At 51.9% G+C, this 57,671-nt stretch carries 61 protein-coding genes, 1 tRNA gene and 1 other annotated feature; of the genes, 4 read left to right on the top strand and 58 right to left on the bottom strand.

Going from position 1 to position 57,671, the window contains the following annotated elements; translation table 11 throughout:
- Positions 1-8: 8 nt before the first annotated feature.
- The 46 genes from DQG23_RS24700 to DQG23_RS24915 form a co-directional block, all read right to left on the bottom strand.
- Positions 9-1,097, bottom strand: a complete 1,089-nt coding sequence (locus DQG23_RS24700) for a prephenate dehydrogenase (RefSeq protein WP_113033664.1) — start codon at positions 1,095-1,097, stop codon at positions 9-11.
- A gap of 107 nt (positions 1,098-1,204) precedes the next feature.
- Entirely contained in the window at positions 1,205-2,305 is a 1,101-nt protein-coding gene (gene hisC, locus DQG23_RS24705) for a histidinol-phosphate transaminase (RefSeq protein WP_113033666.1), read from the bottom strand.
- A 182-nt stretch (positions 2,306-2,487) separates the two neighbouring features.
- Positions 2,488-3,294, bottom strand: a complete 807-nt coding sequence (trpA, locus tag DQG23_RS24710) for a tryptophan synthase subunit alpha (protein ID WP_113033682.1) — start codon at positions 3,292-3,294, stop codon at positions 2,488-2,490.
- Positions 3,281-4,486 (bottom strand): tryptophan synthase subunit beta, encoded by a 1,206-nt coding sequence (gene trpB / locus DQG23_RS24715; RefSeq protein ID WP_192894631.1) that lies wholly within the window; start codon positions 4,484-4,486, stop codon positions 3,281-3,283. The genes trpA and trpB overlap by 14 nt, the downstream gene beginning before the upstream one ends.
- A complete protein-coding gene (locus DQG23_RS24720) occupies positions 4,483-5,211 on the bottom strand; it encodes a phosphoribosylanthranilate isomerase (RefSeq protein ID WP_113033686.1) in 729 nt (242 codons plus the stop codon). Before DQG23_RS24720 ends, trpB begins: the two co-directional genes overlap by 4 nt.
- Entirely contained in the window at positions 5,212-6,015 is an 804-nt protein-coding gene (gene trpC, locus DQG23_RS24725; RefSeq protein WP_113033687.1) for an indole-3-glycerol phosphate synthase TrpC, read from the bottom strand.
- Positions 6,005-7,042, bottom strand: a complete 1,038-nt coding sequence (trpD, locus tag DQG23_RS24730; protein ID WP_113033689.1) for an anthranilate phosphoribosyltransferase — start codon at positions 7,040-7,042, stop codon at positions 6,005-6,007. Before trpD ends, trpC begins: the two co-directional genes overlap by 11 nt.
- 47 nt (positions 7,043-7,089) lie before the next feature.
- Positions 7,090-8,628, bottom strand: a complete 1,539-nt coding sequence (gene trpE, locus DQG23_RS24735; RefSeq protein ID WP_113033691.1) for an anthranilate synthase component I — start codon at positions 8,626-8,628, stop codon at positions 7,090-7,092.
- 338 nt (positions 8,629-8,966) lie between these two features.
- Positions 8,967-9,335 carry a chorismate mutase gene (aroH, locus tag DQG23_RS24740; protein ID WP_113033693.1) on the bottom strand — a complete coding sequence of 123 codons (369 nt, stop codon included), beginning with the start codon at positions 9,333-9,335 and terminating at the stop codon, positions 8,967-8,969.
- Between the two features lie 4 nt (positions 9,336-9,339).
- Entirely contained in the window at positions 9,340-10,434 is a 1,095-nt protein-coding gene (gene aroB / locus DQG23_RS24745; protein WP_113033695.1) for a 3-dehydroquinate synthase, read from the bottom strand.
- Between the two features lies 1 nt (position 10,435).
- On the bottom strand, positions 10,436-11,599 hold the full coding sequence (gene aroC, locus DQG23_RS24750) for a chorismate synthase (protein WP_113033697.1): 1,164 nt from the start codon (positions 11,597-11,599) through the stop codon (positions 10,436-10,438).
- 345 nt (positions 11,600-11,944) lie between these two features.
- Positions 11,945-12,100 carry a hypothetical protein gene (locus tag DQG23_RS42625; protein ID WP_192894632.1) on the bottom strand — a complete coding sequence of 52 codons (156 nt, stop codon included), beginning with the start codon at positions 12,098-12,100 and terminating at the stop codon, positions 11,945-11,947.
- Positions 12,101-12,188: 88 nt separating this feature from the next.
- Entirely contained in the window at positions 12,189-12,965 is a 777-nt protein-coding gene (locus DQG23_RS24755) for a CheR family methyltransferase (protein ID WP_113033699.1), read from the bottom strand.
- Between the two features lie 156 nt (positions 12,966-13,121).
- On the bottom strand, positions 13,122-13,565 hold the full coding sequence (gene ndk / locus DQG23_RS24760) for a nucleoside-diphosphate kinase (RefSeq protein ID WP_113033701.1): 444 nt from the start codon (positions 13,563-13,565) through the stop codon (positions 13,122-13,124).
- A 155-nt stretch (positions 13,566-13,720) separates the two neighbouring features.
- Entirely contained in the window at positions 13,721-14,695 is a 975-nt protein-coding gene (gene hepT / locus DQG23_RS24765) for a heptaprenyl diphosphate synthase component II (RefSeq protein ID WP_113033703.1), read from the bottom strand.
- 190 nt (positions 14,696-14,885) lie between these two features.
- Positions 14,886-15,734, bottom strand: a complete 849-nt coding sequence (locus DQG23_RS24770) for a menaquinone biosynthesis protein (protein ID WP_113033705.1) — start codon at positions 15,732-15,734, stop codon at positions 14,886-14,888.
- Entirely contained in the window at positions 15,721-16,326 is a 606-nt protein-coding gene (locus DQG23_RS24775) for a UbiX family flavin prenyltransferase (RefSeq protein WP_113033706.1), read from the bottom strand. The genes DQG23_RS24770 and DQG23_RS24775 overlap by 14 nt, the downstream gene beginning before the upstream one ends.
- Positions 16,308-17,192 carry a UbiA-like polyprenyltransferase gene (locus tag DQG23_RS24780; RefSeq protein ID WP_113033708.1) on the bottom strand — a complete coding sequence of 295 codons (885 nt, stop codon included), beginning with the start codon at positions 17,190-17,192 and terminating at the stop codon, positions 16,308-16,310. Before DQG23_RS24780 ends, DQG23_RS24775 begins: the two co-directional genes overlap by 19 nt.
- Positions 17,193-17,196: 4 nt before the next feature.
- On the bottom strand, positions 17,197-17,913 hold the full coding sequence (locus tag DQG23_RS24785; RefSeq protein WP_113033710.1) for a demethylmenaquinone methyltransferase: 717 nt from the start codon (positions 17,911-17,913) through the stop codon (positions 17,197-17,199).
- 11 nt (positions 17,914-17,924) lie between these two features.
- Complete coding sequence (locus DQG23_RS24790) at positions 17,925-18,791, bottom strand: heptaprenyl diphosphate synthase component 1 (RefSeq protein ID WP_113033712.1); 867 nt, start codon at positions 18,789-18,791, stop codon at positions 17,925-17,927.
- A 115-nt stretch (positions 18,792-18,906) separates the two neighbouring features.
- Entirely contained in the window at positions 18,907-19,422 is a 516-nt protein-coding gene (locus DQG23_RS24795; RefSeq protein ID WP_113033714.1) for a hypothetical protein, read from the bottom strand.
- Positions 19,423-19,505: 83 nt separating this feature from the next.
- On the bottom strand, positions 19,506-19,727 hold the full coding sequence (gene mtrB, locus DQG23_RS24800) for a trp RNA-binding attenuation protein MtrB (protein WP_113033716.1): 222 nt from the start codon (positions 19,725-19,727) through the stop codon (positions 19,506-19,508).
- 195 nt (positions 19,728-19,922) lie between these two features.
- Positions 19,923-19,999, bottom strand: a tRNA-Pro gene (locus DQG23_RS24805).
- 157 nt (positions 20,000-20,156) lie between these two features.
- Positions 20,157-20,429 carry an HU family DNA-binding protein gene (locus DQG23_RS24810; RefSeq protein ID WP_113033718.1) on the bottom strand — a complete coding sequence of 91 codons (273 nt, stop codon included), beginning with the start codon at positions 20,427-20,429 and terminating at the stop codon, positions 20,157-20,159.
- A 243-nt stretch (positions 20,430-20,672) separates the two neighbouring features.
- A complete protein-coding gene (spoIVA, locus tag DQG23_RS24815) occupies positions 20,673-22,151 on the bottom strand; it encodes a stage IV sporulation protein A (protein WP_113033720.1) in 1,479 nt (492 codons plus the stop codon).
- A 304-nt stretch (positions 22,152-22,455) separates the two neighbouring features.
- Positions 22,456-23,208 (bottom strand): hypothetical protein, encoded by a 753-nt coding sequence (locus DQG23_RS24820; protein WP_238178017.1) that lies wholly within the window; start codon positions 23,206-23,208, stop codon positions 22,456-22,458.
- A 51-nt stretch (positions 23,209-23,259) separates the two neighbouring features.
- Positions 23,260-23,595 carry a 2Fe-2S iron-sulfur cluster-binding protein gene (locus tag DQG23_RS24825; protein ID WP_113033722.1) on the bottom strand — a complete coding sequence of 112 codons (336 nt, stop codon included), beginning with the start codon at positions 23,593-23,595 and terminating at the stop codon, positions 23,260-23,262.
- A complete protein-coding gene (locus tag DQG23_RS24830) occupies positions 23,564-24,202 on the bottom strand; it encodes a nucleotidyltransferase domain-containing protein (protein WP_113033724.1) in 639 nt (212 codons plus the stop codon). The genes DQG23_RS24825 and DQG23_RS24830 overlap by 32 nt, the downstream gene beginning before the upstream one ends.
- 42 nt (positions 24,203-24,244) lie before the next feature.
- Positions 24,245-24,538 carry a 2Fe-2S iron-sulfur cluster-binding protein gene (locus tag DQG23_RS24835; RefSeq protein WP_113033725.1) on the bottom strand — a complete coding sequence of 98 codons (294 nt, stop codon included), beginning with the start codon at positions 24,536-24,538 and terminating at the stop codon, positions 24,245-24,247.
- 39 nt (positions 24,539-24,577) lie between these two features.
- On the bottom strand, positions 24,578-24,760 hold the full coding sequence (locus tag DQG23_RS24840; protein ID WP_113033726.1) for a DUF2768 family protein: 183 nt from the start codon (positions 24,758-24,760) through the stop codon (positions 24,578-24,580).
- A 107-nt stretch (positions 24,761-24,867) separates the two neighbouring features.
- Positions 24,868-25,146: a stage VI sporulation protein F gene (locus DQG23_RS24845; RefSeq protein WP_113033727.1), complete on the bottom strand. Its 279-nt coding sequence runs from the start codon at positions 25,144-25,146 to the stop codon at positions 24,868-24,870.
- A 51-nt stretch (positions 25,147-25,197) separates the two neighbouring features.
- On the bottom strand, positions 25,198-26,247 hold the full coding sequence (locus DQG23_RS24850; protein WP_113033728.1) for an NAD(P)H-dependent glycerol-3-phosphate dehydrogenase: 1,050 nt from the start codon (positions 26,245-26,247) through the stop codon (positions 25,198-25,200).
- A gap of 38 nt (positions 26,248-26,285) precedes the next feature.
- The gene (plsY, locus tag DQG23_RS24855; protein WP_113033729.1) at positions 26,286-26,882 is read right to left on the bottom strand and encodes a glycerol-3-phosphate 1-O-acyltransferase PlsY; all 597 of its coding nucleotides are present in this window, start codon (positions 26,880-26,882) and stop codon (positions 26,286-26,288) included.
- A gap of 268 nt (positions 26,883-27,150) precedes the next feature.
- A complete protein-coding gene (gene der, locus DQG23_RS24860) occupies positions 27,151-28,476 on the bottom strand; it encodes a ribosome biogenesis GTPase Der (protein ID WP_113033730.1) in 1,326 nt (441 codons plus the stop codon).
- A 262-nt stretch (positions 28,477-28,738) separates the two neighbouring features.
- Entirely contained in the window at positions 28,739-29,374 is a 636-nt protein-coding gene (locus DQG23_RS24865; RefSeq protein ID WP_146762371.1) for a hypothetical protein, read from the bottom strand.
- A gap of 138 nt (positions 29,375-29,512) precedes the next feature.
- The gene (gene rpsA, locus DQG23_RS24870; RefSeq protein WP_113033732.1) at positions 29,513-30,829 is read right to left on the bottom strand and encodes a 30S ribosomal protein S1; all 1,317 of its coding nucleotides are present in this window, start codon (positions 30,827-30,829) and stop codon (positions 29,513-29,515) included.
- Positions 30,830-30,938: 109 nt separating this feature from the next.
- Positions 30,939-31,529, bottom strand: a complete 591-nt coding sequence (locus DQG23_RS24875) for a lysophospholipid acyltransferase family protein (RefSeq protein WP_113033733.1) — start codon at positions 31,527-31,529, stop codon at positions 30,939-30,941.
- Positions 31,530-31,532: 3 nt separating this feature from the next.
- The gene (gene cmk, locus DQG23_RS24880) at positions 31,533-32,207 is read right to left on the bottom strand and encodes a (d)CMP kinase (RefSeq protein WP_113033864.1); all 675 of its coding nucleotides are present in this window, start codon (positions 32,205-32,207) and stop codon (positions 31,533-31,535) included.
- 284 nt (positions 32,208-32,491) lie between these two features.
- Entirely contained in the window at positions 32,492-32,695 is a 204-nt protein-coding gene (locus tag DQG23_RS24885; RefSeq protein WP_146762372.1) for a DUF5359 family protein, read from the bottom strand.
- Positions 32,696-32,772: 77 nt separating this feature from the next.
- Positions 32,773-33,426 carry a flagellar brake protein gene (locus tag DQG23_RS24890; RefSeq protein WP_113033735.1) on the bottom strand — a complete coding sequence of 218 codons (654 nt, stop codon included), beginning with the start codon at positions 33,424-33,426 and terminating at the stop codon, positions 32,773-32,775.
- Positions 33,427-33,605: 179 nt separating this feature from the next.
- Positions 33,606-34,955 (bottom strand): germination protein YpeB, encoded by a 1,350-nt coding sequence (gene ypeB, locus DQG23_RS24895; protein WP_113033736.1) that lies wholly within the window; start codon positions 34,953-34,955, stop codon positions 33,606-33,608.
- Between the two features lie 383 nt (positions 34,956-35,338).
- Positions 35,339-35,497 carry a hypothetical protein gene (locus DQG23_RS42630; protein ID WP_192894634.1) on the bottom strand — a complete coding sequence of 53 codons (159 nt, stop codon included), beginning with the start codon at positions 35,495-35,497 and terminating at the stop codon, positions 35,339-35,341.
- A gap of 50 nt (positions 35,498-35,547) precedes the next feature.
- Entirely contained in the window at positions 35,548-36,240 is a 693-nt protein-coding gene (gene prsW, locus DQG23_RS24900; protein ID WP_113033737.1) for a glutamic-type intramembrane protease PrsW, read from the bottom strand.
- A gap of 46 nt (positions 36,241-36,286) precedes the next feature.
- Positions 36,287-37,537 carry a Glu/Leu/Phe/Val family dehydrogenase gene (locus DQG23_RS24905; protein WP_113033738.1) on the bottom strand — a complete coding sequence of 417 codons (1,251 nt, stop codon included), beginning with the start codon at positions 37,535-37,537 and terminating at the stop codon, positions 36,287-36,289.
- Positions 37,538-37,693: 156 nt separating this feature from the next.
- Complete coding sequence (locus DQG23_RS24910; RefSeq protein WP_113033739.1) at positions 37,694-38,302, bottom strand: genetic competence negative regulator; 609 nt, start codon at positions 38,300-38,302, stop codon at positions 37,694-37,696.
- A gap of 428 nt (positions 38,303-38,730) precedes the next feature.
- Positions 38,731-39,108 carry a hypothetical protein gene (locus DQG23_RS24915; RefSeq protein ID WP_113033740.1) on the bottom strand — a complete coding sequence of 126 codons (378 nt, stop codon included), beginning with the start codon at positions 39,106-39,108 and terminating at the stop codon, positions 38,731-38,733.
- Between the two features lie 179 nt (positions 39,109-39,287).
- Here DQG23_RS24915 and DQG23_RS24920 point away from each other — a divergent pair, with 179 nt between their 5' ends.
- The gene (locus DQG23_RS24920; RefSeq protein WP_113033741.1) at positions 39,288-40,151 is read left to right on the top strand and encodes a polysaccharide deacetylase family protein; all 864 of its coding nucleotides are present in this window, start codon (positions 39,288-39,290) and stop codon (positions 40,149-40,151) included.
- Here the strand turns inward: DQG23_RS24920 and DQG23_RS24925 are convergent, their stop codons facing one another.
- Positions 40,152-41,024, bottom strand: a complete 873-nt coding sequence (locus DQG23_RS24925) for a LysR family transcriptional regulator (RefSeq protein WP_113033742.1) — start codon at positions 41,022-41,024, stop codon at positions 40,152-40,154.
- A 112-nt stretch (positions 41,025-41,136) separates the two neighbouring features.
- Between DQG23_RS24925 and dapA the strand changes: the two genes are divergently transcribed.
- Positions 41,137-42,006, top strand: coding sequence for a 4-hydroxy-tetrahydrodipicolinate synthase (gene dapA, locus DQG23_RS24930; RefSeq protein WP_113033743.1), 870 nt, complete (start codon positions 41,137-41,139; stop codon positions 42,004-42,006).
- Between the two features lie 102 nt (positions 42,007-42,108).
- Here the strand turns inward: dapA and DQG23_RS24935 are convergent, their stop codons facing one another.
- The 4 genes from DQG23_RS24935 to DQG23_RS24950 all read right to left on the bottom strand — a co-directional run bounded on the left by DQG23_RS24935 (position 42,109) and on the right by DQG23_RS24950 (position 46,644).
- On the bottom strand, positions 42,109-44,415 hold the full coding sequence (locus tag DQG23_RS24935) for a thiamine pyrophosphate-dependent enzyme (RefSeq protein WP_113033744.1): 2,307 nt from the start codon (positions 44,413-44,415) through the stop codon (positions 42,109-42,111).
- 24 nt (positions 44,416-44,439) lie between these two features.
- Complete coding sequence (locus DQG23_RS24940; protein WP_113033745.1) at positions 44,440-45,450, bottom strand: 2-oxoacid:acceptor oxidoreductase family protein; 1,011 nt, start codon at positions 45,448-45,450, stop codon at positions 44,440-44,442.
- 374 nt (positions 45,451-45,824) lie between these two features.
- Positions 45,825-46,049, bottom strand: coding sequence for a hypothetical protein (locus DQG23_RS24945; RefSeq protein WP_113033746.1), 225 nt, complete (start codon positions 46,047-46,049; stop codon positions 45,825-45,827).
- A complete protein-coding gene (locus DQG23_RS24950; RefSeq protein WP_113033747.1) occupies positions 46,036-46,644 on the bottom strand; it encodes a CPBP family intramembrane glutamic endopeptidase in 609 nt (202 codons plus the stop codon). Before DQG23_RS24950 ends, DQG23_RS24945 begins: the two co-directional genes overlap by 14 nt.
- Positions 46,645-46,847: 203 nt before the next feature.
- Here DQG23_RS24950 and DQG23_RS24955 point away from each other — a divergent pair, with 203 nt between their 5' ends.
- A complete protein-coding gene (locus DQG23_RS24955) occupies positions 46,848-47,774 on the top strand; it encodes a hypothetical protein (protein WP_113033748.1) in 927 nt (308 codons plus the stop codon).
- 125 nt (positions 47,775-47,899) lie between these two features.
- On the opposite strand, the gene DQG23_RS24960 is transcribed toward DQG23_RS24955, so the two are convergent.
- Complete coding sequence (locus tag DQG23_RS24960; RefSeq protein WP_113033749.1) at positions 47,900-48,217, bottom strand: rhodanese-like domain-containing protein; 318 nt, start codon at positions 48,215-48,217, stop codon at positions 47,900-47,902.
- Between the two features lie 190 nt (positions 48,218-48,407).
- Positions 48,408-48,660: a binding site (T-box leader), on the top strand.
- 66 nt (positions 48,661-48,726) lie between these two features.
- Here DQG23_RS24960 and serA point away from each other — a divergent pair.
- Positions 48,727-50,313: a phosphoglycerate dehydrogenase gene (gene serA, locus DQG23_RS24970; protein WP_113033751.1), complete on the top strand. Its 1,587-nt coding sequence runs from the start codon at positions 48,727-48,729 to the stop codon at positions 50,311-50,313.
- Between the two features lie 322 nt (positions 50,314-50,635).
- Here serA and DQG23_RS24975 read toward each other — a convergent pair whose 3' ends face one another.
- The 6 genes from DQG23_RS24975 to DQG23_RS25000 form a co-directional block, all read right to left on the bottom strand.
- Positions 50,636-52,438, bottom strand: coding sequence for a sensor histidine kinase (locus DQG23_RS24975; RefSeq protein WP_113033752.1), 1,803 nt, complete (start codon positions 52,436-52,438; stop codon positions 50,636-50,638).
- Positions 52,438-53,154 carry a response regulator transcription factor gene (locus DQG23_RS24980; RefSeq protein ID WP_113033753.1) on the bottom strand — a complete coding sequence of 239 codons (717 nt, stop codon included), beginning with the start codon at positions 53,152-53,154 and terminating at the stop codon, positions 52,438-52,440. The genes DQG23_RS24975 and DQG23_RS24980 overlap by 1 nt, the downstream gene beginning before the upstream one ends.
- A 150-nt stretch (positions 53,155-53,304) precedes the next feature.
- Complete coding sequence (ccsA, locus tag DQG23_RS24985) at positions 53,305-54,555, bottom strand: cytochrome c biogenesis protein CcsA (protein ID WP_113033865.1); 1,251 nt, start codon at positions 54,553-54,555, stop codon at positions 53,305-53,307.
- Between the two features lie 17 nt (positions 54,556-54,572).
- Complete coding sequence (gene resB / locus DQG23_RS24990) at positions 54,573-56,246, bottom strand: cytochrome c biogenesis protein ResB (protein WP_113033754.1); 1,674 nt, start codon at positions 56,244-56,246, stop codon at positions 54,573-54,575.
- 16 nt (positions 56,247-56,262) lie between these two features.
- Positions 56,263-56,787 carry a thiol-disulfide oxidoreductase ResA gene (gene resA / locus DQG23_RS24995; RefSeq protein WP_113033755.1) on the bottom strand — a complete coding sequence of 175 codons (525 nt, stop codon included), beginning with the start codon at positions 56,785-56,787 and terminating at the stop codon, positions 56,263-56,265.
- Between the two features lie 92 nt (positions 56,788-56,879).
- Entirely contained in the window at positions 56,880-57,620 is a 741-nt protein-coding gene (locus DQG23_RS25000; RefSeq protein ID WP_113033756.1) for a pseudouridine synthase, read from the bottom strand.
- Positions 57,621-57,671 lie beyond the last annotated feature (51 nt).

The following is a 57,671-nucleotide window of genomic DNA, read 5'->3' on the forward strand; positions in this document are numbered from 1 at the left end:
TGCAGAAGCTATACGTGCACGACATAATACGGCTTCAGAACCTCGGAAGCTTTCTCGAAGTCTTCTTCGTTCCGGAAAGACAGGCGAAGCACCCCTGGCACATCGTCCCTGCTTTCGATGATTTGAATATTGCTGAGGTTGATTCTGTGACTGCCAAGCAGAGTGGCTACGGAGCCGATAATGCCAGGATGATCCGGCACGTCTACATATAAATCGTAAAGCGCGGTAATTACTCCTTTGCGCCGTTCCGGCAGCTCGCTGCGGAACTTGCCCGCCCGTTTGAAGGCGTCCATGATGCCGTCGCCGTCATTCGTTTCGATCATGCTGCGGAATTTCGATATCTCCTCGTTCCAATCGTCCAAAAGCTTCAGCATAACCGGCTTATTGCTTTGGAAAATGTCGCGCCACATGACCGGATCGCCGGAAGCGATGCGCGTAATATCGCGGAAGCCTCCCGCCGCCAGAGCGCGATAGAGCCCGTTCGACTCGTTATATCCCGCAATCTGATTGACAAGCGCAACAGCGATCACATGCGGCAAATGACTGATGGCGCCAACGATATCGTCATGCTGCTCGGCATCCACACGAATGATTTGCGCCCTCGTCCATTGGAGCAATTCGACCAGCCGGTTGTAAACCTCCTCCGGCGTTCCTTCAGGAGGCGTCAATACGTAAAATGCATTCTCGTATAAGTACAAGGAAGCGGCTTCCACGCCGGAACGCTCGGAACCGGCCATCGGATGGCCGCCGATAAAATAGGCGCCCTGCAGCTTCATTCGGGCCGCGCATTCGACGACGGACCTTTTGGTGCTGCCTACATCAGTAATAATGCAGCCCGGCTTCAGCTCGACTTGCTGCAGCTTTTCCAAGTAATCGGAAATAAGCCCGACCGGCACGCATAAGAAAATAAAATCGGCGTCCGCCACTGCTTCCTTAAGGGAAGTCGTGGCCGAATCGACAACGCCGCGTTTTAAATATTTGTCGACGGAGGCAGGATTGGAAGAAAAGCCGGAAATATGAAGACCGGGTTTCCCTTTCCAGCAAAGAGCGAGCGACCCGCCCATCAAGCCGACGCCGACAATGGCGATTTTCGTCATGAGATCAAACCTTATCTATTAAAGTAGCCCGCCGGGGATACCTATATAACAAACGGCATCCCTTGCGCGGGATCACTATTATTGTTGAATTCGTCCGGCTGCTCGCTTTAAACGGAAACTTCCACTTCCGCAAGCACTTGCTCGAGTGCGGCGATAAATTTCCCGTTTTGTTCGCGGCTGCCTACCGTTACGCGAATCGAGGTAGGGAAATCCAGCGCATGTCCGCCGCGCACGATGATCCCTTTGCTCATCAATGCGTTAAAGACGGGTGCGGCGGGTCTTTGAACGTCGACCATCATGAAATTGCCGTGCGCCGGAAAATAGCTCAGTCCGAGACGGTCGAACTCGCCGGATAAATAAGCGATGCCTTCCGCATTCGCAGTGCGGCAATATTCGATAAACGACTGATCGCCGATTGCGGCCAGCGCAGCGGCTTGGGCGAAACGCGTCGTGTTGAAAGGCTCGCGAACCTGATTGATCGTATGAATGACTTCGGGATGCCCGATGCCGTAGCCGATCCGCAGCGACGCGAGACCGTATATTTTGGAAAACGTGCGAAGCAGAATGACGTTTTTGTGCTCTTTAAGCAGCTGCAAGCCGTCCGGATAATCTTCGGTCGTAATGTATTCCGCGTATGCCTCGTCCAGCACGACAAGCACGTCCGGCGAGATCTTGGAAAGGAAGTCTTTGACTTCTGCATGCGTGTTGATCGTCCCCGTAGGATTGTTCGGATTGCAAACCCAAACGATTTTCGTCTTGTCCGTCACACGCGCAAGCAGCGCCGGCAAATCATGCGTGCCTTCTTGAAGCGGCACCTCGATAACTTTGGCGCTTTCGATTTCAGCGTTATGCTTATATTGCGGAAACGTATGCGTCGCCATGACCGTCTCGTCTCCAGGGACAAGGAACGCGCGGGCGATCATCAAAATAATTTCGTCGGAGCCTGCGCCGAAAATGATTTGGTTCGGCTCGACATTGTAAAACTCCGCTACGGCTTTCGTTAATTCGACGCTGCCGCCGTCCGGATACAAGCTTACGCGCTCGACTTCGTCGACGATCGCCTGCTTGGCCTTAGGCGAGCAGCCGAACGGGTTTTCATTGGAAGCAAGCTTCGTAACCTCGGAAAGACCAAGCTCGCGTTTTACTTCTTCAATAGGCTTGCCAGGCTGATAAACCGGCAGATGGACGATGTTTTGTTTAGGCTTCATGTAAGACACCTCGCAAAGTAGATGTAAAAACAACTATACCTTTCATTGTCTCATAATTTTTTTTCAGATACAAACAGTTTTTTACGGGCACGCGCGTTTCCGTTGACGCGGCAAAGCGGAGTCGCTCGCCTCCGGCCTCACGCAAAAGCCCCGTCACTCCATTGGAATGACGGGGCATCGCGTTATCCTTTCAGCTGCCTGACGAACTCGCTAATTTGTGCTAGCCCTTCCGCTTTCGTAGACGGCGACGCCAAAAGCGGTCCTGCTTCTTCGATTTTGCGCACGATTGCGCTGCCTACAACCACGCCGTCGCAAATCGTCTCGAAACGGGCGACTTGCTCGCGGCTCGAAATGCCGAATCCGATAGCGACCGGGATGTCGGAAGCTTTTTTGACGGAAGCGATGAACTCCTCAATACCGCCGAAGAAGCTTGACCGCGTCCCCGTAACGCCTAAAGACGATACGCAATAGATGAAGCCTGCCGCTTGCGCGGCGATTTTGGCGACCCTGTCCTTGGACGTAGGCGCCACAAGCGGTACGAGGTGAATGTTGTACCGAAGCGATAATTCGTATACCTCGTCGCTTTCCTCGATCGGCAAATCGGGAATGATCATGCCGCTGATATCGTTCTCCTTAAGCAGCTCGAAAAAGTTTTCGAGACCGAGCTGCAAAACCGGGTTGTAGTAAGTAAATAAGATGAAAGGAAGCTCCGAGCCTGCATCGCGGCATTTGCGCGCCACCCGTATGCAATCGAGAATATTGATTTTATGCTTGAGCGCCCGCTCCGAGGAGCGCTGGATGACCGGTCCGTCCGCGAGCGGATCGGAATATGGAACGCCGAGCTCGATAATGTCCGCTCCGGCCTGCTCCATTTGCAGGATGATTTCAACCGATGTTTCCGCATCCGGATCGCCGACCGTCAGAAACGGGATTAACGCTGCTTGCTTCTTTTCCCTTAGCGCCGCAAAAGTCCGATCAATGCGATTCATCCGCGTCACCTCCCAAATAGCTCATAATCGCTTCAACGTCCTTGTCACCGCGTCCGGACAAGCTCACGACGATGATCTCATCCTTGGACATCGTAGGAGCGACCTTCGTCAGCTGCGCAAGCGCATGCGAGCTTTCAAGCGCCGGAATGATGCCTTCCGTACGGCTCAGCAGCTGAAGCGCTTCAAGCGCCTCTCTATCCGAGATCGGCACGTATTCGGCGCGATTGGAATCGCGCAGGTATGCATGCTCGGGGCCTACCCCGGGATAATCCAGACCTGCGGAAATGGAGTGCGCCTCCGTCACTTGACCGTATTCGTCCTGCAGAACGTAGCTCAGCGAGCCTTGGAAGACGCCGTGGCGCCCTTTGGCGAACGTCGCCGCATGCTCCTCGGTTTCGACGCCTTTGCCCGCTGCCTCCACGCCGATTAAACGCACCGACTCGTCATTCACGAACGGGTAAAAAATGCCCATCGCATTGCTTCCGCCTCCTACGCATGCAATGACCGCATCGGGAAGCCGTCCCTCCGTTTCCAAGATCTGCGCTCTCGACTCATCGCCGATAACCCGTTGAAAATCGCGCACGATAAGCGGGTACGGATGAGGGCCCGTGACCGATCCCAAAATGTAGTACGTATCTTCGACATTGCTTACCCAGTAGCGGAGCGTCTCGTTGCAAGCGTCCTTCAGCGTGCGGCTTCCGGACGTGACGGGAACGACTTCCGTTCCGAGAAGATTCATGCGGAACACGTTCAACTGCTGGCGTTTCGTATCGACTTCGCCCATAAACACCTTGCATTCCAAACCGAGCAAAGCCGCTACGGTAGCCGTAGCTACGCCATGCTGGCCTGCGCCGGTTTCGGCGATCACTTTCGTTTTGCCCATACGCTTGGCAAGTACGGCTTGGCCGATCGCATTGTTGATTTTATGAGCGCCCGTATGGTTCAAATCTTCGCGCTTCAAATAGATTTTCGCCCCGCCGAGCGTTTGGGTCAGCCGTTCCGCGTAATACAAAGGAGTGGGACGCCCGGAATATTTGCGTCTCAGACCGTCGACCTCCGCGATAAAGTCGGGATCCTGCGAAAATTTCTTATAAGCGTCCTCCAGCTCAATCAACGCGTTCATCAATGTTTCCGGCACATAGCGGCCGCCGAATTTCCCGTACCGCCCTTGTTCGTCTGGCACTTGCTTCACGATGACTTCACCCTTTCAACGAATGCTGTAATTTTATCGATGTCTTTCACGCCGTCCGTTTCGACCCCGCTTGATACGTCAACGCCGTCCGGATCGTAGCCGTTTATCAATTCTCGGACATTATCCGGATGCAGCCCGCCGGCCACTATCAGCTTTATTCCCGCGGATCGCGCCCAGTTCAAATAGGGAGGAATGCGGTCCCATGCGAATGTCTCGCCCGTTCCTCCTCCGACGACGGGATCGTAAGTGTCGAGCAAAACGGCATCGACCTGACCGGCATACGGTCCAAGGAGCCGTTCGACCTTCTGCTCCTCAGCGAAAGCTTCGGACGCGTCCGGTTCTTCTTTGCCCGATCCGTCCTGCATGCTTGCAATCGGAAGCACCTTATACACCGCGACGCCGAACTCCCGCTTAACTTCCGCGCAGAACGAAGCCGGCTCTTGCCCGTGCAGCTGAATCACGTCTAGCGGCGCTTGCCTCATCACCTCGCGAAGCTCCTCCATCGTCGGATTCACGAATACGCCCACGCTTAGCGGCGCAGCACCCTCCGCCCCGCGCTCTCGCAGCAGTCTAACCATCGGCGCCGCTTGCTCGGCAGTGATCTGACGCTTGCTGCGGGCAAAAACAAAGCCGATATGATCAATCGGCAAGTGAATGATGCTTTGCAGCTGGCCGTATGTACGGATGCCGCATATTTTGACCGAAGCAGCCGTTCCGGTAGCCAATTAGACCACCCCGCCCGCTGCCGGCACATCGAGCAGATCCTCTACGGCCTTCCCTACGATCGGCTGCCGCATAAAATGCTCGCCGATCAGCACCGCCTCCGCTCCGACGGAGCTTAAGTATGCGATCTCCTCCGGACGCGAGATGCCGCTTTCGCTGACGATCGTTTTCCCTTGCGGAATCATGCCGACAAGCCGTTCCGTCGTTTGCAGATCGGTGACGAACGTCTTCAGATTGCGGTTGTTGATGCCGATCAGCTGCGCATCAAGCTCCAGCACGCGGTTCAATTCTTCTTCGTCATGCACTTCGACAAGCGCATCGAGGCCCAAATCCCGGCTCAGCTGCAAATATTCCCGCATCTGCTCCGTCGTGAGAATCGCCGCAATAAGCAAAACCGCATCCGCGCCGATCAGCCGCGCCTCGTAAATATGCCGGTAGTCGATCGTAAAATCTTTGCGTAAAATCGGCACTTCTACCGCAGCCCGCACCTGTTGCAGGTATTCGTTGTTGCCTTGAAAATAGTCCGTATCCGTCAAAACCGACAAACAATCGGTACGCGCCTCTTCATAAGCTTTGGCAAGCGTCACGGGATGGAAATCCTCCCTTATCAGCCCTTTCGACGGCGACGCTTTTTTCACCTCGGCGATAAGCCCCATTCGGCGTTTGCGGCCTTCCGTCAACGCACGGATAAATCCGCGGCAAGCCGGCATAGCGGCAATTTGCTTCTCAGCTTCGACTAACGTGAAACGTTCCGCCAGAGCTGCAACCTCTTTATGCTTCGTAGCGACAATCCGATCAAGAAACATGGCTCAACTCTCCCGTACATGCGATTAGTTGCTGCAACTTGTCATCGGCAAGCCGCATATCGATGACCGATGCTGCTAATTTTACACCTTCCTGCAAGGTCGAGCAACGGCCTGCCACATAGAAGCAAGCGCCGGCATTGGCTAACACGATGTCGCGGTATGCGCCGCGGTCGCCATTGAAAATGCTGCGGATGATGCCGGCGTTCGTCTGCGCGTCGCCGCCTTTGACCGCTTCGATGCCTGCTGCGCGAAGGCCCAGTTCATCAGGCGTTATATCGTAAGTACGCAAAACGCCGTCTTTCAGCTCGGTTACCCGGGTAGGCGCGGATATGCTGATCTCGTCAAGTCCGTCGTGGCTCGACACGACCATGCCGCGCTTCAAGCCGAGCGATTTGATGACCTCTGCCATAAGCTCCGTCTTGTTCCGGTCCGAGACGCCCAGCAGCTGCAAATCCGCACCCGCAGGATTCGTCAGCGGTCCAAGCAGATTGAAAATCGTGCGGATGCCGATTTCCTTGCGCGGAATGGCCGCGTGTTTCATCGATTGATGGAACACTTGCGCGAACATGAAGCAGATGCCGACTTGATCGAGACAACGTGCCGCTTGTTCATTATTTAGTTGAATATTGACGCCGAGCGCCTCCAGCACATCTGCGCTGCCCGTCTTGCTCGAAGCCGCGCGATTGCCGTGCTTCGCGACGCGGATCCCCCCGGCCGCAGCTACGATTGCGGATGCCGTCGAGATATTAAACGTATTCGAGCCGTCCCCGCCCGTCCCGACCGCGTCGAGCAAATTTTCGTTAACCGTTTGTACGCGGCTCGCTTTGCTGCGCATCGATTCGGCGAAGCCGGTAATTTCTTCGCTCGTTTCGCCCTTCATCCGCAGCGCCGTCGCGAGGCTTGCGATTTGCGAAGGAGTAGCCTGACCGTCCATGATTTCCGACATGATGTCACGCGCCTCGCCGCGCAGGAGATGTTCGCCGCCGATTATTTTAGCAATGGCTTGCTGTACCGTAAAAGCACTCATCCAAACCGCCTCCAAAAATAATATTCCCTAGATCGTGAATACCCGTTTTAATAATCGCTGTTTATAACGGCAGCTTGCGGCTGCTTTTGCGGCGAGAATACCGCTTCGGCCATACGGATCGATTTCAGCATGCCTTTCGCCTTGTTGACCGTTTCCTCATATTCCTTCTCGGGAACGGAGTCCCAGACGATACCGGCTCCAGCTTGTACATACGCTTTGCCGTGTTTGAAAATAATCGTCCGAATCGTAATGCACGTATCCATATTACCGGAGAAGCCGAGGTAGCCGATCGCTCCGGCGTATGCGCCGCGAGCTTCGCTTTCCAGCTCCGCGATGATTTCCATTGCGCGAAGCTTCGGAGCGCCGGATACCGTACCTGCCGGCATGCAGGAAATGAAGGCGTCGTAGAAATCTTTATCCTTGCGCATTTTGCCGGTTACGTTCGAAACGATATGCATGACATGGGAATAGCGCTCGATTTCCATGAACGAATCGCATTTGACCGATCCGAACTCCGCTACCCGGCCGATATCGTTGCGACCAAGATCGACAAGCATCAAATGCTCCGCGCGTTCCTTCTCGTCGGCCAGCAGATCCTTCTCCAGCGCCAGATCCTCCTCCGGCGTTTTCCCGCGCGGACGCGTCCCGGCGATCGGCCTCGTATCCACCTTGTCGTCCTCAACGCGTACGAGCATTTCAGGCGATGTGCCGACGATCACTTCATCGTTCATTTTGAGACAATACATATAAGGAGACGGATTCATCGTCCGCAGCATGCGGTAAACCTGGAGCGGCGAAACGTCCGTTTCGATTTCGAAGCGCTGCGAGAGAACCACTTGGAAAATATCGCCGGCGCGAATATATTCCTTCGCCTGCTCGACATTCGCCATAAACGATTCCTTCGTCTGGTTGGAGCGAATCTCGCCGAGTTCGACATCGTCGGGCATCGACCGGTTTGCTGCGTAAAGCTGCGGCATCGGACGTCTCAGCCGTTCGATCATCGCATCGATTTTGCGGCAAGCCGCTTCATAGGCTTTGGCGATATCGGCATCCGTTCCGCTGCGCGGAATATGAACGTTCGCTATCACCTTGATTTGCTGCTTGAAATGATCGAACACGATGATTTGATCGCAAAACATGAATTGAATGTCATTCATTTGCAAATCATCCACTTTATGCTTAGGCAGCTTCTCGTAGTATTGCAGCAAATCGTAGCCGAAAAATCCGATCGCTCCGCCCGTCAATCTCGGCAAATTCGGAAGCGGCGGGCTTGAATATGCGCGCAAGTACGCTTTCAGCACATCAAGCGGCTTTTCGGTAGAAACGATCGTCCCCGCATCGTTCGTAATCGAGATTTGACCGTTCTTCGCTTTAATCATGAGAAACGGATCGGAGCCGATAAACGAATAACGCGCCCATTTTACGCCGCCCTCTACGCTTTCCAGCAAAAACGCATGCTCGCTGTCGTAAAACTGCTGAAATAAACGAATCGGCGTTTCCGTATCGGCGAGCAAGTCTCGAACGATCGGAATGACGTTATACTGTTTGGCAAGGCGGATCACTTCATTCAATTCGGGCGTATACATGGGCACCTCTCCTTATCGGCGGCAAACTAATTTAGGAAATGAAAAAAGCCTCTACTCGAAAGTAGAGGCTTCGATTGAATTCGAAAAAAGAAAAATACGATGCCATAAATAGCAATGACTCGCAAACGACGGGATAAATTCCCCTCGATCGAAGGCACTCGGCTCGGCTCGGCTCTTCTCTGCTCGACTCTCTCTCAACTAAACTCTACTCTGCTTGCCTTCTCTTTGCTCGTACTGCGCTCAATCTGCTCGGGTAAAACCTAAACTGAATCTAACTCACTCAACTGCATTCACTATACACCGGCATAACGGATTACGTCAAGCGTTTTCTGTATGGCTTACCGTTTGGCGATATCCGGACGAAGCCGCTTGGCTTCATTCAAATATACATGGCGAATCTCGTTTTGCTTCTTCTGCGTATTGATATGCACCATGAGGCGGATGCACTTAGGCAAGCTGGGCTGTACCGGAATTTCCACCGAACACATGATCGGCACAAGCTCCCAGCCCGCCAGCTGGCGAATGGCCCTCGCAGGGAAAGCCGCATCCAGATCGGTCGTCGTCGTAACAAATACGCTGCAAATATCTTCCGGCACCACTTCGTTCTCCACTACGATTTCATGGAGCATCTCTGCGGTCGCCTGCAAAATCTCTTGCTCGTCATTCCGTTCTACAGTCGTCGCACCGCGAATTCCCCGAACCCACATCACTTTATGCCTCCTGCTTCAATTGTTCCACGACTTCTCTTACGAGATCGGCTGAAACGTTTTTGTTGATTTCCACTTTGCCGATATCCGTCGGAACGACGAAAACCATCTTGCCTTCCTTGAACTTCTTGTCGTGCATCATTGCGGACATGATGGCGTCCGTTTCCAAATGAGCCGGTAAACGTGTAGGCAGTCCGAATTTGCTTAAAATCCGTTTGGTCGTTACATAAATATTCTCCGGATGCCCCAGCTTGACGGCAAGCTTGGCGGATCCTACCATGCCTATCGAAATCGCCTCGCCATGCACCAATTCATTGTATTTAGCCACCGCTTCGAGCGCATGCCCGATCGTATGGCCGAGATTTAAGATGGCCCGCAAATCGTTCTCGCGTTCGTCGCGCGAAACGACGATCGATTTCACTTCGCAGCCGCGGTACAAGCCGTATTCAAGCGCTTCCGGATCGAGAGCAAGAAGTCTCTCCGCATTCTCTTCGCACCAAGCGGCGAATTCCGCGTCCCAAATGAGGCCATGCTTGATCATTTCGGATAAGCCGGCTTTCACTTCCCGCTCAGGGAGCGTTTGCAGAGTCGCCGTATCGTATAACACAAGCTCAGGCTGATGGAATGCGCCGATAATATTTTTGGCGAGCGGATGATTAACCGCCACTTTGCCGCCGACGCTGCTGTCGTGAGCAAGAATCGTCGTCGGAATTTGGACAAAACGGACTCCGCGCATGTAGCTTGCCGCGACAAAGCCCGCAAGATCGCCGACTACGCCTCCACCGAGTGCAATGACCGTTGAATTACGGTCAAGTCCCGCGTTGAGAGCAGTTCCCACAATCTGTTCCAGAATCCCGAGCGATTTCGCCTTTTCCCCGGCTTCTACGACGTGAGTAACCACCGTGAACCCGCCCGCTTCCAGAAGCTCGACGACTCGCGTCAGGTGAAGGGGCGCAATGCGGTCGTCAGACACGATCAACAGCGGGGATCCTTTGCGGATCCCGTGTTTTTCGAAAAACGGAACGATATCGTTCAGCACATGCTGACCGATATAGATCGGGTAAGAGCGTTCTCCCAGTTCAACCGTCAGTTCGCGCATATTAGTATTGCTCCACTTGTTTTTTGTAGTTTTCCAGGTTCGCGCGGATTTCCTCGATCGAATCTCCGCCGAACTTCTCGAGGAACGCACATGCGACTTCCCATGCCACGACATTCTCCATAATGACGCCTGCAGCAGGAACCGCACACGTATCCGACCGTTCGACCTGCGCGGTGAACGGCTCCTTCGTGTCGATATCTACGGACGGGAGCGGCTTGTACAATGTAGCGATCGGCTTCATAACGCCGCGTACGACGATCGGCTCTCCGGTCGTCATTCCGCCTTCGAAGCCTCCTGCGCGATTGCTGGCGCGATAAAAACCGCGTTCTTCCTCGTGCATAATCGGATCATGCACTTCCGACCCTTTCAGGCTTCCTGCCTCGAAGCCTAAGCCGAACTCAACGCCTTTGAAGGCGTTGATCGAAACGACCGCTTGCGCAATTCGTCCGTCAAGCTTCCGGTCCCATTGCACATGGCTTCCCAAACCTACCGGAACGCCTTCAATGACGACTTCCACGACGCCGCCCAATGTGTTTCCTTCCGCTTTGGCCGCATCGATCGCTGCAATCATCTTGGCTTCGGCTTCTTTATCGGCAACACGCACTTGCGAAGCCTCGGTAACTTCGTTCAGCTCGTCGATCGTCATTTGCGGACGTTCGGCGACGACATCGCCGATCCGCACGACATGACAAGCCGTCTTGATGCCGAACTGCGCCAGCAATTGACGGGCAACCGCACCGCATGCTACGCGCGCAGTCGTTTCACGGGCGCTGGAGCGCTCCAAAATATTCCGCAGGTCGCGTTGATTATATTTCAAGCCGCCGTTCAAATCGGCATGTCCGGGACGCGGGCGGTGAATACGGCGGCGTCCTTCGTTATCCTCGTCAACCGGCTCGACTCCCATAACTTTCGTCCAGTGCGTCCAGTCTTTATTCTCGACCACAAGCGCAATCGGCGCTCCTGTCGTCATACCGTGGCGAACGCCGCCTACCAGGTTGGCGGTATCCTTCTCGATCTGCATACGCAAACCGCGGCCGTACCCTTTCTGTCTGCGTGCCAGTTGCACATTAATCGAATCGGGAAGCAGCGGCAGATTGCTCGGCACTCCTTCTATAATGGCGGTTAATTGCGGACCATGCGTCTCGCCGGCTGTCAAATATCTCATTAAAAGTTCCCCCTAAGCATCGTCAAACGAACATCCCCAAGCAAAAGCCTAATCATTTTGCCTGTCCGGACCCATAGGTCGGCGCCGCGCGCCTCTCATTCAGGCAAAACAAATCGCAAGCATCCGGTTTCGTTCTTTCCGATCGCGTCATTCGAGCGCTTTAGCGCTTTTATGTGCTCATTATAGTATAGGCATCCCGGTTTGACAAGGAACGCCAAGCATTGCAATCGCTTTCAATTTTTCGCAAACAAATAACACGCTGCCCGGCTTTGCCGTTCTCAGCGTGCTTTTGGGTCAAGCGGGATGTTTTGCCGCATAAAAGCATTGCAGCAATCATGCGTTTCCTTACGAGTGCTTTTGCAATATACGTACCGGTTCCGTTTGCTTCGGATCATCCACCATTCCCATAATTTGCATGGAATCGATACCGAGAATTTGCGCGCACTCCTTCATCGAAATGAACCCTCTCCGGTATGCGTGGATCACCTTGCGCTTGTCCATAGGGTTAGCCCTCCTCGAGCAATTGCGATATGCCGTTCGTTCGCTTACCCCTAGTATAGGAATTATTGGAAACCGCTATACGTTCGCCTCATTTTTTTCGGTAAAAAAACGTTTCCGCAGTCTCGAGGCCATACTGGCCTGGCGTAAAAATCTGCTCCGTGCTGCCCACGAACAAGATTCCGCCAGGCTTCAGCGCATCGGCAAATTTTTGATACAGCAAATGCTTGGCTTCCTCCGTAAAATAAATCAGCACATTGCGGCATACGATCAGATCAAAGCCGGATTCGAATCTTTCCGTCAGCAGGTTTTGCTTTTGAAATTTGATATGCTTTTTCAGATCCGGACTTATATGGAACAGAGCGTTATCCGGCCGGAAATAGGTACGCAAATAGTTTGCCGGCACATCGCGAACGGATCTGTCGAAATAAACGCCTGTCCGCGCTTTCTCCAGCGCTCCGTCGTCGATGTCGGATGCGATCAAGGTCGCTTCGGTTAACGCCTTCGCTTCGGCTAAAATCATCGCCAGCGTATACGGCTCCTCCCCGGTCGAGCAAGCGGCGCTCCACACCTTCAGACGTCGTGAAGAACGCAGCATTTCCGGAATGAATTTCTGTTCCAGAACCTCCCACCGGTTCGGGTTGCGCCAAAATTCGGACACGTTTATCGTCATCCGGTCCAGAAACTCATGAAGCAGCGCCTTATCCTTCACCAGCGCGTCGAAATATTCCGCAAACGACTTATACCCGCGCTTATCGCGCAGCGTGGTCAGCCTCCGCTTCATCTGCGCTTCCTTATACAAATTCAGATCGATCGTGGTAAAGCTTTTCATTTTTTGAACAAATAGCGAAAAATCACGGTCTTCCATCAAAAAAAATCACGCTCCTGATCAAGCTGTCGACATAACCCCATGCTGCGAGTTATCCCAATAGTTCGATACTGAAACGTGATTTTCCTTCAATCGACAAAATATTCCTTTATGCCTCCCCGGTTGCCACCGCAGCTGACATAACGCAATATTTTATTACACCCATTTATTGACGTCTTTGCTGTAAGAAACGATTTCTTCCGGTTTGAAGAAATTGTTGATTTCACGCTCTGCGCTCTCAGGCGAGTCGGAGCCGTGAATAATGTTTAAGCCGGTATGCACGGCAAAGTCGCCGCGGATCGTGCCCGGCAATGCGTCAAGCGTATTCGTTTTGCCCATCATCGTGCGGGACAGCGTGATTACTTGGTCGCCTTCCCATACCATGCCGAAAACAGGGCCGGAAGTGATGAAGCTTACAAGTTCTTCGTAGAAGCCTTTGCCTTTGTGCTCTTCGTAGTGATATTCCGCTTGCTCGCGGGTAATGACCATCAGCTTGCTGCCGACGAGCTGGAACCCTTTTTGCTCAAAGCGTTTTACGATTTCGCCGATCAGACCGCGTTGTACGCCGTCCGGTTTTACCATCAGAAATGTTTTTTCCATTTTGACCACTCCTTGGGTATGTTTTAAAAAATATGTATCGGAACCTGCACAAAAAGCAGTGTATCCTACGTTGGCGCTGCAAGTCAACCGATCCCGCCGGACAGAGCTAATTTCCCTCGAAAAACAAGGGTCCGGCTTCGCCGCGAAATCAGCATTTAATTCGTGCGGCTCGCGACAAAATGGGCGATGCGCACCAAATCCTTTTTCGCTTGAATGTCAGGCAGGCCGTCGAGCGAGCGAATCGCCTTTTCGATGTATCGCTCCGCCAGCCGCTCGCTTTGTTCGATGCAGCCGCTATCCCGCACCATTTGCAGAAATCTGCCGACATCCGTTTGGCCGTCCAGCAGCCGGATACGCTCGAGCTCCTCAAGCAGCCTTCCGCGCAGCTCCGGTTTCTTCAACGCATATAGAACGGGCAGGGTAATGTTGCCTTGCTTGATGTCGCTGCCAGGCGGCTTGCCGATTTGCTCCTCGGTCCCGCACAAATCAAGCACGTCGTCGCGAATCTGGAACGTCATCCCCACATAATAGCCGAAATCGTACAGCTTCCGGGAAACCGCAGCGGGCGCACCGGCTGCGATTGCACCAAGCTGGCAGCTTATTGCGATGAGCAGCGCCGTTTTTCTTTTGATCCGCAGTAAGTAATCCCTAACCTTCTGTCCCGAGTGGAAAAAATAACGGATTTGCTCCATTTCCCCGATACTCATTTCGACGATCGCATGCGACATGATTTGGTGGATCTTCGGATTGCTGAGCTTCGTTACAACGCCCAGAGCTTTGGCGAATATGTAATCGCCCGTATACATCGCGATCCGGTTATCCCATTTGGCTCTTACGGTCAATTGTCCCCGGCGCGTCTGCGCATCGTCAATAACATCGTCATGAACAAGCGACGCCATATGGATCAATTCCATCGGAACCGCGATTTTTTTCATTTTATCGAGCTCGTATAGGCCAAACTGACCGGAAAGCAGCACAAAAATGGGACGTATTCGCTTCCCGCCCGCTTTCAGAAGATGCAGCGACGTTTCCTTCAGCATGGCATGCTCGGAGTGAATGCTCGCTTCCAGCTCTTTCTCAATCGCATTCAAATCTTTTTTAAGACGTGCGTAGATGTCAACAATTTTCATTCGGTCACCTAATTACCAATAGTATATACTAATTCCCGCAAAGCAGGCGTGCCCTCAAAGGTTATTCCGATGCTCGGCAGGAGCCCCCAACCTTTCCCGCCAAAGCCGGTCGTACTTCAAAGTTTGTTTCACGCAATTTGCCGGAGCGTCGTCTAACATGCACGTTCGCACGGCATATCCGATCGTGCGCTCATCTTGCGGGAAGCTCTTCCCAAAGTTGAATCGGAACGTCCCGTTCGAGCAGTCCCAACTCTTTGGCGTAGCTGAAATACAAAGACAAGCCGCGCCATTGATCCGGACCGAACTCATAGGTAAGCTGGTTAAAATACCCCCGCCAATACGATTCCGTACCGCCAATCGTCGCCTGCGCCTTCGCGATCATCCCTTCCGGGTGGCGAAGCCCATGTTCCTTGCTCCATTGAAAAGCTTCATGGATTCGCGATACGAGCTCAGGGTTTCGCCTTACCGTATCCTTGCGCACAGCCCAAACGGCAAAGGTCATCCATTCCCCGGTAAACGCCTTCCAAAGCTCGCCGAGATCCGTCACCATATACCCGTGGTCCGCCCAGCTTGCCCGAATCGCATCGTCGCCAATAAGCAGAGCCCCATCCGCGGCCGCCATCATCTTATCAAGAGACGGCTCCATCGTAAGGTAGGTCGGACTAGCTTCGTAACGTTTGGCGAGCAAAATTTTCAATAAATTTACGGTAGTCGCCGATGCGGTCGAGAGCGCAAACGTGCCTCCCGCAATTTGCTCCAGCGGCTTACGGTGGAACAGCAGCAGCGAATTAACGCGGCCTAAGGCGCTTACCGACAATCCGGGAAAGAGCAGGTACTCGTCGAAATTCGTGCCGTAAGCGAAGGAGGACATCGCCCCCATATCGACCTCTCCGGCTGCCATAGCCCGGTTGAGCCCCGTAGGAACCTGCAAGCTGAACACTACTTCTCCTGCAAACCGCTCCTCGGGAAAATGGTGAAATATCGGCCAAACATTCGTATAGTTAATTCGCCCGATGCTTATGCGCTCATGATGTCTCATCGTTTTCGCCCCATCTTCTAAACAATTGGTGGTCTACGTCCATCGTATCCAGCACTTTGCCTACAAGAAACCGTACGATATCCTCAAGCGACTTCGGCTGCTGATAAAAAGCCGGCATCGCGGGGATCACGGTTACCCCCATGCGGGAAAGCTTCAGCATATTTTCCAAATGAATCTCATGAAGCGGCGTTTCCCTCGGGACGATAATAAGCCGGCGGCCCTCTTTAAGCATGACGTCCGCCGTCCGCTCCAGCAAATTATCCGACGAGCCGTGCGCGATGCCCGACAGCGTCCCCATAGAACAAGGAATGATGACCATCCCTTGCGTCCGGAAGCTGCCGCTTGCAATGCTCGCGCCGATATCCTGAACCGGATGATAGATCAGCTTCCCGGGCAAATCGCCGAAATGCCGCTCAAGCGTTTCTTGACGCCGCGAAGCGTTCCAGCCGAGCTCGTCCCGTAGCACCCGCCAGCCTGCATCGCTGATGACCAGATGAATCGTCTTGCCGAGCGATAGTAAATGCCTGCAGAGAAGCTCGCCGTATGCGGCTCCGCTTGCCCCGGTGATGCCGATTACCCAAGGCTTGTCCATCGCTGCACCACCAAATCGATCAATGTGAAGGCAAACACGACAATGCTCAGCACGCCGTTCATTGTAAAGAAAGCGGTTTGCAATCTGCTTAAATCATTCGGAGAAACGATCCAATGCTCATAAAATAATATCAAATAAGCAATGATAAGACCCGCGAAATATACCCAACTCAGGTCGGTCATGAAGAAAACGAACATCAGTCCGACAGCCGTAATCAAGTGAAAAGCTTTGGCAAAGAGAAGAGCTTTCGCTACGCCGAAGCGGCTTGGTATCGAATGGAGCTTCTCATCTTTGTCAAACTCCGTATCCTGACACGCGTAAATCACGTCGAAACCGGCAATCCATAAAGCGATGGCGCCGTACAGCACCAGCGATGCCGCGCTGATTTCGTTCGTAACCGCCACCCAAGCGCCAAGCGGCGCCAAGCCGATCGTCAGTCCGAGTACCAAATGACATGCCCAAGTAAAACGCTTCGTGTAAGAATAAATAACGAGAAAAAATACGGCAAGCGGAAGCAGTTTCATGGACAATGCGCTTAATTGCGATGTTGCGACGAACAAAAGCACGAAGGAAACGATAATAAATAAGATGACTTCGAATGACGATAACAACCCGGCAGGTATAGCGCGCATCGCGGTTCGCGGGTTTTTCTTGTCGATTACCTTGTCGATGACGCGATTGAGCCCCATCGCCGCGCTGCGAGCGCCCACCATCGCGAGCGTGATCCAGCCGACCTGCCCCCATGACGGAAGCTCTCCCGAAGTCGAAACCGACCCCAGAAGCGCCCCCATATAAGCGAACGGCAGAGCGAACAAGGTATGCTCGAACTTGATCATTTCCAAAAATATTTTGATTTTCTTAATCATAAACTCACTCCTGCATCGTTCTCGCCTTCACGCCAATGTGAAGAGCGGCGATGCCGCCGGTGAGCGGATAAGCCTCGACCTTCTCCAATCCGACCTCACGGAATATCGTAGCAAGCTGCTTATGATCCGGAAAGCCGATTAAAGATTCAGGCAGCCACTTGTACTGCTCATAGCTTTTGGCGAGCATTTTTCCGATTAGCGGCAGCACCTTTTGGAAGTAGAAAAAATAAATGCCTTTAAACGGCTGCCAGGTTGGCTTGGACAGCTCGAGCGAGACGACAAGCCCGCCCGGCTTGACTACCCGTTTCATTTCCTTGAGCACCTGAACGAGATCGGGTACGTTGCGCAGCGCAAAGCCGATCGTCACGTAATCGAACGTGTTGTCGGCATAAGGAAGGCTCATCGCATTGCCGCGGATGAGCGAGATTTGCTTATCCAATTGCTGGGCTTTTATTTTCTCGGCTCCTACATCAAGCATATTCTGGCTGAAATCGAGTCCGACAATTTCGCCGCTCCCGCTAGCCTTAGCCAGGCTGATCGTCCAGTCGCCGGTGCCGCAGCACAAATCAAGAGCCGAGCTGCCTTTTTTCACGTTCATTTTGGCCATTGTAAACTTCCGCCAATATTTATGTCGGCGAAAGCTTAACACCGAATTCATAATATCGTATTTCGGCGCAATCCGCTCGAAGACGGAGTGAACAAACTGTTCTTTCGATTTCATGGCAGGTCACCTCAAAGCTCTTCCAGCAGTACTTTTTGCGTTTTCAAATATCTGGTGATCGGTTCGCCGATCTTGAACAGCTCTTCAACGAACGGCTCCGATTCCAGCTGGCGGATTTGATCCCAGACCGTTCTTACCTGTGCATCCAGCATATGATATAGCTGCGAGCTAATATTGTATTTGTGCAAAATGGCCTTGATTCGCGAAGGATCGGATTCCTCGGCCTGCAGCAGCTTCTTCTCTTCCCGTGTACCGGCTTGCATAATATGCCAGTATGCCCAACTGCCGCGAATGTTCTGCAGGCTTTCGATGCGAAATATTTCTTCGGCGAGCAGCTCGCATTTGGCAAAGCCCTGTAAAATACCGGGCCACAGCCGCTGGCTTACGCCTTCCATACTGCGGGTAAAGGACAGGAACAGCTGCGACCTTATATTCGCCGATTGCTGAATGTACTCGTCAGCGGTCATTTTCAACTGCTTGACCAAAGTATAAAAATTCATTTTCATCCGATTCACATCGCAAACCGCCTGCGACAAAAGCCCGACCATTTCGATCTGCCCCGCTTGCGCCAAGAGCTGATAGAAGCGTGCGCTGAAATAATCGCCGGCTAGCACCTTCAGCTGCCGGGAGCGCGATTCCGCTTTACCTTTGGCGACATTCGTAACCGGGACGAGGTCGTGCGTTTCCAGAGCCATTTGTACAAGTGAAGTGGCAAGCGCATATACCTCTTGCTTGCCGGCTTCCGTTCCGTTTCGGCCGAGGAACGCAAAAAGAAGCTTGGTTCGCAATTCCGGAAAATCCGGCAAATCCGTATGGTTACGGATCATGTCGTATTCGATGTATGGTTTAGCCAATTCTTGAATTCCATACGTATTCATCGAGAGCCTCCGAACGATAGCAAAAATCTACAGCAACTAATTATAGCACAACAGCTTACCTGCCGCACGTACTGTCGAAAGGAATTCGCAGAACCGCCAAATAACGTCAATTCCATTAAGAGCTCTGCCACTTCTTCGTGTAGGTAATCCGGTAATGCGACTGCAGGTAATCCTGAAGCGTCTGCGCACCGGTTCCTTCGCGCTTCCATGCCGCGCTGCGGTTGGCTTTGCGCGCATCCATCGCAACGAGCAGCGGAAAGCCGGCGGAAGCCTCTTCCTTGCGGCCTTCGAGTACGCGCACGAGCACCTGGCGCACGTTCGAGGTTTGAAAGCCGAACTCGGACAGCGTATACAAGTCGCGATAAACGCGTTCAATTCCCGACGCTGCGGAAGGCATGATCAAATCGACGGAAAGCACCGTTTGCTGCCAGTCAACTTTCTTAATGGACAATTGCAGCGGCAGCGTGCTGATTAAATCGACCATATTGTCATCGGACAGCGTTTTTGCCGGAGAGCGGTTGTCCGCAAGCACTCCGTTGCTGTTAGCCGATTCTTTAAACAATATGGACAACGCGAGGGCAATGCATACGGATAGCAACAGCGTGATCCACATCCCGGCAAGCTTGCTCATCTCAAGCCCCCCTCCGAAATAACGGTTTATCTGTACTACCCATTGTACAACGAAAAAAAGCAGGCTATGCCTGCAACAAAAAATTATTGATCGGTATCGATCACCCCGTGCTTCGTGATCACAACCGCTTTGCCCCGAATTTTGACGGCTGAAGTATGATCGGTGAATTGAGCGATCATCACTTCCCCTTTATCAAGCTTCTCCGTATGGTGAAAACGCGTATCTTGGCCGCGGGTGAGACCGATAACCTGCACACCGTTCTCTTTCGCTTTTACGACAAAGTAATCGTTTTGATTTCCTTCCATTGCTGTTCGCCTCCCCGACTCGCATGCCTGTCATAACATCAATGTCCCATTTGCGCTTCTCTTATGATGATGGATAACGACCGTAAAGTCAACAAAGCCGGCGTTCTTAAAGCTGACGTCTGCGGCGCCGCGCCCGCGTTATGCTTTCTGGCGGTAAACTAAGAAAAAGACATCGAATTTACGATGTCTTCTCCATGGTCGGAGTAACACGATTTGAACGTGCGACCTCACCCACCCCAAGGGTGCGCGCTACCAGGCTGCGCTATACCCCGATGATGCTAACTTGGCTGCTAGGAAGATTTTATATGATATTTCCAATAACGTCAAGCATTAACCATCAAACAAAAACGCCCCGGAGTTAGAAAAAGCCGCTCTTCCGATAAAAAGGAAGGCGGCTTTTCTGCTCGGTATGTATCGCAGCTTTGCGTCTTATTGAATGACGTCTCTGAGCGCTTTGCCAGGCTTGAACGAAGGCACCTTGCTTGCGGCGATTTCGATCTCTTGGCCCGTTTGCGGGTTGCGGCCCTTGCGCGCGGAACGTTCTCTCACTTCAAAGTTGCCGAAGCCTACCAATTGAACTTTATCTCCGCCTTGCAGCGCATCGGAAATTGCTTCAAACACGGCTTCCACCGCTTTTGTCGCATCCTTTTTGGAGATTTCGGAAATCTCGGCTACTTTATTGATCAATTCGGATTTATTCACAGGTTTCACCTCCCCATATGAGTTATGTACATCCTCTTACATCATGTGTTAACCGTTTCAGCCCAAAATATACGTAGCTAGCAGCGAAAACGAAACAAATTTATCTTATTATAGCGCGCTAGGTTTTGCAATACTTCCCCGACGGATAACCGCAAACATATAAAATCGCTTCTATATAAAAAAAGACGCCCCGGCATCGATGGATGTCGGAACGTCTTTGCAACTGCTATATTCGGGTCGAAATTACAAAATGATCGCGATGAGACCGCCCGAGCCTTCGTTAATGATGCGGCCAAGCGTCTCTTGCAGTTTGTAGCGGGCGTTGTCGGGCATCATCGCCAGCTTGCCTTGTATGCCTTCCCGGACGATGGAATGGAGGGAGCGGCCGAAAATATCGGATTCCCAAATTTTAAGCGGGTTGTCCTCGAAGTCCTGCATCAAGTAACGCACGAGCTCTTCGCTTTGCTTCTCGGTTCCGATGATCGGCGAAAACTCCGACTCGACGTCGACGCGGATCATATGAATGGATGGAGCGGTCGCTTTCAGCCTTACGCCGAATCTCGAGCCTTGACGAATAAGCTCCGGCTCGTCGAGCGCCATTTCGGCAAGCGTCGGCGGCGCAATGCCGTAGCCGGTCGTCTTGACCATTTCGAGCGCTTCTGCGAATTGATCGTATTCCCTTTTGGCATGGGCAAACTCCTGCATCAGCTGGAGCAAATGATCCTTGCCGCGTATTTCTACGCCAACGACCTCCATCAAAATCTTATCGTACAGCTCGTCGGGCGCATACAAATCGATTTCAGCCACGCCTTGCCCCATGTTCATGCCCGCCAAAGCGGCTCGCTCGATGAAATCGTAATCCGAGAACTGGCTGACGACGCGGTCGACGTCACGTAGCCTGCGAATATCCTGTACGGTATCGCGTACCGAATTTTCGAAGTTGCTGCGCAGCCAGTGATTATCCTGCAGCACCATAACCCAGCTCGGCAGATTGACGTTCACTTCATGGACCGGGAACTCGTAGAGCACTTCGCGCAAGGCGGACATAACGTCCTCTTCGCCCATCGTCGCAACGCTCATCGCCATAACCGGAATATCGTATTTGCTGGCCAGCTCGCTTCTAAGCTCTTGAGCGGGCTCGCTTTGCGGCTTCATCGAGTTGATAATAAGGATGAACGGCTTACCTACCTCTTTCAGCTCGGCAATGACTCTTTCCTCAGCCTCCACATATGATGAACGCGGGATTTCAGCGATGCTGCCGTCCGTCGTAATGACGACGCCGAGCGTAGAATGCTCCTGTATGACTTTACGGGTTCCGATCTCCGCCGCTTCCTGGAACGGGATCGGCTCGTCGAACCACGGCGTCGAGATCATCCGGGGTCCGTTCTCATCTTCGTAACCCTTAGCCCCTTCTACTGTATAGCCCACGCAATCGACTAGCCGGATGTTAACGTTCAAGCCTTCGGCTACCGTTATTTGCACCGCGTTATTAGGCACGAATTTCGGTTCGGTCGTCATGATCGTGCGGCCGGCCGCGCTTTGCGGGAGCTCGTCAATCGCCCGGATCCGATCCGCTTCGCTCTTGATATTAGGCAGTACGACCGTCTCCATGAAACGTTTGATGAAGGTCGATTTACCCGTGCGGACTGCACCGACGACCCCCAGGTATATATCCCCGCCGGTCCGTTCGGCAATGTCCTTAAAGATGTCCACTTTTTCCAAAAGAGATCCCTCCTACAGGTTAAGATGAAACATGCCGGTGACCGAAGCACGAACCTGTAAAGGACGCTCCTTCGGGCTCGTCATGCGACCACACTCGTACAATCTTTTTGACTATTAAAAATATATGTCGTCTTGCTAACAATATGACTACTTTTTGTACATCCTATCAACTCCTCATAAACTGCGCCCGTTCGTTCGTTACGGCTTCCGAATAACTTATATGAGCGTTTCGGCCGGCCTATTCGTTTTTAAGATAAAAAAAACCGGCGCATGCTTTCGCATACGCCGGAATGGCTTCGAAACGTTATTCTTGCTTTACGACCGGCTGATCGCCGGACCAATAATAAGGGAAGGAACGGACTGGAATATAAAAGCTCTCTTCCACCAGAAGCGCCCTTAAATCCTGCTTGGAGTCCGGCTTCAGCGACTTTTTATTGATAAGCTTCATGATTTCCGGGCCGTAATCGATCGCCGCTTGACCCGATTCGCTTAGAATAACGGTCAGAAATTGGCTGGAATACGGGCTTTGAAACTGAATCTCTTTTTGTCCGAGCTTCGAGAAATCAATTGCATAGAAAGAAGGTGCGGTCTGCGCGCCGATAGGGAGTACGCCTTTCTTGGCTTTATACGCATCGATGTCCGCTTGCAGCTGGACAACCTTCTGATAGGCGGACAAATCCATCAGCTTGACTGTCGGTTTCGTTTCCGCATCAACAATAACGTAGATGGCGCTTCCGCCATTTTCGAAAGCATTCGTAGGCACCGTGCTGATCATTTTCCGGTCCTTGAGTTTCTTGAAATCTATCAAATATTTTTCATAGAGGGGCGTATCTTGCGGCTTCGTCTTGATCGGGAGTACCCCTGTTGCCTTGTGATAGGTATCGACAGCGTTTTGCACAACGGTCAAATACTCGCCTGAAGCAAGGGAATTCTGGTTTTGCACCTCGTTTTTATACATACAGCCCGATAGCAGCATGATAAAAACAGCCGCGATTCCGAGCCTCCAGCCCGCTCCCCGCCCTGTCTTGAATATGTCACTCCTGATACGGGAAATCATGAACCCGCCTCCTTCTTGCTGTTCCCGGTATATGCACGAATTTAATATCGGCTACCATTCTTCTTCGCGCTGTCTCATCAGCTGCGCGCGAACGGCGGCTTTAAGCGGATCCTCCGGCACATTGACGGTAACGTTGCCGATTACGCAGGCCTGACATGCCAGACGAAAGCCGTCGGCAAGCAAGCTGCCAAGCTTCAACTCCTCGTTGCGCGTGGCCGCTGCGAGTCCTCCCCCGCCGCCCGCCTTCACTTTGCACATCAGACAGGCTGCTTTGCCCCCGCATCGCGTGCGGATGTTGACATGGGCTTTGCGCCCCGCATCGAGCAGCGTCGTTCCGGGCCGTACTTGAATCCGTTTATCGTCCGGCAGAAAATGAACTTCCGGCATTACTCATCGACATCCTCTCTTGAAGCGATACGTCCAGCAAGTCATTCATCCTTTCGAGCAGCCCGATCGGAAAAATATTCCTGCTTATTATCGACAGAAGCGGCGGAAGATGTAACGCCAAGTTTAGCTTCATCGCAGCAGCTATTGCCTCATAGCGGTCTGGACGGCCTCGGAGCATATTAAACGCCAATTCGTGCGCAAGCGGCATCAGCGGTATGCTTCGGTCCTCTACCGTTGCCCGGAAACCGCAGCCCGCGAGCAGCGAACCGACTTCCACGCGGTATTCCGCCCCTTCCGAACGAACCCGAAAGCCGCCTACCGCTTCCAACTGTACGCCGGTAAGCGCGTAATGGCTTAGAATAGATTCATAAATCGGCGTCCGGCTGAAATGCGGCAGATCGACAGCCAAATCGGCCAAATAATCGTAAAACGGCTTCACGCCGCTTTCATCCATATAAACGTCCAAATCGCGCGGCTCGCGGCCGATCGGTACACCCTGAAGCAGAAGTCCGCAGCTTCCGCCTACCAGCCAATTCGCCTCAAGCGGTTTAAGCCGGTCATGGAGAGTTACCATCGCTTGTAAAATCGATTCGGACAAATTCATCATATTCAGACCTTTCAAGCTGCAAATTCGTTGTTGCTTTTCCCCTTAAAAATACGTCTTGTTCGCAACGGACATAGGCCCTTCTCCCGTTACAACAGCCTGGCATCCGAGCCTGTACCCCTCTTCAAGCTCTTCCGGATCAAGCGCATCCAACTCCACTACCGTCGGCGGCGCGAGATGCTCCATCCCTGCCGCTACGAAACAGCGGCACCGGCAGCATGTCCCCCGCGTACATAGGTGGCCCCAGTCCACATCATGCTTAAGCGCAAGCTTCAAAACCGTTATGCCGGGTTCGGCCGGAACCGATTTATGTACGTGTTTCCCTTTTAATTCAATCACCGTGTTCCCACTCTCCTGCTCCACGTAATGATGAGGGCGTTAAAGCAATCCGGCTAACGCAAGCAAAACTCCGTAAATCAATAAAATGAATGCGATAATAATGATCAGAACGCGAAGCCATGCGTACTTGATTTTGTAGCGTGCATACATGACTAACAGCGATGCGACGACCATAAACCCGATCGCGTACATCGTCGCCCACATTTTATCCATACTGCTCATTTGTCTTATCCCACCTATTCTAGAGCTCAATCCGTTTGATTATACCATCCCCGCCGCAAAAAAATAAAGCATAAGGCGCACCCTAAGGCACGTCTTATGCAAAACGTTCACTTTTTGGATATCATTTTCATCAATTGTTCCAAATTGTTCGGGTTCAATTGACTGCTTTTGACCGCATTGACAATATCGTTAACGGTCGACTCCGGAACGTTGATGTTAACTAAACTGGACACCTGCTTGATCAATTGCCTCAGCTGAGCTTCGTTCTGCATGGTCGACGGCTTGACGGTGCTGGCCAGTTTGTTGATATCTTTCTCCGAAACCGATTTGCCGGTTTTGCTTTTTACCGTGTTCAAAATATTTTTCGATAAATCTTTTCCGCTCATACATACTCCTCCAATCGGCTTTGGTATGAGTATTGTATGAGACGAATGTCTTTATGGTGTAGGCTCTTCGCCGTTCCACGATACGGTCGGCGTTTCTTCGATTTCGTGGGTGCGCAATCTTCCCATCAGTTCCTCGACCGCCGTACGCGGCTCCTTTCCTTCAAAGAGCACCTTGTAGAGCACATTCGTAATCGGCATCGAAACATGATATTGACGAGAAAGCTCGTATGCCGCTTTGGTCGTTTTTACGCCTTCCACAACCATACCGGTCGATTGCAGCACTTCGTCCAACGTTTCGCCCCGTCCGAGCCGGTTGCCGGCATTCCAATTGCGGCTGTGTTGGCTGGTGCAGGTAACGACCAGATCGCCGATTCCCGCCAGACCGGCAAATGTGAACGGATTAGCCCCCATCGCTACGCCAAGTCTGGAAATTTCGGCGAGTCCTCTTGTGAGCAGCGCAGCTTTCGCATTATCCCCGAAGCCCAGTCCGTCACTCATGCCTGCACCCAAAGCGATAATATTTTTAAGCGCCCCGCTTACCTCGACGCCCAGCACATCGGGATTCGTATACACGCGAAAAGTGGCGTTCATGAACAAATCCTGCGCCGCCTCCGCCGCTTCCAGGCATTTTGCCGCAACGACTACGGTTGTCGGGCATCGTACGACGACCTCTTCCGCATGGCTCGGTCCGGACAAAACGACAATGCGATCCGGATCGGTTTGAGGCAGCTCCTCGGCGATCACTTCCGTCATACGCTTCAGCGTTCCGGTCTCGAATCCCTTGGTAGCATGAATAAGCAGCGTACCCGGCTTCAAATACGGCTTCATCTGCGACACCACTTCGCGCATAGCCGATGAAGTTGCCGCCAGAACGACGGAATCGGCATCCTGCAGCGCTTCTTCCATCGACGTAGTCGCCCGGATGCCCGGATGGAGCTCCGTCCCTTTCAGAAAGCGGCCGTTCGTGTGCTTCGTATTAATCTCTTCCGCTTGTGCGGCATTACGGGTCCATAGTGTGACGTCCAGTTTGTTGTCGGCCAGAACGGCAGCAAGAGCCGTTCCCATGCTGCCGGCGACGAGCACACACGTTTTTTTGCTCAAAACGTCTCCTCCAATTATCATGTTATCGGCTTCCGATTTTAAAGTTTCTTCGCTCCGAGTTTATTTTCCTGCCCTTTCACGAGCTTGACTATATTCGAACGATGGCGAACGAAAGCGAATACGGCGAGCAGCAGACTGGCCCAAAGGAGCGGCAGCGGCTTATTCATCAGAATGATGATAATGGGCAGCAAACCGGTCAGCAGCAGCGACCCTAGCGAAACGTAACGCGTTAAAGCGATAGTAAGTATAGCAATGAGTCCGGCGATGAGTACGGGCACAAAAACTAAGGTAGCCATGACGCCGATCGTCGTTGCGATGCCTTTGCCGCCGCGAAAGCCGAAATAGACGGGCCAGTTGTGGCCGATGATTGCGGCAAGCCCGCATGCGATGATGACCCACAAGTCATCGGGGACAAACCATTTGCCGATCCAAACGGCCAACACGCCTTTAAGCGCATCCAGGAGCAGAACGGTAATTGCAGGGCCTTTGCCTAAAACGCGGAGCGTATTGGTCGCCCCGGCATTGCCGCTCCCGTGTTTACGAATATCGATCCCTTTCAGCCACTTCCCAGCCAGGAAGCTGAAGCTGATCGAGCCGAGCAAATAACTGATTAAGACGCTTACAATGGATAACACCCGATGGACCTCCTAATATACCCCATGAATAAACGCTACCCATCCCGAACCTTTCACAGTATGGGACTACGAAGCAAAGTTAAGGCAAACGCGTACGGGGAATGGAACATTAAGCGAAGGATTCGCACGCCGGGATTCCAAAAAGCGGCCGAACTTCTTTGTCCGGCCGCTTCAGGAAGCCGCCTATAAGCATTGAGCCGTAGTCCAGGCTCCGGATAAAGCAATTACAAGTATAGATGGTAAGCCGGTACTTTCCCGGAATGACCGGTTACTCGTCGCCGGACGATTTTTTTCTTGTAAACAGTCGCATCGGCGTGCCTGTAAAATCAAAAGCGGCCCTAAGCTTATTTTCCAAATAGCGCTCGTACGAAAAATGCATCAGCGAAGGATCGTTAACGAAGAAAACGAACGTCGGAGGCTTCACGGATACTTGCGTAACGTAGTTCAGGCGCATCCGGCGTCCCTTATCGGTCGGCGGCGGCGTAATCGCAACGGCATCTGAAATGACCTCGTTCAACAGATGTGTCTGAACGCGCATCGAATGATGGTCGGCCGCTTCCACGACCATCGGCAGCAGCTTATGCAGCCTTTGCTTCGTTTTGGCCGAAACGAATATGACAGGCGCGTATGACATGAACAGGAAGTGATCGCGGATCGTCTGCGTAAATTGGTGCAGCGTCTTATCGTCCTTCTCGACGACATCCCATTTGTTGACGACGAAGATAGCCGCTTTGCCCGCCTCATGCGCGTATCCGGCAATATGCTTATCCTGTTCGATGATGCCTTCTTCGCCATTGATGAGAACCAGCGCCACATCCGCCCGTTCGATCGCTTTCATTGCGCGCATTACGCTGTACTTCTCCGTCGCTTCGTAAACTTTCCCGCGCTTGCGCATGCCTGCCGTATCGATTAAGACGAATTTCTGTCCTTCGCGTTCGAACGGCGTGTCGATTGCGTCGCGGGTCGTCCCGGCAATGTTGCTGACGATGACACGTTCCTCACCGAGAATAGCGTTTACCAGCGAAGACTTGCCGACGTTCGGACGGCCGATTACCGCGATTTTAATGAAATCCTCGCCATATTCCTCATCTTCCAGCTCGGGAAAATGAACCATTGCCGCATCGAGCAAATCGCCCATCCCGATACCATGGGCACCGGAAATCGGAATCGGATCGCCGAAGCCGAGCGAGTAAAACTCATAGATCTCTTCTTGCATCTTAATATTATCGATTTTGTTTACGCCGAGCACGACCGGTTTCCCGGAACGAAACAGCAATTGTCCGATTTCCTCATCCGCCGGCGTAATGCCGGCCTTGCCGTCTACCATAAAGACGATGACGTCCGCTTCTTCAATCGCCAGCTCCGCCTGCACCTTTACGGCCCGCAATATTTCATCCTCGCCGTCAATTTCGATACCGCCCGTATCGATAACATTAAACGCTTTGCCGAACCATTCACCCGTACCGTACAACCGGTCTCTTGTAATGCCTGGTTTATCTTCAACAATTGCCTGCCTGTCTCCAACCATCCGGTTAAAAATCGTCGATTTTCCGACATTCGGACGGCCGACAATTGCGATCGTCGGTCTTGCCACTGCCTTCAACTCCTTATACGATTAATCCCCACAAAGTGATGAAGATGCTTCTTGCTTATTCCGAGTACTTTGCGGGAGACCCCGAATAACATCGCGCTTAACATGATAATCATCGGCCTTACTTCATTCGATCGTCCGGCCGAGTACCATGGTTAAAGCCAAGTCCCTTACATCTTCACGTCGTTTTCTGGCACTTTCTTCCCATACGCACAACTTACATCATAACAAAAAAGCGCCCGCTTGGCGAATTTTATTCTCTTTATTATTTGCGCCACTGCCTCGTCCGTTCCAGAAGCGAATGATACCCGTGCTTCACGGCAGCGGCTGCGCCTTCTGCGAGCAAAGTCCAAATCCGTGCCGTGCAAACCGTCATCCACCAATGATCCTGAAAGACGGCATCGCCAAGCGACGCAGGCATTCTACCGCCGGCTGCAACAAGAACCATCCCTTCGCTTAACAGAAGACTTAATGAAAGCGCCGAAATCTGCAATGCCGGCTTCCGCACCAAAAGCGTGACGGCCAGCGCCAGTATGAATGCGGAGTCCGGCAACGCCGGCGCGGCTATGCCTTCCGTTTGACGCATCCCGAAATCGATGGTTCCCAGCAGGATGACGGCCGTAATTGTTTGAAGCCGCCGCTCCGCGGAAATACGCGAAACAAGCCCGTAGATGCCGATAACGGCGATTAGAGGAACGATGCCGCATACCTTCATCCCCTTAACTTCAAATTGAACGAAGACCAATAAAAACCATGCGATGAAGAAAACCGCGATTTGACGGCGCGGAATGTTATGGAGCACAACATCTTTCCACCCGCTCACTAGAAGTATGAGCGATATTACGATCCAAATAAGCGATAAATAGCCAGGATTCATCTTTTCGACCCTTTCCGTTTCCATGAAAAGCGCTCCGTGTATCTTTCGCATAGTATGAATCAGCATTACTCCTAACATGCACCTGCTCCGAAAGTGTTTCCGCAGAAAAAAGAAAAGACGGCATCCGCTTGGGACGCCGTCTTCCGGTTATGTTCTATTCAATCATTTAAATTTGCTCAGCTTGTCGCCGAAACGCTCGCCGAGAGTCAAATTCAAGCTTTGGTTCATTTTCTCCGCATATTCCACTGCTTCTCTGTCTTCTTTGGATTGACGGTTGCCGCGAGGACCGCGGTCGCCGCGCTCACCACGCTCGCTGCGTTCCGGTTTCGGTGCAGCTGCAGGAGCTTCTTCCGTTTCCTTGATGCTTAAGCTGATGCGCTTCTCATCCGGATTCAAGTCAAGAATTTTCACTTGCACTTCTTGACCTTCCTTCAGCACCTCATGCGGAGTACCGATATGACGATGAGCGATTTGCGAAATATGAACAAGCCCCTCAACTCCTGACGCCACTTCGACGAAAGCGCCGAAGCCGACAAGACGTTTGACGGTACCCGTCACGATTGCGCCGATCTCAAATTCGCTTCCAAGGCTTTGCCATGGTCCCGGTTGAGTCGCTTTAATGCTCAGGCTGATTCTTTCATTCTGAGGGTCAAGCTTAAGAATGTGTACGCGAACTTTGTCGCCTTCCTTTACAACATCGGACGGCTTCTCGACATGATGCCATGCCATTTCGGAAATGTGCACAAGGCCGTCGATTCCGCCGATATCGATGAAAGCGCCGAATTGCGTCAACCGTTGTACCGTTCCATCCAGCTCTTGCCCGACGGAAAGACCGGAAATGATATTCTTTTTGTTGGCTTCGAATTCTTCGTCAAGCACATCCTTTTGCGAAAGGATGACTTTATTTTTCTCTTTGTCCAGCTCTTTAACGCGCAGGCGCAGAGTACGTCCTTTGTAGTCGCTGAAATCTTCTACGAAATGACGCTCTACCATCGAAGCCGGAATAAATCCGCGCAGACCGATATCGACGACAAGTCCGCCTTTGACAACATCGGCTACGGTCGCTTCGATAATCTCTTTGCTATCCAGCTTTTGTTGAAGTTCGTCCCACGCTTTCTCGCCATCGACTACACGTTTCGACAGAAGAAGAGTTTCTTTGCCGTCGTTTATCGAAAGCACCTTCAGCTCGACTTCTTGACCGATTTGCACCGCATCGGCCGCATTGTTAAGCTGCAGGGAAGAAAGCTCACGAATCGGAATGATGCCGTCATATTTGTAGCCGATATCGACATAAGCTTGATCGTTGTCGACTTTGACGATCTTTCCTTTCACAGTCGTTCCTTTTTTCAGCGTCATCACATTGGTCATATCGGCGCTGTTGTCTGCCGCCTCAGTAGCTTCGGTAGCCTCTGGAGCGGTAGTTTCGTTAACCGTTTCCGGTTGTACTTCGTTTTCAGGTGTTTTCATTTCTTCAGACATGTTCGATAACCTCCTCGTTTAGAAGACCCAAACCACTATATGAATAATGGGCAGGATTAACAATATATGTTGTAGTATAATTCCAAGATACCATTTCCATTCACGGCAATCAATTTCTTGCCGCTTTTTTGTAAGCTTCCGCTTGGATACGGATCGTCTTCATGATTTTATCGGTGGCTGCTTCCAACTGCTCGGAAGTCCCCTCGGCAAATTCGCTAAGATCGACAGGCGGCCCGTAAATGATCGTCATTTTGCGGAACAGCTTGTAATTGCCTACGATAGATACCGGGACAACGGCAGCTCCGGTTCGGGTTGCAAACAGCGCCGCACCCTTCTTCCCTTCGCCGCTCGGATTTTTGCGGGAGCCTTCAGGGAAAATCCCCAAAACACGCCCGTCGCGAAGCAATTGAAGCGTAGCCTTGATCGTCTCTTTGCCGACGCCACCTCGTTTAACCGGGAAAGCGCCTACCCTCGGGATAAGCCATCCTAGAATCGGCATTTGGAACAATTCCGCTTTGGCCATGAAGTGGACTTTCCGTTCTAGCGGCGTTCCGACGAGCGGCGGATCAAACGTGCTGATATGATTTGCGCACAGAATGACCGGTCCTTCCGCAGGGACATGCTGCATCCCGATTGCCTCTAGCCGATAAAACAGAGCGAACAAGATCCGCAGGAGTCTGCGACATATGCGATACAGCATAGCTTATGTCCCTCCGGTCACTTTGGCTCTGCAGAGCTCCAGAACTTTGCCTACGACATCCTGCAGCGGGATGTTCGAGCTGTCCAGCAGCACGGCATCTTGCGCTTGCACTAGCGGAGAGACTTCCCGCTCGGAGTCCAGCTTATCGCGGCGCGCGATTTCAAGCTCCAGCTGCTCGACCGTAATGGCCGGCTTGTCCATTTCCTTGTACCTGCGCTCGGCACGTTCTCTGGCGCTGGCGGTCAAGAAAATTTTCACCTCGGCATCAGGCAGCACTTGCGTGCCGATATCGCGTCCGTCCATGACAACGCCCTTGGAGGCGGCCATCGCTTTCTGCTTGGAGACAAGCAGCTCACGGACCTCCGCAATTTGAGCGATCAACGATACATTGGCGTTGATCGCAGCCGATCGGATACGATCGGTGACATCCTCCCCATCGACAAGCACCTGTTGTCCGGTCGGACCCGGCTGCAGAACGATATCCATCGCCTTGGCCGTTTCAATCACCTTGGCCGTTTGATCGGCAAGGATGCCAAGCTCCAGCACCTTCCAGGTTACCGCCCGGTACATGGCTCCGGTGTCAATGTACACGAATCCCAATTCGTTCGCGACAAGCCGGGCTACCGTGCTTTTGCCGGCTCCTGCCGGGCCGTCGAGGGCGATGTTGAATTTGTTCAAAAGCTGCCCCTCCCAGAATGATGGAATGCCGCAGGGATGAATGCGAAACGAATGCCGTCTTCGAACGAAGACGATAGTTCCGCTCGCGGCAATCGAACTTTTCAAATCGTAGATTCGGTAAGCGTAAACGGCTTTGCCATTTCTTCCCCCGCCGTTCAGAGGCTCTAAAGATAAGTCAGGCACCAAGCAGCCGCCTTCTTATCTTAAAAAAAAGCAGGCAATGCCTGCGAACGAAGAAAATTATAACACAACTCCTTGTCAATTTGCAAAGAACGCTTACGTATTCATCGTTTCGAAACGTTTTCGTAATGAACGCCTTCAAGCGTATCGACCTTCGTGATCCGGCTGCGAACCGTGCTGCTTTGGAGCAGCGCTTGCGAAACGATCAAGCCGATAATAAGCGCGTAAACGATATAAACGATTATTTTTTCGATCGCATCGGAGAACCCGATAAAACTGTCCTCAAATGCCGTTTGCTTCTCCTTCATGGAAGCGCCTCCGTTCGAACGGCTGGAGAAATACGGGAATCGCATCGTATTATTCCCGTAACGCGCTTCTTTATGCGTCATTTTTTGCGCAGGTCAAGCTGCCTCTCAAAGCAGTACCGGATCAGCTGCTGCCGGTCGCGGTCCGAAATATCGGTGAAGCGGAGCATAATCAATTGCTTCCCCGTCTCCATCTTGATAATTCTGACCACCTCTCCCTTAAAAGGAAGATGGTCGAGCTTTCCGTTCTTGTAATTAACAAGCAGCCAGCAGCTGCTTTGCATGCCGACTTCCATCGGGATATCGCCTTCGCAAATAAACGAGACGCCACCGCCGCCTACATCCTCCGTAACCGTAACGAACCGCAGCTGCTCGGTGAGCTTTACCGCGATTTCCAGATCGGCAGGCACTCTCAGAAAGCTTCTGCGCTGAACCTTAGTTATCGCTTCCGGCTCGGGAATTCGGATGAGGACAAGTCTGATCACTTCTTCACGAAAGCCCAGTACGGTTGTAGTGAAATAATTTTTCATGCCGCCTTCGCTCAAAAAATAAACCGAAAGCTCATCGCCAGCATAAAGGCGTTTCAATCTGCCCGTTTGCACGTTGATCGGCACTTCCATCGTTATGTATGATTCGCCCACCTCGGCGATGCGCGACTTGAGCTCTTGTTTCGCTTCATCCTCGTCGATGGAATTGACTTGAAGATAAAGCACCTGATTCACTTTCGGAAGCAAAAAAAAAGCACCTCCCCTTTCACTTGGCTCAATTATAACACGCCATCCGCTTCGTGTAAGCAAAATCCGCAATTCATGATAAAACGCGCAGGCGCAGCGATGAACGAGACAAACGTAAAAAACGCCTGCAAACTTGACGCTAGGCCAAGCTGCAGACGCATATTCAATCCTATTTCAAGCTAAACGCCGGCCTGCTTCGCGGCTTGCGGAATCGCTTCGATCTTCTCCTCGAAGCCGGTATCGGCGTTAATGTAAATATTGTATTCCGTTCCGTTCATGCTTCCTGTGAATTGATGGCAAAGCACTTCCTCGTTCAAGTCGTTCAATATGAGCGCCATTTCATGCGAGGCTACAGCAACTTTCGGGTTCAGCTGCTTTTTCGCCTGTTCCTCCGTCAGCTTCGCTGCGGGCAGCTGACGCTCTTTATGCGCCAGCAAATGATCCGCCCCTTGGAAGCCGGTTACTTCCCCATTGTCGAGCGCTACTTTTACAGTCACTTTATCCGGATACAGAATCACATCGTTCTGTTTGGCGGCGAACGTCAGATTCGCCGCATTCGCGTATTCGTCTGCGCTTACGGCCGTCATGCCGCTATAACCGTTCTTATCCAGAAACTCTAGCGCGGCATCCCGCGCTCCCCGCATATCGAGCGTTTTGTTCGGCACGTCTCGAGGGGACATGAAATAAATAAGTTTGCCGCCTTTTTTGGCATAATCCAAATATACATCTGCCCCGCTTCCCGTACGTTTACCGGAAACGCTGAACGTATTCGTCTCGGTTCCGACGCCGCTCTCCGTAATCGTTACTTGGGTTCCGTCACCCAAAAATTGCTCCGCTTTCGATTTGATTTCATCTGCTGTCGCATCGTTTCCCGACAGCATGGAGAAGTTTCGCTTTTGATTCAAGCTGGCCATCGAAGGTCCCCAGTCGACATCGGCATACTCGCCTACTTTTTTGTCAACCAACTGAAAACCGTCGACGATCACATTATCCATTTTTTTGCTTTCTGAAGCGAGCGCCACCTCGACATCCATCCATCGCAGGTTTTTGGAAATGACTTCCGATTGCACCGTACGAAGCTCGTCTTTAATTTCCTTCGAACGTTCATGCAGCGTCGATAAGGTTTTGATTTCATCCTCCGACATCGGCTGCTTGGACAAGTCGCGCACCGCGGTAGCGTACGTGAATTTGGCTATATTGTCGAGAAATTCCTCCGTTTTGCTGAAAGGGAGAAGCGTCAGCGGAAGCTGACTGATCTCGTTCTGCGCCTGGCTTGTCAGCCGCCATACATTAATAAGCTCCTTGCGGTACATATCGTTGGATGTCGCATTAAGCGCCATCGTGTTGCCGAGCTCCGAATTCAGTTTTTCCATATGGTAGGACAAATCGTGAAAAGCGCGCTGGTATTGGTTTTCCGCTTTGATTAAAATCGTGTTTTTCTCCTGATTTTCCTGATACCCCCATACGATTGCGCCAATTAGGGCCAGCGCACAAATAGGAAACATCACGGCGCTTAATCTTTTGTACATGCAAACGTTCCCCTTTCAAACCATTGTTGGTAATTATCTTTCGTTGAAAAACGAACGATTATGCAGGAATTCCCCACAAAGTGAACAATTGTACTTCTTCGGCTGCAAAGCGCTTCGCAAGAAGCCGAGTACCGGTTAGGGCTTCCCGGCAATACCGGTAACGACAAGGATAAAGGACTACCTGTGTCTTTGACGCTGGCGTCTACCGAGAATTTGAGCCACTTCCACGATATACTTTCTGAAAAATCAAAAAAGAGGCCCTTTGGGCCTCTTCCTTAATCCGTTCTCTGAAAGCGAACAGAACGGCGGTACGATAATTTCCGTATGTAGCCGAATCCGGCGATAATGGCGAGCGGGTACCGACATGCAAGGCTGGCCTTGCGTCAGTAATCCTGCACTTCTACATCAAAATCATGCTCGTTGCTGCAAATGCATTGACGAAATCCCGTGTCTATCTTTCCTTTTTCTTTGCGGCCTTTCAATATGAACCGCTCTCCGCAATGCATGCAGCGAATTTTCACCTTTACCCGAATGGCTGTCATGGGGGCCTCCTATAGCAAAAACGGCTGTACCCCCATTATGGACAAAACGATTAAATTTTAATCTCATCTTCTCTTCTTACCGCGCGGAAAGGCGATCTTGCATTTGCATGCTTTACCTTCCACAGACCCATGATCCAAAGAAAAATCATGAGCGGCAGCATGAGCCACATCCAGTTAGACTTCGAAACGAGGATAATATAATCGAATACGCCATGAAAAAACACGGGCAGCCCCACTGAAAACAACAAGTGCTTCTTCTCACTTGATGGCTGAAATTTCGCCCTCCCCAAATGGTACCCCATCATGACGCCGAACAGCGCATGTCCGGATACAGGCAAAAGCGCCCTCATCAGCAGGTTGGAGAAAGACGTAAAGTTAAGCAGCGAGTAAATGACGTTCTCGACTGTGGCGAAACCGAGCGATACGGCAACCGCATATACGATTCCGTCGTACGGCTCGTCAAATTCGACGTGCTTGTATATGACGTAGTACACGACAAACCATTTAAGCAGCTCTTCGATTCCCGATGAAAAAAGAAAAGAAAAAACGAACGGATTTTCGCCGAAGCCGAGCACTAGCGCCCTCTGGAGCATCATAATCGGGAAAACGAGCAGCGCGCCGAACATGAAGACGCGGATTACCATGCCGATCGGTTCCGAATCGTAACGGTCTTTGAGATAGAAGTACGATAGAAGCGCTATTCCCGGTGCAATCGCAGCCGTCAGCACGGATAGTGTCATCATGCTGTTTCCCCCTTTCCATCGAACTGCCCGCAAACTTGTTAGTCGGCTAAACCCAACCGCGAAAACGGGCTGCTTCAGCCGTATTTCGCACACCGACCATGTAAGCGGCAAGACGCATGTCGACTTTACGGCTCTGATGAACATTATAGACAGTTTCGAACGCTTTTTCCATGACTTCCTTCAATTTGGTATGAACTTCGTCTTCCGTCCAGTAATAGCCTTGGTTATTCTGCACCCACTCAAAATAGGAAACGACAACTCCGCCTGCGCTGGCCAACACGTCGGGAACGAGAAGGATGCCCCGATCCGTCAATATTTTGGTGGCTTCAAGCGTCGTCGGCCCGTTCGCCGCTTCGACGATGATGCCCGCTTTGATCCGTCCCGCATTTTCCTGCGTGATTTGATTCTCGATAGCGGCCGGCACCAAAATATCGCATTCCTGCTCCAGAAGCTCCTTATTGGAAAGCGTCGATTTGAACAGCTTCGTCACCGTACCGAACGAATCGCGCCTGTCGAGCAGATCCGGAATATCCAAACCGGCGGGATCGTACAGCGCCCCATATACATCCGAAATGCCGATTACAATCGCGCCTGCCTCATGCATAAATTTCGCCAAATAACTGCCCGCGTTGCCGAAGCCCTGAATGACGACCTTCGCATCTTTAACGTGAATTCCTTTTTTGCCGAGCGCCTGATCGATCATAATCGTAACGCCCTTGGCCGTCGCCGTCTCCCTTCCTTGAGAACCGCCTAGAACGATCGGCTTGCCGGTAATGAAGCCCGGCGCGTCGAACTCGCGGATACGGCTGTATTCATCGAACATCCAAGCCATGATTTGCGAATTGGTCATGACGTCGGGTGCGGGAATATCCTTCGACGGACCGACCATTTGGCTGATTGCCCGCACATAACCCCTGCTCAATCTTTCCAATTCACGGAACGACATATCGCGAGGGTCGCATACGATGCCCCCCTTGCCGCCGCCGTAAGGCAGGTTAACGATGCCGCATTTCAAGCTCATCCATATCGACAGCGCCTTAACTTCGTCTTCATTGACATCGGGATGAAACCGCACCCCGCCCTTGGTCGGCCCAACCGCATCGTTATGCTGAGCGCGGTATCCGGTAAAAATTTTCACTTTTCCGTCATCCATCCGGATTGGAATGCGAACCGTCAACAGGCGAAGAGGCTCCTTCAGAAGCTCATACATTTCGGGACCGTACCCAAGCTTCGTAAGCGCTTCTTGAATAACCGCCTGCGTGGATTGGAGGACATTCGTATTTTCGGTCGGCGACATCTTCCTTCACCCCAAGTCATCTTATTGGACCGTTAAAAAAGCATCCGGCGAACGCAAGGTTTGCCCGATGCTTATGTTATACCCCATTCAAATGCTTACGATGAGAAAATGATTGCGAATATTTCCCGTCTTCCCCGAACATGATAGCTCAAATAATTATTTGAAATGTTCACAAAGAACATGAATCGCATTCTCGGATATGACCGTCTTTCCGTACTCCTCCAATACCGCCCTCGTTACGGACGTAGCCTCGCCGAACTCGGACAGAACGGCAATAATCGCTTGGTAACGGCTGTCCTTCTCATCGATATCGAGCGGCTCAAGCTGCAGAATCCATTTATTCTGGTAGGAAAAAAGCGTGCCTCCGTTATCCACAATCGGAAGAATCACTTTCGACATGCGGAGCAAGTCCTCAAATTCATGAAATGCGTACGAGATCAGCTCGCTGTGCTCGAGCGTCACTTCCATTTCATAAACCTCTTCCTCTTCGTCGTCCGCCTCGTCGTTGCTTCTCGTGCCGTCCGACTTCCCCTTCGTGACAATGACTACCATGCCTTGTGCTGGAAGCGCGAACACTTCGACCGCTAAAGGTCCCGTAGCATCAAAGCCCAGCTCGGAATAAGCCTGTTCCATCATTTCGCTGAACAGCTCATGCACTTTGGGAATTTCCCTCCACATATCCTCTTTCTGAATACCGCGTTCCGTCAAATCGTCGAAGGTAAGGAAAATCCTTATTTTATCTGGGCTTAAGCGTTCAATTTTCATACAGGATCCTCCCTCTTGCAGCCCGCGGCTCGCAAAACCGCATATAATATACAGAATATGATGCCGCAACCGAAAGGTGCCGTCTATGCATGTACTCTGTCTACCAATTATTATACCATGTTATCACTATTTTTGGCCAAATTCCAATTTCCTTAATAGTCAAAAAATCCGCTTTCCGAAGCAAAAGCAAGCAAACGGCGGGATTCTCCGACTAAAAGCTTTGCCGTACCGGATTTAGCCCCTGCATCTATCAAATTGAAGAAAATCCACCGATATCCCGTGGAAAACAATAAAAAAAGGCAGCCGGTCGAAAACGACGCATAGTCCTCGCGATCGTTCTTACCAGTCTGCCTTTTTCTGTCGGTATTTTTTACATCATCGCTTCGCTTCGAAGGAAGGCGACTTTTTTCAAAATAAATCCTTAATCATTAATGATTCGCGAACTTTGAGGACGGATCGTTCTCGGATAATATTTGCGTGACATGTTTCTTAAGTTCAGGATCCTTATCCACAATATCCTGAACTTCGGTTAGATTTTCCTTGCTTGCGGATGACGCCGAAGCCGTATGGCTTTGAGCGCTTGAACCGGAATCCCATTTGTTTTGCGTATGGCGCTCTTCGCCCGAGCTCCACTTGCGGGATTCGCGGTCTCCGCTTAACCAATTTTTTTGGTTAAACATTTTACCCATCGATTCCCCTGCAGCGCTTAAACCGGCCATCATCCATTTGCTGCGGTTGTTCCGGCTCAACATAACGGCCGCTGTCGCCCCGACAAGTCCGCCAATCATAAAGGCACCTATCTTCATCGCGTACTCCTCCTTATGCTGTCGTTTATGGCGCACTCCTAGTTTTCGCCGCCGGTACGGATCTATGCCGACAAAATAAAGGGTTGAATGGAAGCGATGAAGCTGCGATATGATACAATACATGCATGATCTTCTCTTACCATTTCCCGTCAAAAGAACGTACATAAAGGAGAGAATTTATGAAAAGCATGAAACTGGCGGCAATCTGCTCGCTCGCCTTGTTCGCCGCCGCCTGTCAAAACGGCCCGGACGTTCCGTCATCGATGCCGCTGCATTCGGCAACCCCTTCGCTTCCTGCTTCTTCCGCTGCACCCGAGACAACGTCCGCTCCTTTCGGTACGGCCAGCGTCCAGCCAAGCGCGTTGCCGTCGCTTGAGCCGACGAAACCTGCAGAGCAAGCGGCAGCCAAAACGTACCGGATGAACAATAATTACGACATCGTTCCGATCGACCCTAACGCAGCCACCAAAAAAGTCGTTCTGCTTACGTTCGATGACGGCCCGAAAGAGAAAGAAATGATCGACGGACTTATCGACACGCTGGACAAACATAAGGCCAAAGCGCTCTTTTTCGTAAACGGCTACAGGATCAAGCAGCACCCTGAGCTGCTGAAGCTCATTCATGACCGTGGCCAAATCGTCGGCAACCATTCCTGGGATCATGTCGATTTGAAAAAGGAAACGAACGCTTCGATCGACAAGCAGATCGGCGACGTACAAACGATCGTCCAAGAAACGATCGGATCGAAGCCGCAATTTTTCCGCCCTCCGTTCGGCTCCTCCAACGATTACGTCAAGGAAAAGGCGAAAGCGGAGCATATGCTGTTTATGACCTGGTCGAACGGCTCGCTTGATTGGGATGAAAAAGCAACCAAAAAAACGCCTGAGCTCGTCATCCAAAAAGTGCTTGACCAGCTTCATCCAGGCAGCAACATCCTCATGCACGAGCTTCCATGGACCGTTCAAGCACTTGACGGCCTCCTGACCAAGCTGGAGGAAAAAGGCTACAGCTTCGTCGACCCGCGGGCGATCGAGATCGAATGATCAGCGTTCCGTAAGCAGCTTTAAAAACGCTTGAAGCGGCTGGTTCATCCATTTCTTAGGGTGAACCAGCAGTTGTATGCCGACCCTTAGTTCGGAGTGAACCAGAGGAATTGCCTTCAGTCTTCCGCTTCGCACCTCCTCCAAAGCGGCGATTTGCGGGAGCAAGCCTATTCCCAGGCCATTGATGACGCATTGCTTGATGGCTTCCAGACTCCCTAATTCAAACCCTATCCGATACGAAACCCGATTTTCTTTCAGTGCTCTCTCGAAAAAACCTCGATATACGCAGCTGACTTCCGAAACGATCATCTCCGCTCCTTCCAAATCGCTCGGAACCAATTGGTCAAGTCGGGCGAGCGGATGCTCCGGGGGAACGATGATCACCAGCGGCTCGTCCCTTATAGCGATACAATGAAGCGCGGTGTCGGCCGGTTCGCGGTCAAGCAGCAGTCCGACATCAGACTCCCCGTCTTTCACCTTCTGAATGAGCACCTCCTCACTTTCCGGCTGCAGCTGAATGCTGAGCTCAGGATTCAGCTGCTTCAGCTGTTGCAGAAAAGGCGGAAGATAATACGCCGCTAACGAATCGATCGTCCCGATGTGAAGCGTGCCCGAAGTATTGCTGCCCACCGTTTCCAGGGAGCGCTCGTATAACTCCAGCATTTGCATGGCTAACAACGACAGTTTTTCTCCAGGCGGCGTCAAACGTAAAGTTCGGCCGAACCTTTCGAGCAGCGGAACGCCGTAATGCTTCTCCAGCTTCTGAATTTGCGTCGTTACGCTCGACTGTGCGTAACCTAGCGTTTCCGCCGCCCGCGTTATGCTTCGCCTTCTTGCAACTTCAAGAAATGTTCGATAGTAGTCGAGTTCCATGCCCGCCCCTCCATTATCAATATTATTGATGCCAGTTATCGATTATTATAGATAACTCCGATGTCTTTGACCATGGTATAGTTAGGGCAATTACGTAACGGAGGGCGAGCATATGCTGACAACAGAACGGCTTCACGGGTTATTCGTACCTGTCATCACGCCATTTTTTTCGGACGGCGGTATCGATTTGGAGTCCTTTCATGGACATATCGCACATTTATCGGCTTGCGGAATAAACGGAATCGTCGTAAACGGAACAACAGGGGAATGTCCGACCATTCATAACGAAGAGGCTGGGGCTCTGCTGCATGCCGCAAAGCTTGCGGCAGCCCCAAGAGGTATTCCAATCATCGCGGGAACAGGAAGCAACGATACGGCGGAAGCTGTCAAAAAAACCGAACAAGCCGCGAAGCAAGGAGCCGATGCGGCGTTATCGGTTGTCCCTTACTACAATCGCCCTTCGCAGGAAGGGATTATTGAACATTTTCGGCAAATTTCCAAGGTTGGGCTCCCCGTTATCGTATACGATATTCCTTACCGGACCGGTGTAGGTTTAACGCTTCGCTCCGCGCAAACCATCTTGGATATGGAAGGGGTCATCGGGTTAAAGGACAGTTCAGGCGGTTTGCAGATGACCTCCGAGCTCTCGCATGTTTGCCCGAAGCCGATCTTGTGCGGAGACGACGCCAACTTTTTTGCTTCGTTATGCAACGGAGCGCAAGGCGGCATCTTGGCTTCGGCGAATGTAAGAACGGCGCAATTTGTGCGAGTGTTCGAGCTTTTCAACGAAGGGCGGATCCAAGAAGCCAAGCAGGAATTCAATTCGCTCCTTCCGCTCATCCGTCTCCTGTTTCAAGAGCCGAATCCTGCACCGCTCAAATGGCTTCTTGCCGGTCAAGGCAGTATCGTATCCGACACGCTGCGTCTTCCGATGACCCCGATCAGTGGACGGCTTGCTGAGGAACTGAGGCCTTTCTTATAAATTCACAACGACCTTTTCTTCGAAATGGCCGCTACATTTAAATAATAAAAAGAGGCCGCTCCGCCGCGGATTTTCCGCTTGCGGAACAGCCTCTTGTTTCTTTTACAAATACTCATTCTCGTGACGGGCTTTCAGCCTTACCCAGCGGCGTTCGACTTCGTCCTCGAAGCTTTTCAGCGATTCGGCATATTCCGGTTTGACCATATGCTTCGTTTTGCCCATCGTTTTGAGCCATTCCGCAACCGGAACCCGTTTGCCTTTGTCTTCCGGATTAAACGTTATCGTCGTCACCCCGCGCTCGATCTCATAGAGCGGGAAGAAGCAGGAATCGACCGCATAGTTGATGATCGAAGTTCCTTCCTTCTCCTCGGACAGCCAGTTGAGCGGACAAGTAATCAGAATCTTTCCGTATACGAGCCCTTCGTTCTGCGCATACCATTGCGCTTTGGCCGCTTTCTTCACGAGGTCGATCGGATAAGCCTCGGAGCCGGTAAACACATAAGGTATGTTCGTCGCCGCCATAATTTGCGCGGTATCCTTATGGTGGAACAATTTGCCCCCTTGATGCTTGCCGACGTTGGAGGTCGACGTACGGTGGCCGAGCGGCGTCGAATACGAAAGCTGCGCCCCCGTGTTCATGTAACCCTCGTTATCATACTCCAGAATGATCATTTTATGATTGCGAAGCGCAGCTCCGATCGCCGGCCCCATGCCGATGTCCATGCCACCGTCGCCCGTTATCATGACGAATGTAAAATCGTCCTTCAAATTCAGATGATCCAGCTCGCCCCGGCGCTTGCGCTCCCAGAACATTTCAACGACGCCCGACAGCGTGGCTGCGCCGTTCTGGAACAAATTATGAATGTACGTCGCTTTGTGCGCGCTATAAGGATAGCCTGTCGTAACGACCATGGCGCAGCCCGTATGGAACAGCGATACGATGTCCCCTTCGATTCCTTTGAAGAACAGCTCTAAGCCCGAAAAAATGCCGCAGCCCGGACAAGCGCCGTGACCCGGAGCAATCCGCTTCGGTTTTTTCGTCAGCGAGCGAAGCGGCGGAATTTTAACGTTCAGCTTCCCGCTCGTTTCATCCGGCGTGACGGTGATCAAGCCTGTCTTTAGATCTTCGAATTTCATCGGATTCAACACGCGCTTAGGCGCCTTGGACGGATCGCCCGGCGTATGGCCGTGATAATCGAACGGCGTTTCGACTTTGCCTGCATGGATCGCATCGAGCGCATATTGGAACATCGCATGGCCGTCTTCGGCGTAAAAATCTTTGCCGCCCAAGCCGTAAATGCGGCTGACTACCATCGTGTTTTTGTTGCCGTGCGTAAACAATGCCGATTTGATTTCATTCGTCATGTTGCCGCCGTATGCGCCGAACGAATCGGCACGGTCTCCCACCGTCACTGCCTTGACATTGCGCAGCGCTTCGGCGATCTGCTTCTGCGGGAACGGGCGAATCATATTCGGCGCGACGGATCCCGCCTTGATGCCCTTCTCGCGAAGCTGATCGACGACGTCTTTAATGATTTCGGACGAGGAATTCATCAGGAAAACGGCGACTTCGGCATCTTCCATCCGGTACAAGTCCAGAATCGGGTAATCCCGTCCGGTCAGTTCTTTATATTCATTGCGGATTCTATCGAATACCTTCTCCGCGTTGTACATCGCTACGGATTGCTGGTAACAGTTATTGATATAGTCCGGTTCGTTCATGTAAGGTCCGACTGTAATCGGATTGTTGCGGTCGAGCACATCCGGGAACCCGCCGGGAGGCTGAGCGCCTACGAACGCATGCACGTCGGCGCGGTGCGCGAATGTTTGTACTCTCCGCTTCTGGTGAGAGGTAAAATAACCGTCGGACGCCACCATGACAGGCAAACGAACCTCTGGGTCCTCGGCCAATTTAATCGCCATAATGTTCATATCGTAAACGGCTTGCGGATCGCGGCACATCAGAATCGGCCAGCCCGTATTCAGGGCGTAGTACAAGTCAGAATGATCGCCGTGAATATTGAGAGGACCCGATACCGAACGGCAGACGAGGTTAAGCACCATAGGAAAACGGGTACCGGACTGCACCGGCATCTGCTCGAGCATATACAAATATCCGTTCGCGCTCGTCGCATTAAAGACGCGGCCGCCGGCCGTCGAAGCGCCGTAACAGACGCCTGCCGAACCGTGCTCGCCGTCCGCCGGAATCAGGACGACGTCATGCTGGCCGCTCGTTTTCATCAGATCCAGAAACTGCGCTACTTCGGTAGAAGGCGAAATCGGGAAATAACCCATGATATGATAATTGATTTGATGAGCGGCATAAGCTGCCATTTCGTTGCCGGACTCGTACACCATGCGCTGCTCAATTTTGCCTTGACCGAGCTCGCGTTTGATTTCGATAGCCATCGAATTCACACCCCTTGTCAATGATTAGGAATTCACTGCCAAATCAAATTTGTGCGGCACCCGGTTCGCTTCGCCGTATCCGTCCGTTTCCCTTGCGCTATCCAGCGCTTCCGTCGGACAAGCGGCGACGCATTTCAAACAGCCTTTGCAATATTGGTAGTCGATGCCCTGCAGGAACATTTGCGGACGGCCTTTTTTGTCGGGGAGCTCCTCCCATACGAAGCAAAAATCCGGGCAAACGTTGTCGCAAGCCGCGCAATGGATACATTTATCTTCAAAATAATGCGGCATCATGCCGGAACGGGAAATGCTCAAATCCTTCAATACGCTGTTGCCCGGATTGGAAACCATGCCGCCGATCGGCTGGGTTTCGTAACCGAGAACCGGCGTGTCGGTCCGGACAAATGCCGGCATAGAAGCGCCTTCCGGCAAGGTGAACGTTTGAAATTTCACTTCGTTAAAGCCGCGGTCGAACGTACGCAGCGCAGGCTCGACGGCTTGCGGATACTTCTTCTCGAGCGACTTGCGAATGACGTCCCGCATAATTTGCGGATCGAGGAAGGTGCATAGCCGGAAAAGCGCGCCAAGCATAGCCATGTTGACGCGGTTGTTCTCTTCGAGCGAGATGCCGATGGCATCGATAACCGCTATCGTGCCGCCGACCATACGCATGTTTTCTTTAAGCTCTTCAGGCGATTTCGTCGAGTTGACGAGCACCACGCTGTCTTCGTATATACCGCTGGTCACATTGATCGTTTTCGATAACGCTTCATGAAAAATACCGACGACATGCGGTCTCTCGACCGGGGACGTATCGCGGATCGGCGTTTCCATATCGCAAAACCGGATGTGCGCCTTGACAGCGGAGCCTTTTTTCTCCGAACCGTACGACGAGAAGCTGACACCGTTCAGGCCGACGCCTACGACACCCGCTTCCGCAAGCATTTTACCCGCTAAGTTGGCGCCTAGACCGCCAATCGACTCCAGGCGGATTTCAAAAAAGCCGAGCTCGTTTTTCTTGGGCAGGATAGTCATGTTGCTCGTTCCCCTTTCTTCCCCTACAATGGTTGAAAACGTTTTTACAGACGTCCACATCCGACGGATCGAGCGTTAGCGCCTAAGCAATTAATCATTGTTGCGGGTGTCGCCGGAGCAGATTTCTCGATCGTACAAGCTTGCAGCGCCATTCATAAAGGGCGGCCGCAAATTGTTTAAACCAATTATAACAGCAGACCCTGGAGGGGGCAACAGATTTATGACACATTTTAGACAAAATTGAAAATGATTCTCATTTTCATAGTAATGACGCGGTTTTACGCCCTCTTGCCATAAAAAAAACGGAGGCACTAGGCCTCCGTAACGATATATAACAGCATTTAAAAGTTATATAACAGATACCGGGAATACGATTACAGCTTGATTACCGCCTTGCCCGGGTCCCCCCATAGAAACCAGCTGATGAGCGAAGCGATCAGAAGCATAAACAACGTAATCAGCGTCCGGTAAAACATTTTGGTCCATTTGACCTTCTCCGTCGGATGAGAGGCGCTTCGCGGCGGCAGCGGGCGTTCTTCTTCGCGTTCATCCTTGTTGTCGCCGGCGGCAGCGGCAATTGGCTTGTCAGTTCTTCTCATTTGCTTCCCTCCGAAAACGTATCATGCAGCCCATCACGAAATCTATTGCAAAATGGGCGATAATCGGCGCCCACAGCGTGCCGGATTGCTCATAAATCCATCCCAGGCCGTAGCTGACGCCGAAAACGAGCCCGGTCATAATCCAATGCCGTAAATAGCGAATATGAATCGCCGCAAACAGGATACTCGTCCAGTACGCGCCAAAAGCATGCTGCACCGCCCCGCGAAACAGCAGCTCCTCGCAAATCGCCACCACGGCTGAAATAAGCGCGATATGCCAAATCGGCCTGCGGCCGAAAAGCTTCTCGTTGATGCCGCCGTCATCCGCTACGTCTTCCGGCACGAAGCGCGAAATCAGCAGGTCCACGGCAATGAATGCTGCGGCAAAGCCAAGTCCCCAGCCGATAATCTTTAGCGGCTCCCCGAACGATAAATGCTCCCAAAATTTATTTTTCTGAAAAAAGAATACGATTAATCCGATAACTAAAGTAAGCGCCTGCGTCAAATATAAATTCGCCAGCAAAAAACGGTCGTCCAATTCGTTAATATCGCGAACCTGAAAACGGATGTTTTTGAAGAAGTTCCATTTTTTCATGCATTCCCGCCTTTTCACGCAATCAGTTGATAAGCCGTCAGTCCGTGTTCGTACGCTCGCGTGGCCGGCTATTCCTTTTTGGGCAGGCATCCCCTATACTAGGCTCTAGGCTTATCGACCCGCCGTTTGTCGAAATGAAAAGGATACGCGCGTTTTACGCCGTCGAACCATGCGCTAACATCATCGTCCGGAAGGAGCTGCTTATGGAGAAAAAATTGACACGCTTTGACTACATATTCGTGTTTACCGTCATCTTTTTGCTATTGTGCGCGTTCGGCGCATTTTTCCTCGGATTCAACACGGGCAAAGGCCGTGCCGAAACGAAATACGAAGAGATTTTGGCGAAGCGCGAGGAAGCGGATAAAGGCTTCACTGCATACCATCAGACATATCTGGTCTCATTCTATCACACTGTTTTTCTCCCGTATAAAGAATTCCAGAACAAATGGTTCACACGCTGGAACGAAATCGAGTCGCAGGGCGGTTCGGTCGATCCCGCATCCATCCTTAAAGAGCTGAGCAAGCTGGCGGATGAGAAATACGAAGAGACGGTTACGAGCACGATGCCCGAATCGTCCCCGCTGCTGAAGGAAGCGCACGAGCAATATTTGAAAAGCTTGAAGCTGTTCGCCCATGCGGCCAAGAGCTTCCAATCCAAAGCGAACGCCGTCAAGGGCAGCGTTCTCGTCGCGGAGATGGAGAAGGATGCCGCCTTCACCGAAGCGAAGCTGTTCGCCCTGCAAGGCCAAAAGCAATTTTACGACGCAATCGTCAAATGGAACGAGTCGGCAAGCGGCGAGCTGAAGGGCGCGTCATTGCTCGGCAGCAGCCCGCTTACGCTCGACGATTGGAACCAGCTCAATCTTAATCTCAAAAACAGCTATATATCCAGTTTACTCGTTAGCGGCCAAACGTTCAAACCGTTCAATCCGCAGGACCTCGTCTATCATGTCGACCAGATGATCAAATCGGGCCAGGCCAAAAAAATGAATGCCGGAAACGTGCAGCAAACCGTAGATATTCTGATCGGCACAGGCGCCGTCCGGCAAGGCGATTTCCTTGGCGGAAAGGCAAAATGGTATGCGAATGAAACATTGCCGCAGCTTCCCTTCTTCACGGATTCCAAGTAGTAGAGGTTGAGGTTGTTTAAAAAGCCCGTTTTGATGAAAAAGAAAAAATGTCGGTTATCCGACATCGAATCTTGAATTCAACATTGACGAAGAGCCGGTCCACCTTGCGGTGCTCCGGCTCTTCGTCAATCGTACGAAAATCCTTTTAAGGCCGCCACATCCGCCATCCCGCCGCGAACATTGACCGCATTGCCAAATCCGTTCTCTTCGAGAAAACGGCAAACCATCGCGCTTCTGACCCCATGTGCGCAAATGACGTAAACCGGCTTGTCCCTCGAAATATCGTCAAGTCGTGCCGGAATCGTCTGCATCGGAATAAGCTCCGCTTCCTCCAAATGATAATACGCCCACTCGCCCTCTTCCCTGACGTCGATCAGCTGCGCCTCGTCCAGCGAGCCGTCGGCAATTATCGCGAGCAGCTGTTCGGGATCAATTTGTTTCATTATAAAACTCCCCCTTCTCTTTTCAAGCTTACTTGCAGAATATCAACATTCCGGACAAAAGAAAAGCGACCCTTTCCGCCTGCCGTCCGGATCCTTGCCATTCCGCATTAAAGACAACTTTGTGACAATTTATCATACGTCTATTGACATGCTCGAATCCCGCGTGATAAATTATGAAAAACGATAGCAAGAAACGACAATGAAGGAACCAAGCATCAGAATTATCCACAGAGAGCCGGTTATTGGTGGGATCCGGCGGTTTGATCGATGCGGAGCATTCCAGAGTCTCGACGCTGAACGATTCTGCGATTTTCGCAGTCTCTCCATTAGGCGCCGGCGGCAGGAGACCGTTACCCTTCCAGGTTTGCAAAAACCGATGAGGCCATTCGCGCAAGCGTTTGGCGAATAAGGGTGGTACCACGAAATCAACTCTCGTCCCTTCGTACGAAATACGTATGAAGATCGGGAGTTTTTTTATTTTCACATTCCATTACAGGGGGACTATCAAAATGTTTAAAGTACTTGTATCCGATCCGATCAGCGACATGGGCATCCAACAGCTTCACGACGCACCCGACATCACGGTCGATAAGAAAACCGGCCTTACTGAGGATGAGCTGGTTGCAATTATCGGCGATTACGACGCGCTTCTCGTGCGCAGCCAAACTAAGGTTACCGAACGGATCATGCAAGCTGGCAGCAAGCTTAAGGTCGTAGGCCGTGCAGGGGTCGGCGTCGACAATATCGATCTGGAGGCGGCTACCAAGCGCGGCATCGTCGTCATCAACGCGCCGGACGGCAACACGATCGCCACATGCGAGCTCACATTCGCAATGATGATGGCGATCGCACGGCAAATCCCGCAAGCTTACAAAAAAACCGTCGGCGGCGAATGGGACCGCAAAACGTTTGTCGGCGTCGAGCTCCGCAACAAGACGCTGGGCGTCGTCGGCATGGGACGTATCGGCAGCGAAGTGGCGAAACGCGCCAAAGCGTTCGGCATGAATGTAATCGGCTATGACCCGTTCTTGTCCGAGGAGCGCGCCGAAAAAATGGGCGTCAAGCTGGGCAGCGTAAACGACATTGCCGCACAAGCCGACTTCATCACCGTACACACGCCGCTGACGAATGAAACGCGCGGCATTATCGGCAAAGATCAATTCGCCATCATGAAGAAAGGCGTTCGCATCATCAACTGCGCACGCGGCGGCATCGTCGACGAGAAAGCTCTGATCGACGCAATCGACAGCGGCATCGTTGCCGGAGCGGCGTTTGACGTATTCGTCGAAGAACCGCCTGCGCCGGATCATCCGTTCCTGAACAACCCGAAAATCATCGTAACCCCGCATCTTGGCGCGTCGACCGTAGAAGCCCAAGAGAATGTGGCGATCGACGTTTCCGAGGAGGTTCTGCACATTTTGCGCGACGAACCGTTCAAAAATGCGGTTAACATGCCTCCTGTGCCAGCCAGCGTTCTGAATATTTTGCAGCCTTACTTCAATCTCGGCGAAAAGCTCGGCCGCATTGCCGGACAAATGGCCGACGGCGCAGTCAAAGAAATTCACGTCAGCTACTCGGGCGAGCTTATGGACGTCGACGTTTCGCCGCTTACCCGTTATATCGTCAAAGGCGTGCTGACCAATCATCTGGCAGGCGAAGTCAACATCGTCAACGCGATGCATTTGGCCAAAAACCGCGACGTGAACGTCGTCATCCAAAAATCGGCCGCCGCTCAAACGTTCAAAAACCTGGTAACCGTGACGCTCAAAACGAAAAACGGCGATCGCACGCTTTCCGGCACGCTCTTGTCCGGATACGGCGAGCGTATCGTACAAATCGACCAGTATCCGGTCGACATTTCGCCGGAGGGCACGCTGCTTCTCGTTTCGCACAATGACAAACCGGGCATTATCGGACGTGTCGGCACGCTGCTCGGCAATAACGACGTGAACATCGCATCCATGCAGGTTGGACGTAAAGTGGTCGGCGGTTCCGCGATCATGCTGCTTACGATCGACAAGCAAGCATCCGATGAGGTATTGGCGGAGCTGACCAAGCTTCCGGAAATTATGAACGTGAAAGAACTGGCGCTGTAAAACCCGGACTGTTCCACGAGCAACAAGATTTTCCTCGTCATTTCTACAAATAACCGCACAAAGTGACGAACCGGGTATTGCACAAATGAAAGGCTGTCCCGAAAGGTCTGAACGGACCCGGGACAGCCTTCCTTTTTCACTGATTGCAAGTAGTCCTACGGATGGATTGGGGAATGTCCTTTATGTTGTTCCGTTCACTGCAAAAGCTCTGCATCAGTCGACGTTAAAGAACCTCCATCCTACGACAGGATAGAGGTTCTTTGGCGTTAAAGTTCCGTCTCACTTGCGACGGCATTTTTGAAGCTGCCTAGTAGCAGTATGTTTAGGCTTCTTCCCCGTAAGGAAGCACAATCGAGAAGGTCGTTCCTTTGCCGAGCGCGCTCTTCACCTGAATCATCCCTTGATGCGCCTCAACGATGTTCTTGACGATGGCGAGGCCGATCCCGGTGCCGGTGGTACCTCGCGTGCGCGCTTTATCCGCTTTGTAAAAGCGTTCAAAAATATATGGCAGATCCCCCGGCGGAATGCCTTCGCCTTGATCCTCCAAATCGATTTGAATGCACCGGGTTCCTTTGGCCATCACGGTGAAGGTGCGCAATGTAATCTCAGCTCCGGACGAGGTATGACGAATGGCGTTATCCATCAGATTGGTCAGGACTTGCTCCAGCCGATCTTCGTCCGCATTGCCTAAATTCGCATTGGGCACACGGAAGTCGGCGTTCAGCCGAATGCCTCTTTCCTTGCACAGCACGGAGAACTTGCGGTACACACGCTTCAGCAGTCCGTCCAGGTCGGTCTCGCGGAACGACATTTCCATATGCCCCGCTTCCATCCGCGCCAGGTCGAGCAGATCGCGTACGAGCCTGCCCATCCGCAGCGATTCGTCATGGATAACCTGCGCCAGCTCCTGACGTTCCTCGGGAGTGCCGGCAATGTCGTCCAGAAGCGCTTCGCTATAGCCTTGCAGCATGGAAAGCGGCGTACGCAGCTCATGCGAGACGTTCGCCACGAAATCTTTGCGGAGCTTATCCAGCCTGTGTTCCTCGGTCACATCGCGAAGAACGGCAACAGCCCCCCTTACCGCCTCCTGCGAATAAAGCGGAGCCATCGTGACCGACCATACGCCGTTCTGCACATGCAGCTTCGTCGTAATTTGCTTGGTCGCTTGCGCCACGTTCTCAAAGAGCTGCAGCAGCGGTTCCGGAACCTGCTTGCCTTCCTCCTCTTGGTCACCCCACTGAATGGCGCGCCATTCCTCCAGCAGCACTTCGCCCTGCGGATTCGTAAAGACGACATTGCCGACGGCATCGAACGATATGACCGCGTCAGCCATGCTTCGCAGCACGCTGCTCAAATTTTCAGTCTCATGGTTAAGCGCTTTGACCGTTTGCTCAAGCCTCTCGCCCATATGATTGAACGTGTTCGCGAGCTCGCCGATTTCGTCGCTCGTCAGCGGCGCTACGCGAATCCCGTACTCGCCCTGCGTAATATCTACGGCTGCTTGCTTCAGCTGAACAAGCGGCCTCGTTATTCTAGTAATCAAGAAAAAGGCAAAGAAGGTGGTCAGCAAAAATCCGATAAATGAAACGAGAGCGAACAATTTTTTGACATAAAGCTGCGTATCCTCGACCGATTTTTTCGATTGATACACGACGATTGCGCCGATCGTTTCGTCTTGCGCGCCGTTCTTGAGGGGGACGACTACGGCGAAATACTCGCCGAACGATTTGCTTACCGCTTTGCCTGTAGCGAATACGACCTGCAAATCGGACTGGTGCATGATATCGTCCAAAATCCCGATTTTCGTTCCGCCATAGGAAATCGGCATGCTCGTATCGACCTCGTTGCGATCGACCAGCGCCATCCCCGTTTCCTGTGCGACCAGGAGCTCGTTCATCGAATTGACGTAAGCTTCCTTCGTATCGCTTTCGGTTCCGACATGACGGTGGGCCTCCTTGGCTATTTCGCCGGCAAGGCGGCTTAACGACTGTTCTTGTTCATGCTCACGCGGGAAGCTCGTGTCGATATACTTAAATAAAAACAAGCCGAGTATGATCAGCACTACGGCAACTAGCCCAATGATGGTCATCCACAGCTTGCCTACAACGCTCCTGAAAATGAACACTATTTCGGCACCTCTAACTTGTAACCGACGCCCCAAACAGTCGTTATCATCGCTGCGGCGTCAGGCGATACTTTGTTCAGCTTCTCCCGCAGACGCTTCACGTGCGTATCGACCGTTCTGAGATCCCCGAAAAATTCGTAGTTCCATACATCCTTGAGCAATTCCTCGCGGGAAAATACTTTATCCGGCGTAATCGCCAAATAGTGCAGCAGCTCGTATTCTTTGGGCGTGAGCGCGATTTCCTGCCCGCCGGCCGTTACCCGATGCGCGTCATGCTCGATGACCAGATGCGGAAATACGATATTGTTGCTGGAGCTGACGTCCTTCACTAAATATGCGGTAGCCGAAGATCGGCGCAAAATCGCCTTCACGCGGTAAATGACCTCGCGAGGGCTGAACGGCTTAACGACATAATCGTCGGCGCCGACTTCAAAGCCGCTGACACGATTCGCTTCTTCGCCTTTTGCGGTAAGCATAATGACCGGCGTCGCTTTATGCTGACGAAGCCGCGTACAAACCTCAATACCGTCGATGCCCGGCAGCATCAAATCGAGCAGGATCAGGTCGAAGTCGAATTCCACCGCTTTCTTCAGCGCGGTTTCCCCGTCCTCCGCCTCGTCGATCAAGAAGCCTTCCTTCTCCAGGTACATTCTAAGCAGCCGCCGAATCCGTTCCTCGTCGTCGACAATTAGAATGGTTGATTTCAGTTCCGTCATTGTATGCAGCCTCCGTTTAGTCGTGATCTTACGTTTAGTATGCGCAAGCCTGCCGGTTAGGCCGGCTGCTCGCTGCCCTTTACCGCGCAGGCTTGCGCTCCATGCTTATTTACATTTTCGACAATTATTCGACATTTCCTGCAAATATGTTTAGACGCCGGCGTAAGAATGTAATCCGGCAATGACAAGATTAACCCCGATCAGCGTAAACATGACGACGAGGAAGCCCAGAACCGACATCCAAGACGAGCGCTTGCCCATCCAGCCTTTAGAAAGACGAAGATGGAGATAAGCGGCGTAGAAAAGCCAAGTAATAAGAGCCCATACTTCCTTCGGATCCCAGCCCCAGAATCGGCCCCAAGCCTCATGCGCCCAAATCATGGCGAAGATAAGCGCCCCTAGCGTAAAGATCGGATAACCGATTACGATTGCGCGATAGCTGATTTCATCAAGATCCTCGGCATCGATGCCGTTTAGTACAGGGCTGATGGCCCGGCTAAGCGGCTTACGCACAACGAGACGTAACAGTCCGTACAGCAGGAAGCCTGAGATCAGCGTCCAAATAACCGTGTTCGTTTTCCGTGCGGCAAGCCATGACGGCGCCTCGAACAGCGGCTTTTCCATGCCAAGAAACGGTTTCATTTCTTCAATCTTCGAATTATGCGGCTGAACGAACGGCGGAAGGACGTAAACGGTTTCCCGTTGTATCGTCTGCTCGACGCCGGATTTGTCCGCTTGCGCCACATCGGCGACAAACTTCGCTTTATAACCCAAGCCGTTAAATGTGAACACAGAGCCGACGAACGCAATAATCATCACCATGAAGAAGATCGTGAACTCCACGCCGCGCTGCTCTCTTCTGGACGATTTCGACGTCCCCGTGAAATCGATCGTTCTTAGCAAGTGCATAAGACCGGCAGCAAAACCCACTGCGAAGAAGGCTTCACCGGCAGCGGCGGTCGTAACGTGAATTTTCAGCCAGTAGCTTTGCAGCGCCGGAATCAGCGGCTGAACGTCCTGCGGGAATACTGCAGCGTAGGCAAGAATGATAACGCCGATCGGAAGGGCGAAAATCCCGATCACTAGCGTGCGATAGATCAGATAAACGACGATATAGGCGAAAATAATCATCATGGCGAGGAAGGTCATAAATTCGAACATGTTACTCGTCGGAATATGCCCTGCCATATACCATCTCGTAAAGAAAAAAAGCAAATGGCTGACGAAGCCGAGCAACGTCGTGCCGAACGCGATTTTTCCCCAGCGCTTCATATGCGCCTCCGGATTCGTGCCGCCCCATTTTTTCCCCGTTACGGCAATTACAAATAACATAAAGCCCAGGCAATACAAGACGAACGTAAGCGTAAAAAACGTATCGTTATACTTGCTTACGGCATCCATCACATCGTTCCATACCGTCAAGACACATTTCCTCCTTTTTCGGCTAGCTCCTTCATATCAACGGCGATTCCCGTTTGCTTCAAGCTGTCGGCCACTTCCTTGCGGATCCCGAACCAGTTTTTATTCGTATGCGCGCCGAGCGACAGCCGGCCGTTATCGATACGAAGCCAGATGCGGCGATGCTGCCAGTATGTTCCCATTAAGAGCCCGATCATCGATATTGCCGCGCCGATCCAAATGTAAGGCATTGCCTTGTCGATCCTGATGTTCAGGAAGCTTGTGTAAGCCGCAATTTTCACATCGTCCATCGATCCGACCGCGATATCCAGTTTAGTGCCTAGCGCACCGTTAATATCATTTTGCCGGAACGTCTCTTTATCGATCTGCCGAGGGAAGTACATGAAAATTTCGCCTTCCTTGGATAGGTCAGGACCGGTAATCGAGAATATGAAGGCCGGCGCGTTCGGATCTTTCGTTTTGGTCATCGGCAATCCCTTGTCGTCCATTCCAAAGTCCGGGAAATAACCTTTTACTTCCAGCTTATACTCACCTGCTTGATAAGAAGGAAGCGGGTTGAACATGTCCAGTTCGAATTCGCCGTATACTTCCCCTGTACGCTTGTTTTTAAGCTTAGGCGTCGCAGCCAGCAGCATCGGCGTTTCTTTATAGTCGAACTGAAAAGCCAGCAAGCCTTTATAATCCAAAGGTTTGTTGACGACAATGTTTTGCCTATGGACCTCTTCGAGCTCCGGCTTTTGGCTTGGATCGTCGCAGTTTGCCGAGCAAGTATACAAAATCGCTTGCGTTTCATAAATTTTCGGAACCGATGTGTCGCGCCTCTTAAACTCTTCCGACATTTCCTCTTCGGTGTAGTAATCGACGGTAAAAAGATCGTTCTTCAAATAATAAGGCGTTTCGGGTATTTTGACGACTCTGCCTTCAAGAAAGCCCATGTACTGATCCATATGCCAGCCCGGTATGCTACGCGCAAGCACCGCAAGCAAAAAGACGATAAGCCCGATATGGTTAATATAAGGACCCCAGCGGCTGAACCTGTTCTTCTCGGCAAGCAGCGCAGTTCCGTCCGTATGTACGCGGTACCGCCGCTTCTGCAGCTTCTTCGACATTTGCTCGACCCAAGCTGCTTGCTCCGCCTCGGTCATTCCCGTCAAATCGGATTCATAGGAAACCTTCTGCCGCAAAATAAAGCTGAGATGCTTGCGGATTTGCTGCTTGTTCAACGCCTTGTATAGAGGGAGCACGCGATCCAAGCTACAGATGACCAGCGAAGTGCCGATCATAAGCAGCAAAGTGACGAACCACCAGGATTCGAACGTATGCGAGAACCCCAGCAGGTAATAAATATGCCCGGCCGTTCCGTAATTATCTTTGTAGTAAACGGAGAAATCGGTATTGATAAACGTATTCTCCTGCGGATAAATCGTGCCGACGGCAGAGCCGATCAAGGTAATGATAATCAAATATACCGCGATCTTGACGGAGGAAAAAAAGTTCCACACCTTATCGATCACATTCGGATTTTGCTTCTGCGAACGCCGCGCCATCCCGTCATACCGCATTTCAAGAGGCTCTTCCGATTTATCCTCGAAAAGCGGCTTTCCGCACGATTCGCAAAGCACGGTACCGACCGGGTTCTGATGGCCGCATTCGCATTTGGTGTTCTGAAACAATGGTGTACCCTCCCCGTCACTTTCCAAGCATCGCGATAAGCGTCTGCTCGATGTACGACTCCGTCATCTCGCCTACCTTAATCGTATGAACCTTGCCGTCAGGCCGGATAAAAAAGGTCGTCGGGTATTGGATGACGCCGTATCTTCTCCGCACTTCTTCCGACTGATCGAGCAAAATCGGGAAATTCACCTTCACTTGGTTCACATAGGCCTGCGCGGTAATTTTGTTCTCAGCCACATTCAAGCCGAGAACGGTAAGCCCCGATGATGCCCACTTCTCCGATTGCCGCTGAAGCGCCGGCATTTCGTTGCGGCAAGGCTCGCAATAAGAGCCCCAGAAATTGACGATCAGACCTTTACCCTCGTACTCGGAAAGCTTATGCGTCTCGCCGTCCAACCCGGCCAATTTAAATTCCGGGGCCGCGTCACCCACCTTCGGAACTTTGTCCTCATTGAACAGGTTGCCGGCGATCGTCCAGACGCCGATCAGAACAGCGATCAGCAGGATGGAAATTTGAATCCACTTTCTATTTTTTCCCACATCATTCACCTTCAACCGCTTCATTGTAGTTTGACAAAGCTACACTCATTATAGCGAACTTTCACGAATCGGAAGATTAATGAATTTGAATTTTATGTGTCCGCTTTCTCCCTCTGTTTAGCCGCATCAGTCAAGCTTTTGATTTCGTCCGGGGTCAGGTGGCGGAACTTGCCGCGCGTTAATCCTCCGAGAGGAATCGGCCCGAATTTGACGCGCTTCAGCTTCTCTACCGGGAACTTTATGGCGTCGAACATTCGGCGCACCTGACGGTTCCGCCCTTCGTAAATCGTAATGGAAATAACCGATTCGTTCGCGGCCGGATCGACATCGACATAATCGACCTCCGCCGGCGCGGTCATCCCGTCTTCGAGCTTGACGCCTTTGGCTAGCTTTTCCAGAAGCGATCCGTGCGGCACGCCTTTGACTTTCGCATGGTATGTCTTGGGTACATGATGCTTGGGATGTGTGAGAAGGTTCGCAAACTCGCCGTCGTTCGTCAGTATGAGGAGTCCTTCCGTATCGTAATCAAGCCTTCCGACAGGAAACAAACGCTCGGTGATGCCGTGTAAAAAATCGGTAACCACCTTGCGTCCGCCGGGATCCTCGACGCTTGTAATAACCCCTTTAGGTTTGTTCATGATGATGTACAATTTCTTTTCCGCTTTGATCGGCTTTCCGTCGACTTTAATCCGGTCTTTGGCCGGATCGACCTTCGCTCCGAGCTCCTTGACCGTGACGTCGTTGACCATTACTCTTCCTGCCGTTATGTATTCCTCGCATTTGCGCCTGGAGGCTATTCCTGCCTGTGCCAATACTTTTTGCAACCGTTCCATTTCTTGTGTGCCACCCTTCGTGATCGTTACGACAAATTAATCCATATTATA

It is taken from the genome of Paenibacillus contaminans (genome assembly GCF_003285015.1).
Lineage (GTDB): Bacteria > Bacillota > Bacilli > Paenibacillales > NBRC-103111 > Paenibacillus_V > Paenibacillus_V contaminans.

Bases quoted from the DNA above. Each gene is read 5' to 3' on its own strand.
- DQG23_RS24780 (WP_113033708.1), bottom strand. From the start codon at position 17,192: ATGATTAAGAAAATCAAAATATTTTTGGAAATGATCAAGTTCGAGCAT.
- ccsA (WP_113033865.1), bottom strand. From the start codon at position 54,555: ATGGATGCCGTAAGCAAGTATAACGATACGTTTTTTACGCTTACGTTC.
- DQG23_RS24920 (WP_113033741.1), top strand. From the start codon at position 39,288: ATGAAAAGCATGAAACTGGCGGCAATCTGCTCGCTCGCCTTGTTCGCC.
- trpD (WP_113033689.1), bottom strand. From the start codon at position 7,042: ATGAGTGCTTTTACGGTACAGCAAGCCATTGCTAAAATAATCGGCGGC.
- DQG23_RS24845 (WP_113033727.1), bottom strand. From the start codon at position 25,146: ATGAGCGGAAAAGATTTATCGAAAAATATTTTGAACACGGTAAAAAGC.
- DQG23_RS24700 (WP_113033664.1), bottom strand. From the start codon at position 1,097: ATGACGAAAATCGCCATTGTCGGCGTCGGCTTGATGGGCGGGTCGCTC.
- DQG23_RS24910 (WP_113033739.1), bottom strand. From the start codon at position 38,302: ATGAAAATTGAACGCTTAAGCCCAGATAAAATAAGGATTTTCCTTACC.
- DQG23_RS24795 (WP_113033714.1), bottom strand. From the start codon at position 19,422: ATGAGCAAGCTTGCCGGGATGTGGATCACGCTGTTGCTATCCGTATGC.
- DQG23_RS24820 (WP_238178017.1), bottom strand. From the start codon at position 23,208: ATGATTTCCCGTATCAGGAGTGACATATTCAAGACAGGGCGGGGAGCG.
- DQG23_RS24955 (WP_113033748.1), top strand. From the start codon at position 46,848: ATGGAGAAAAAATTGACACGCTTTGACTACATATTCGTGTTTACCGTC.
- DQG23_RS24960 (WP_113033749.1), bottom strand. From the start codon at position 48,217: ATGAAACAAATTGATCCCGAACAGCTGCTCGCGATAATTGCCGACGGC.
- DQG23_RS24905 (WP_113033738.1), bottom strand. From the start codon at position 37,537: ATGTCGCCGACCGAAAATACGAATGTCCTCCAATCCACGCAGGCGGTT.
- DQG23_RS25000 (WP_113033756.1), bottom strand. From the start codon at position 57,620: ATGGAACGGTTGCAAAAAGTATTGGCACAGGCAGGAATAGCCTCCAGG.
- dapA (WP_113033743.1), top strand. From the start codon at position 41,137: ATGCTGACAACAGAACGGCTTCACGGGTTATTCGTACCTGTCATCACG.
- DQG23_RS24775 (WP_113033706.1), bottom strand. From the start codon at position 16,326: ATGGACAAGCCTTGGGTAATCGGCATCACCGGGGCAAGCGGAGCCGCA.
- DQG23_RS24945 (WP_113033746.1), bottom strand. From the start codon at position 46,049: ATGAGAAGAACTGACAAGCCAATTGCCGCTGCCGCCGGCGACAACAAG.
- DQG23_RS24840 (WP_113033726.1), bottom strand. From the start codon at position 24,760: ATGAGCAGTATGGATAAAATGTGGGCGACGATGTACGCGATCGGGTTT.
- DQG23_RS24830 (WP_113033724.1), bottom strand. From the start codon at position 24,202: ATGATGAATTTGTCCGAATCGATTTTACAAGCGATGGTAACTCTCCAT.
- DQG23_RS24925 (WP_113033742.1), bottom strand. From the start codon at position 41,024: ATGGAACTCGACTACTATCGAACATTTCTTGAAGTTGCAAGAAGGCGA.
- aroC (WP_113033697.1), bottom strand. From the start codon at position 11,599: ATGAGATATTTGACAGCCGGCGAGACGCATGGTCCGCAATTAACCGCC.
- DQG23_RS42625 (WP_192894632.1), bottom strand. From the start codon at position 12,100: ATGGACAAGCGCAAGGTGATCCACGCATACCGGAGAGGGTTCATTTCG.
- DQG23_RS24865 (WP_146762371.1), bottom strand. From the start codon at position 29,374: ATGGAAACGGAAAGGGTCGAAAAGATGAATCCTGGCTATTTATCGCTT.
- aroH (WP_113033693.1), bottom strand. From the start codon at position 9,335: ATGTGGGTTCGGGGAATTCGCGGTGCGACGACTGTAGAACGGAATGAC.
- DQG23_RS24875 (WP_113033733.1), bottom strand. From the start codon at position 31,529: ATGCTGTATCGCATATGTCGCAGACTCCTGCGGATCTTGTTCGCTCTG.
- DQG23_RS24950 (WP_113033747.1), bottom strand. From the start codon at position 46,644: ATGAAAAAATGGAACTTCTTCAAAAACATCCGTTTTCAGGTTCGCGAT.
- trpE (WP_113033691.1), bottom strand. From the start codon at position 8,628: ATGTATACGCCCGAATTGAATGAAGTGATCCGCCTTGCCAAACAGTAT.
- DQG23_RS24825 (WP_113033722.1), bottom strand. From the start codon at position 23,595: ATGCCGGAAGTTCATTTTCTGCCGGACGATAAACGGATTCAAGTACGG.
- DQG23_RS24915 (WP_113033740.1), bottom strand. From the start codon at position 39,108: ATGAAGATAGGTGCCTTTATGATTGGCGGACTTGTCGGGGCGACAGCG.
- DQG23_RS24980 (WP_113033753.1), bottom strand. From the start codon at position 53,154: ATGACGGAACTGAAATCAACCATTCTAATTGTCGACGACGAGGAACGG.
- DQG23_RS42630 (WP_192894634.1), bottom strand. From the start codon at position 35,497: ATGACAGCCATTCGGGTAAAGGTGAAAATTCGCTGCATGCATTGCGGA.
- serA (WP_113033751.1), top strand. From the start codon at position 48,727: ATGTTTAAAGTACTTGTATCCGATCCGATCAGCGACATGGGCATCCAA.
- DQG23_RS24755 (WP_113033699.1), bottom strand. From the start codon at position 12,965: ATGGAAGACCGTGATTTTTCGCTATTTGTTCAAAAAATGAAAAGCTTT.
- DQG23_RS24770 (WP_113033705.1), bottom strand. From the start codon at position 15,734: ATGAGACATCATGAGCGCATAAGCATCGGGCGAATTAACTATACGAAT.
- DQG23_RS24785 (WP_113033710.1), bottom strand. From the start codon at position 17,913: ATGAAATCGAAAGAACAGTTTGTTCACTCCGTCTTCGAGCGGATTGCG.
- trpC (WP_113033687.1), bottom strand. From the start codon at position 6,015: ATGTTTCTTGATCGGATTGTCGCTACGAAGCATAAAGAGGTTGCAGCT.
- hepT (WP_113033703.1), bottom strand. From the start codon at position 14,695: ATGAAAATTGTTGACATCTACGCACGTCTTAAAAAAGATTTGAATGCG.
- rpsA (WP_113033732.1), bottom strand. From the start codon at position 30,829: ATGTCTGAAGAAATGAAAACACCTGAAAACGAAGTACAACCGGAAACG.
- DQG23_RS24940 (WP_113033745.1), bottom strand. From the start codon at position 45,450: ATGACTATCCTGCCCAAGAAAAACGAGCTCGGCTTTTTTGAAATCCGC.
- mtrB (WP_113033716.1), bottom strand. From the start codon at position 19,727: ATGGAAGGAAATCAAAACGATTACTTTGTCGTAAAAGCGAAAGAGAAC.
- DQG23_RS24885 (WP_146762372.1), bottom strand. From the start codon at position 32,695: ATGAAGGAGAAGCAAACGGCATTTGAGGACAGTTTTATCGGGTTCTCC.
- trpA (WP_113033682.1), bottom strand. From the start codon at position 3,294: ATGAATCGCATTGATCGGACTTTTGCGGCGCTAAGGGAAAAGAAGCAA.
- aroB (WP_113033695.1), bottom strand. From the start codon at position 10,434: ATGCGCGAACTGACGGTTGAACTGGGAGAACGCTCTTACCCGATCTAT.
- ypeB (WP_113033736.1), bottom strand. From the start codon at position 34,955: ATGTACAAAAGATTAAGCGCCGTGATGTTTCCTATTTGTGCGCTGGCC.
- DQG23_RS24790 (WP_113033712.1), bottom strand. From the start codon at position 18,791: ATGAATACGTATGGAATTCAAGAATTGGCTAAACCATACATCGAATAC.
- hisC (WP_113033666.1), bottom strand. From the start codon at position 2,305: ATGAAGCCTAAACAAAACATCGTCCATCTGCCGGTTTATCAGCCTGGC.
- DQG23_RS24935 (WP_113033744.1), bottom strand. From the start codon at position 44,415: ATGGCTATCGAAATCAAACGCGAGCTCGGTCAAGGCAAAATTGAGCAG.
- ndk (WP_113033701.1), bottom strand. From the start codon at position 13,565: ATGGAAAAAACATTTCTGATGGTAAAACCGGACGGCGTACAACGCGGT.
- prsW (WP_113033737.1), bottom strand. From the start codon at position 36,240: ATGATGACACTATCCGTGCTGACGGCTGCGATTGCACCGGGAATAGCG.